Origin of the sequence: Novipirellula galeiformis (assembly GCF_007860095.1) — a bacterium.
GTDB lineage: Bacteria > Planctomycetota > Planctomycetia > Pirellulales > Pirellulaceae > Novipirellula > Novipirellula galeiformis.
On the sequence record NZ_SJPT01000014.1, the window covers coordinates 57672 to 115342 of the forward strand.

Consider the following 57671-nt stretch of genomic DNA (forward strand, 5'->3'; position numbering starts at 1 on the left):
TTGAGCGTCCATGCCCAATCGAGTTGCGATCCATCGTCGGCTGGCGACGGCGGGGCTGGCGACGGCGGGGCTGGCGACGGCGGGGATGGCGACGGCGGGGATGGCGAAGCGGTGGGCGTGGAACGAGAGGTTGGCGGCGTGTCGATCGCGGAGCTCGATTTGCTGCACGAGTCCTCCGGGGTGCTCCGAGCGAGGACGCGTTGTAGCTCCAGCGAGTCAAAGGGTTTGGAGATATAGTCATCCATCCCAGCGGCGAGGCATCGCTCGCGGTCTCCTTTCATTGCGTTGGCGGTCATCGCGACGATGATGGTGTGTCGGCCGTCCTTCGCTTCCCGTTTTCGGATGGCCGCGGTTGCTTCGATCCCGTTCATCTCGGGCATCTGGATGTCCATCAAAATCAAGTCAAAGGCTTCGCGTCTCGCTGCTTCCACAGCTTCGCGTCCGTTATTCGCAATCACCACCTCGTGTCCCCATTTTTTTAGAAATCCGGTGGCGACGCGCTGATTGACCACGCCGTCTTCGGCCAGCAGGACCTTGCATTGGAACACGGGACGTTGCGTCGCAGTGGAGCTCTGCGGCGCTGCGTTGGTCGAGTCTGGTTCGGTCACGCCCATCACGTCGAGCACGACGCTGAGTAATTCTGACGCCATCACCGGCTTGGTCATGAATCGCACAATCCCGGCCTGTTGCAATCGTTTCGGCTCCATCCCGCTGGCCGACGACGATAACATCACAATTTTGATCGGCGACTTGGCATGCAGACGCGATAACTTCTCAGCGAACTGGATTCCGTCCTGGGTCGGCATGTGATAATCCAATAGGATCAAGCGAAATGGTTCGCCAGCTCGATCCGCGGCACGAAACTTCTGCAGCGCTTGTTCGCCGTCGGATGCCAGTTCCGCGTCCAGCTTCCAATGAGCGAGCATCTCCTTCAAGATTCGCCGGTTAGTGGGGTTGTCGTCAACGACAAGCACGCGAGTGCCCGCAAGCCGTGACAACTCGGCGGGGCGACGTGGTGTTTGATCGGCTGCGATATCGAATTGAACTAAAAAGTGAAATGTGGTACCCACGCCGGGAGTGCTTTGTAGCCACACTTGTCCTCCCATCATCTCAATCAACCGTCGCGAGATCGTCAAACCCAAGCCGGTGCCACCGAAGCGTCGAGTCGTCGAGGAATCGACTTGCGAAAATGCATCAAACACCTTTTTCTGTTTTTCATACGGGATGCCAATTCCGGTATCCCGCACCGTGACGTGCAGTGAGGCGGTTTCGGTTGTCACATCTTCGCCGCTAACGTTAACAACCACCTCGCCCGCTTCGGTGAACTTGAGTGAGTTGCCAACAAAGTTCACGATGATTTGCCGCAAGCGTCCCGGGTCACCGACGAGTCGGAAAGGGATCGCGGGATCGATTCGGGCCGCTAACTCGATCCCCTTCTCTTCGGACTTCAACAGGAACAACTTCATCGCCTCGCCAACACAATCGCGCAAGTCGAATTCAATCTGCTCCAATTCCAAACGGTCGGCTTCGATTTTCGAGAAATCGAGAATGTCGTTAAGCAGTCGTAACAGTGAATCGGCGGACTGGCGGATCAAACCCAGGAACTCCTGTTGTTCCTGTCCAAGCTTGGTATCCGAAAGTAGTTCCGCCATGCCGATGATGCCGTTCATGGGAGTGCGGATTTCATGGCTCATGTTTGCTAGGAATTCGCTTTTGGCGCGGTTTGCGGATTCCGATTCGATCCGCGCTTCCTGCAGTGCGGCATCGGTGCGGTTGAGCGACGCCGCGTTCCACCAGATCAACGCACCGAAGACCACGATGTTTGTTAACACGAACAGCGACAACCCCATCAATTGGTCGAACCAACCTTGTGCTTGGCTCCACCAACACAGCCAACCGATCACGGCGGGAGTGAAGATGGCGGCGGGGAGCATTCGCCGGGCCATCAATCCTCCGGCGCCCCGGGCCGTCACGATTGACATCAGCCCTTCGGTGGGCCGCACACACAAAATCCCGATACAGAGAATCGCAAAACTGACCGCGGTGTTGAGTGCCATCGGGATGTAAGCTTTGATGCCAATCAAGCTGACCGAGCTGTAGGCATAGCCAACGATTGCTAACAGCGAGACAAACGCTGCGGATAGCGTCAACCCTTCGGTCACGTGATGACGCCAGCGCCCGAGAAGGTTCGTGAAAACGATTGCCAGACCACAGAGCAATAGATTCAACGCCGTATTGGGCGCCATGCGGTTGGGGATTTCGTAGGCATCAAGCTTCGTCGGAAATAGCCATCGATCGGGGCCCCAGTCGAAGTCCTGGTTGTAGCCCAGGATGCGGCCCAGCGCGAGCAAGGCGGCGAGCGTGGCAAGTGCTATAGCCCAACGTTGTGAAACCGAAATGGATGCCTTCAGCCCGCCAGGGCGTTGCGACAGCCATAGTGCCGTGCCACAGAGCAGAAATCCGATCGCGGTACCACCTGGATTCATTGCCACTTTGCCAGGCAGCACGGTTTTGAGCGGCTCGAGATCAAGCGTCCAGCCGATCAGCACGAGCAGACTGATCGTGATCACCGCCACGCTTGCGACGCGGGATGCCCGGTGAAATCTTGCGATCAATTTTGGATCGTGAAATTTTCCCAAACGATGAGCCTTTTCAAGAGACCTTGCCCGCTATGCTACCATGCCAGCGAAGTGCATGGGGGTTTTGCAAGCACGAATATGACGCCGTTCTGCGGCAACTCGAGGTCGATTCCGGTTCCGGGAAAAGGACCTCCGACCCGTTGTCACCATCCTGCATGGGGTTTGAGCGAAAAGGATGACGAATCTTCATGCATGATTACATCTGTAGTGAATACGGAATACAATGGTCCCACGACACTGATCTGACGCCCACCTTTATTCGTCATATCAGGTCGCCAGAACACGCGTTGTTGCGGAGGTTCGACGAGAGATGTCAGGGCGAAGTAATGATGTGAGCCGAGCTCATGTCGCCGAGCGATTGAGTCGCTTGCTAGAAGAGCTCAGCGATGCGGAGCTCGATCAGCTATCCCGAATCATGGCGTCGGATGAAGGGCTCTGCAAAGGTGACCCCGATTCGTCATTGGCGGACGAATGTTTGGCAATCGTCGCGAGTGATGAACGCACCATCATTCGGCTTGTTCGATTGCGTCAATTGCGTTTCGAAGAAGAGAGTCTGGAAGTGGATTTGCTTAACCGTGTGCTCGATCGGGGCGCATTTACGCGTGACGCCGACGGCATGTCTTTTGATCAATGAAAGTGGTTCCCATGAAGCGAAATCGTTGGATGATGTGTTCACAAAAAATGAACCGAGCCGGTCACGGCAAGTCTAAAGGGATGCGAGCCCGATGGTTGAGCGCGGTAGCGGTCATCTTTTGCGCCGCGTGGGGCCAACGTGTGGAAGCGGCCGATGCGGCCGTTTTTAGCGCCGGAGCAGCAAAAGTCGCGATCACCCCGTCGATGGGGATGCCAATCGTTGGCAATTGGACGAGGCCGACAGTATCGAATATTCACGACGACTTGCACGTTCGTTGTCTTGCGCTCCATGACGGCAAGACCACGATCGCGTTCGCAATCTGCGACAGCGTGGGGATTCCACGCGAGGTCTATGACGCGGCCAGAAAGTTCATTGATGCTGAGACGGATGTGCCATCGGCGAATGTCTTGATGTCCGCGACCCATACCCATTCCGGTGTTTCCGCTGGGGGGAGCCGAGAGGTGGATGGCGTCTTGGTGCTCAGCCCTTACCAGACCTTGGTCGCTCGGCGGATTGCCGACGGCGTGGGGCAAGCGATCGCGCGGATGCAACCCGCTCGAATCGGATGGGGCGGAGTGGAGGAAGCGTCGGAGGTTCATAACCGCCGTTGGTACGTCAAGGACGCACGCTTGCTTAGCAATCCGTTTGGAGGGGTGGATCAGGTGCGGATGAACCCGCCCGCAGGAAGTTCCACGTTGATCGAACCTGCCGGGCCAATCGATCCCGAGGTTTCCTTTCTGAGCGTTCAAACGCTCGATGGGAAGCCCCTCGCCCTACTTGCAAACTACTCGTTGCACTACGTCGGTGGCGTTCCCGCGGGTGATGTTTCGGCGGACTATTTTGGGGCCTTTGCAGAAAAAATTGGCAAACATCTTGGAGTCGATCCGGCCGATCAAAGTCAAGAAAATACACCGTTCCTTGGGATCCTGACCAATGGAACGAGCGGGGATATCAATAATATTCCGTTCAAGGATGGAGGGCCGAAGCATGCGCCGTACGAAAAAATTGAACAGGTCTCGGAGTTGATCGCCAAACGGGTCGCGACCGCGTATCAGTCGATCACGCATCATGATTGGGTCCCTTTGACTGCGGCGAGCGAGGAATTAGTCTTGCAGATGCGAAAGCCGGATCCTGAGATGCTACGTTATTTTGCAAGTCTTCAGGACGAAGGACGAGATCCCGCCAGCATTCACCGGCTTTCGAAAAACTACGCTAAACGCGTGCAATCGCTGGCCGAGGGCCCCGAATCGACGACCGTGTTGCTACAAGCGTTCGGGATTGGTGATTTGGGCGTGACCGCTATTCCATTTGAGGTGTTTGTCGAAACGGGCCTGGATCTCAAGGAACGCAACCCCTTTGCCGACTCGTTCACCATCGAACTGGCCAACGGCAGCTACGGTTATTTGCCCACGCCTAGGCAGCACAAATTAGGCGGTTACGAAACATGGATGGGAACCAATCGTGTACAACTTGACGCTTCTGAACGGATATCTGAAGTGTTGTTATCATTGTTAAATAAGATGAGTCAAAAATGAAGTGTTTCCCGATAATGATCCGTTGGCGATTTAGCTCGGTCATTCCATTGGCGTTTCTTGCATTGAGCGTCCATGCGGAACAGCCAGCCGAAGTGCCCGCCAAGACAGCGGTCGATCGTGCATCGGTCGATGCTGCAAAACATACGCCGGAGAACTCGGCCAAGCAGTTGAAAGTGCGAGAGGGGCTTGAAGTCCGTTTGGCGGCAGCGGAACCCGATGTCGTGGATCCTGTGTCGGCGGCTTGGAGCACGGACGGCAAATTGTGGGTTGTCGAAATGTCCGACTATCCCATGCCCAAACCAGGCCAAACCGAACGTCATGGCCGTATCCGTGTGCTTTCGGATCGCGATGCGAGCGGTCGATTCAAGTCGTCGGTGACCTTCGCCGATGGACTTGATTTTGCCACCGGTATTTTGCCGTGGCAAAACGGCGCGATCGTGACGTTGGCGGGTGAGATCGTCTACCTGCGTGACGACAATGGAGACGGACAAGCGGACACACGCGAGGTGTGGTTCAAAGGTTTTACCACTGGAAATGAACAACTGCGCGCGAACCATCCTAGGCTCGGCCCTGACGGTTGGGTGTACGTCGCCAATGGACTACGCGGTGGCGAGATCATCGCGGTCGACCCTCGTTTTCGTGCCAGCAAGACGCCACTCAAGCTGCAGGGACGCGATTTTGTCTTCGATCCGCATGGCGGCGAGTGGGGAACCGTTTCGGGTAACAGCCAACACGGTTTGACAATCGATGGTTTCAATCGACGATTTGGATGTAGCAACCGTAATCCGGCAATCGAATCCGTGCTGTCGGCCGATGTGATCGATCGCGATCCGTTTTTGACGCCGGGCGATGCGATCGCCGATGTCGGCAAGTCGGGGTTTAACTCCGAAGTGCACCCGATCAGCAACGCTTGGACGACTAGCAATTTGCATGCAGGCCAATTCAGCGCCGCTTGTGGTGTCACCGCTCCCGGTTGGGCGATTGATGATACGTCGGAGTGGTTGTTGGTTTGCGAGCCAACCGGCTCGTTGGTCCAACGCCAACGAATGCATTGGGGCAACGGCACATGGAAGAGCGAGCGTGAAGCGAACGAGGCCGAATGGTTGGCCAGTTCGGATGACTGGTTTCGCGCTGTCGATTTGGTGCCGGACGTGGACGGCGGGGTGCTTGTCGTCGATATGGTTCGCGCTGTGATTGAGCATCCCCATTGGGCGCCGATTGAATTGCAAAATCGTCCCGATACCTGGGATGGCAAGGAACTCGGTCGGATTTGGCAGGTGCATGTGCCCAACAAACAAATCAAGTCGGTGGCGGTACGCGACGATGCAAGTGCACTTGAGGCGATCGTTTCTGAAGACCTGTTGTCGAGAATGCTCGCGTCCGACCACTTGCTCGCTCACTACTCACCCGCCGCGCCGCCGCAGGCTAACGTGATCGATTCACTCGCTCGCTTGCTGAGCGATTCTGCTGTGGCGGGCGAGTCGAAGGCGCGCATCGCGATGTTGTTGAACCGATGGGGCGCGCTGACACCAACGCAACACGCCTCGCTATTGGGTGAACAGGATGACCGAGTGCGAGCGTTAGCCATCAAAATGCGACAAGGCAACCGCTTTGACGGCAATCCTGTTTCGTCGACGGCGATGCTGTTTTCTGCATTTGACGATTCCGCCTTGATCGTTCGTCAAGCGGCACTCGAAACGCTAGTGGCGTCGGTCGATGCATCGGAGTTGAATGATGCGAAGATCTCGCAACTGGTTTCGCTGGCGATTCGTGATCGCGAGGCCCCTTGGGTCTTGAAATTGCTCACCGCGCTGCCGAACGAGTTTGCCAGTGAACTTTTGTCCGCCAGTTTGCCTACGCCACAGAGTCGGGCGACCGCGGTGATTCCAACGTCGGTATTCGAAGGTTGGATGCGTCGCGTCTCGGCGAAAGATCCTCAGCGCGCGACCGAGTTGTTAGTCAATTGGTTGTCCGAAGCGATGCCCACGGGCGCTGCGGCGGATCAAGCGACGCAAGCGTTGGTGATGCAGATGGCTGCGGCGTGGAGCAAGGGGGGCGGTGCGAAGGGCACCACCTCGTTGTCCAAGGAAGCGGCGGATCGCATCACGGCTCTCGACTCGTTGGCCGCCTCGATCGCGATTAACGACAAGCATGCTGTTGGAACCCGTTTGGATGCAATCGAGTGGTGTCGCAAACAGCCTGAGTTTGCGACCGAATTGCGAGCGCTTGTGGATAAGGCTGTGGACACCACCGTCCGTGCCGCGGCGTATCGGGTGCTGATGCAGCGAGACACCGAGTGGACTAAGCAGCAGGTGCTCGATCAAGCGGAATCGATTTCGCCCACCGACCGCGTGGCCGTGGTCACTGCGGTACGCGGAAGTGTTCAAACGGCAACTTGGTTATTGACCGAGATTGGCCAAGGTAACCTGCCTCGGACCTTCGTCGATCCTTCGTCGATGGATTGGTTTCGCAGGCATTCGGACGCCGATCTTGCCAAGCTAGGACGCGAAACGTTCGCTCCGGCTGGCGATGTGCTCGAAGTACTTCGTGAATATGAGTCTGCGGCAAAGGAAATTGAAACGGCCGACGTGGTGCAAGGCAAGGCATTGTTCGCCCAGCATTGTGCTAATTGTCATCGCATCGATGAGGTCGGTCACGTGGTGGGTCCCGATATCAGCGATAGCCGTACCAAGACGCCGGAAGCATTGCTTGCCGCCATCCTTGACCCCAGTGCGGCCATTGATGCCTCTTATGCGAGTTACAGCATCCTAACGGTCGATGGCGAAGCGGTCAGCGGATTGCTCGCCGGAGAATCAAGCGATTCCGTGACGCTGGTGATTCCAGGCGGACATACCCGGCGATTTGAGCGTGAGGATATCGAGATCTTCCGCGCTTCGAGTGTTTCGCTGATGCCCGAGGGGATGCAGCGGGTGATGAATGTGGAACAGATGCGAAATCTGATCGGCTATCTGAAGCGTTGGCGTTATTAGTCGAAAAACGACGGTTTCTCGACGTTAAATGCTCTCTCTCTCCTCACATCGTCACGAGGAGAGAGAGTGTCGGGTCAGCGAGCTAAAGCTGGCAATCGGCGTGTTTCGCATCCACGGCATGGCGGTTTGCGTTTCCATGCGACCCCACGATTACAGTGGTTTTCCCTGAATCGGCACGTTTTTTAAGAATTGGTGTCACAGTACCACCTCTGCCGACATGGTATTAGAAAGGGAACGTGACCTATGCAACGAAACGAATTCGCCAGACTTGTGCTGGAGCATCAGGGACGTCTCCGCATGTTCATTCGCATGTTGGGGACGCTACCGGATGCCGTCGATGATTTAGCGCAAGATGCGTTTGTCGTTGCGTACGAGCGTTTTGAGATGCTCGATGACGTTGACCAGGCCGGTCCGTGGTTGCGAGCGATCGCTCGCAACTTGGTGCGAAACGAGTTGCGGAAATCCACGCGGCGACGACGGGTCGTCAATGTCTCGCTTAGCGAAGCGATGTTAGCGGTGCCCGACGAATCGTTGGTGCATGGCGATTCGTTGGTGGACGATGGGGGCGAAGAATGGTTTGCGGCACTGCGTGTTTGCGTGGAACGCTTGCCCCATCATGGCCGAGTGCTCGTGGACGGCCGCTACCAACGCGGTCAAAATGCATCGCAATTGGCTAGTGAAACGGATATGACGCCCGCTGCGGTTCGCCAGGCATTGTCAAGGTTGCGCGGTTTACTGCGAAAGTGTGTCGAAACTCGTTTGCGAGAGGGAACGATATGAGCGAGCTTCGTTTTGACGAACAACTCGGTCGTTTGCTTGATGGCGAGATCGAGGAACGCGAGCTGAGCCAGCTAACCAAGTCGTTGGCGTCGGACGAGGAGCTCTGCAAGCGTTTCCGCGACCATCTGCAAATCGACGAGGCGTTGACGATCTTGTCGGCCGAGGATCGTTCTGCGGTGCGGTTTGTGCAATTGTTGGATCTGCGTCTAGAGGCGGAATCTCAAAAATTCGATTTTCTTAACAGTGTGCTCGATCGCTCGAGCGTGCGTGCTGCACGCGATTTGATGCGTCGCTGGGCCCCGTTGGCGACCGCCGTGTTGGCAGCAACTGTCTTGGCCGCGTTTGCGGCCGGTTTGTGGACCGGGCGGCAAGTGGGGCCGAGGGCGGTGAAGGTGTCGGTGGCTGAAATGGTCGAAAACACCATTCCAGCCGAACCGGTGGACGATTCCGTCGCAATTTTAAAGCAAGTCGTGGATGCTCGATGGGCCGGCGACGTGGCGTTCGCTGAAGGAGATGCGGTCTCACCGCACGAAGTCATTCATTTGCAATCAGGGCTGGTTCAATTGCAGTTCTTTCGCGGCGCGATGCTGACGTTGGAAGGGCCGGCGCGGTTGGAAATCAAGGACCAAGATCAAGTCCAGTTGTATGCCGGGCGGGCCTGGGCCCAAGTCCCCGTGCCCGCGCGGGGGTTCACGGTGCTGACACCGGAGACAAAAATTGTTGACTTGGGAACCGAGTTTGGTGTCTCTGCGATGCCAGGCGAACGCACCGAGGTGCGGGTCTTCGATGGCTTGGTCGAACTCTATGATCCGGCGGCGTCTAGCGATGCAACGTTGCTGCATGAGCTGGCGACCGGCCAGTCGTTGAGTGTGGATTCCCGTGGCCGTTCGGCACCGTTGGCCGAGCGGGTTACGGAGATGCCGCCCCAATCGTTATTGCAACGCAAACGGCAACAACAGATCGAAAAAGGCTACCAGCGATGGAGGCAATGGAGTGAGGAGATCCGCTTGGATCCTCGCGTGCTGCTCTACTACACCTTTGATCCGCCCGTGGGGTCACCGACGACCCTGCGAAATCAAGCGTCCGCGGAGCGGCTTTCCGATGGGGCGGTCATCGGTTGTTCGTGGAGCGAAGGTCGTTGGCCGCAAAAGACGGCGCTCGACTTCAAGCGTCCTAGCGATCGGGTGCGATTCCATTTAGCCGGTGAGTTCGAATCGGTCACTTTGGCGGCTTGGGTTCGCGTTGATGGGCTCGATCGGATGCTCAGCTCGTTGTTGCTGACCGATGGTTGGGACGCAGGCGAAATCCATTGGCAATTTGATCGCGAAGGTCAACTTGGGCTTTCGGTCGGACACGCCTCGGGCGTGAAGTGGCGATACACGGATCCCTTGGTTGACCTGACTCGGTTGGGCAGCTGGGTCCATGTCGCCTCGGTATTTGATGGTCCGAATAAATCCGTTCGTCACTACTTCAACGGGAGCCGCGTGCCTCATGAAGAATTGCTTGAATACGATGGACTGGTTCGGATCGGTGACGCGGAATTGTGTAATTGGGGGCGTCCGTTGGATCAGACCTCCAAGGCGATTCGGAATTTTAATGGACGAATGGATGAATTTCTTCTGCTCAGCGATGCGCTCGAGGATGCCGAGATTCAGCGAATCTACGAATCCGGCAACCCCAACTGATAAGGAATCGAACATGCTTGATGCAAAGTCACAGGGAACGCCCGCCGCGGGGTTCCGGCAATCGTTAAAGGCGATCACGCGGTTGATCGATCGTATGGCGACGCCGATCTTACCAACGTTGCTGGTCGCGTTGCTTGGTTCCGCAACGATCAACGTTCCAGCGGCACACGCGGATGATTCCGTCGCCGCGGGAAGTGGTCAGCCGGACGCCGAAGGGATTCGTTTTTTCGAAAGCAAGATTCGGCCGGTCTTGATCGAAAGTTGCTACGATTGCCATAGCGAGGATGAGCAAGAGTCCGACCTCCGAGTCGATACACTCGAAGGGATGTTGACCGGCGGACTCGCCGGAGCCTCCGTGGTTCCGGGGAAGCCGAAGAGCAGTCTGATGTTAACTGCCATCCTCTATCACGATAGCGACCTCAGGATGCCACCTGATGAAAAACTCTCGGATTCGCAAATTGCCGATGTGACTCGTTGGATCGAAATGGGGGCGCCGCACCCCGATAGTGCAAACGTCAAACCGATCAAGCGTCGTGGGGATATTGATATTGAGTTAGGGCGGAAACACTGGGCGTTCCAACCTCCGGTCAAGGTCGATCCCCCTCGCGTCGCCGCTGCGTCAACGGCTGATTCCGGCTCGGGGTCGCAATCGGATCGCTCACGCAATCCGATCGATGCATTCATCTTGTCGCGTTTAGAAAAAGAGGGTCTGCAGCGAGTTGCCGCCGCAGATAAAGCGACCTTGATTCGTCGTGCAACGTTTGACTTGATCGGATTGCCGCCGACGCCTGCGGAAATCGAAGCCTTTATCGCCGATGACTCTCCCGACGCGTTTCGTCACGTTGTCGATCGTTTGCTCGCTTCGCCTCACTACGGCGAACGATGGGGGCGACATTGGTTGGACATCGCCCGCTACGCTGACTCCAACGGCTTAGATGAAAATGTGGCTCATGGAAATGCGTGGCGGTACCGCGATTATGTCGTCAACGCGCTGAACAACGACAAACCCTACGATGAGTTTGTCGTTGAGCAATTGGCTGGTGATCTGCTCGATTCGGGAACGGATGTGGCGCTCAAAAACGAGCGGCTAATCGCAACCGGGTACCTTGTCTTGGGACCGAAGGTCTTGGCTGAACCGGATCAAGCCAAGATGGAAATGGACATCATCGATGAGCAGCTTGACACGATTGGTCGTAGCATCATGGGGCTGACCATCGGCTGTGCACGTTGTCATACGCATAAGTTTGATCCGATTAGTCACCATGATTATTACGGTTTGGCGGGGATCTTCAAAAGCACGCACACGATGGATAGCTACAAAACGGTCGCAAAATGGCACGAGACTGCCATCGAGACGCCGGAGGATGTGGCTCGTCGAGAAGCGCATGAACAACGCGTTGCGGCTCAGCAGAAATTGATCGCAGAACGGGTTGCCGATGCGACTGCGAAATTGGATCCCGCGCCGGCGGCGGAGACCAAGCCTGAGGAAGTTGAGAAGTTGTTCCCGGCCGAGACGCTCACCGCTCTGAAGGAGTTGCGAGACGAGCTGAAGAAGATCCAGGATGCTGCTCCCGAAATGCCGATGGCCATGGGAGTCGTTGAGGGGACTGTGGCGGACACTTCGGTGCATCTTCGCGGCAGCCATCTGACGCTCGGTGATGTCGTCCCGCGGCGGTTCCCCGAGGTGCTGGCCGATGACAATCAGTCTCCTTTGCCAGCGGAACAAAGTGGCCGACTTGAATTCGCCCGTTGGTTGACCAGCGGAACGCATCCGTTGACCGCGCGAGTGATGGTCAATCGGATTTGGCGAGGTCACTTCGGTAAAGGGATCGTCACGACGGTCGATAATTTCGGAGTGCAAGGTAACGCTCCGTCGCATCCCGAGTTGCTGGACTGGTTGGCTGTGCGATTTGTTGAAGAGGGTTGGTCGATCAAAGCGATGCATCGCATGATCATGCTCTCCGAGACGTACCAAACCAGCAGCACGTTTGATGCTCACAACAATGACGTGGATCCAGGTAACCAATTCTATTGGCGTTATAACCTTCGCCGACTTGAAGCGGAGGCAATACGCGACGGTTTGTTGGCGGTCAGCGGAACGCTCGATCGCACCACCGGTGGTAACATCATGCAGTACAAGACTCGTGAGTACATTTTTAACCATACGTCCGAAGACAAGTCCGAGTACGTCACATCGCGGCGTTCGATTTATGTTCCGGTGATTCGCAACCATCTCTACGACATGTTTCAGTTGTTTGATTACACCGATGCAAGCGTGTTAACGGGAGACCGGAACACTAGCACGATTGCCCCTCAGGCGCTGTTCATGATGAACTCTGAACTTATTGACGAGTTGACGTTTGCGATTGCAGATCGTTTGCTGCAAATCGATACCGATTTGCCGACTCGGATCAATCGGTTGTATTTGGAATCCTACGGTCGCCCCGCTTCGCCAGAAGAACTGTCATCCGCGACCGCGTTTCTGTCACAGTTTCAAACCATGGTGGCAAAACGGTCTGACAAAATGGACCCTCAACGACTTGCCTGGCAAGCTTTTTGTCAATCGGTTGTTTCGTCCAATGAATTTGTTTATCTGCGTTAATGTGCCGCTGCGCAACGTGCGTCGAACCTAGGTCTCATCCCTCCACGAACCATTGAGCCATCGAACATGAATTTTTCACGCCGAGAACTTCTGCAAAACTCCGCAGTCGGTTTTGGATCGCTTGCCTTGGCATCACTATTGGCCGAGGAGGCTGGCGCTGCAACAACGCCGCAAAATCCCAGCGGGATCAAAGCACCGCATTTTGCCCCGCGAGCCAAGCGAGTCATCTTTCTGTTCATGAAAGGTGGCCCCTCGCATATGGATACGTTCGACTACAAGCCTCAGTTGCAGAAAGACGACGGCAAACCGCTGCCGTTTGAGAAGCCACGCGTCCAATTTGCGCCCACCAGCGAGTTGCTCGCATCGCCATGGAAATTTAAGAAATATGGCGAAAGCGGAATCGCAGTAAGCGAGTTGTTTCCTCATGTCGCGGAGTGTGTTGACGATCTCTGTATCATCAATTCGCTACATGGTACCAACGCGGCGCATGGAGGGGCCTGCTTGAAATTGCATACCGGCAGCGATGTCTTTGTGCGTCCAAGCATGGGGTCCTGGGTCAACTATGGGTTGGGCTCCGAAAACCAGAATATGCCGGGATTCCTTACGATTTGTCCCACACTCGCGCACGGGGGGACCAAGAATTGGGGGTCTGCGTTTTTACCCGCCAGTTGTGCAGGCACCCCGCTGGGCAATGCCAGTCAATCGTCGGAGCAAGCACGGGTGAAATTTGCCGAAAATGCACGGTTGTCACTCGAAGCGCAGCGGATGCAGCTTGATATGATGCAATCGCTTAACCACAAATTCCTCGATACGACGGGACCCGATTCGGCTTTGGAAGCGCGGATCAAGTCCTTCGAATTGGCGTTCCGGATGCAAACGGAAATGCCCGAAGCATTGGATTTGAGCAGCGAGACGGGGGCTACCCACAAATTGTACGGGTTGGACGACAAAGTGACCGAGGATTTCGGTCGCCAGTGCTTGATGGCGCGGCGTTTTGTCGAACGGGGTGTGCGATTTGTCCAAGTCTCACACAGTAACACCGAGGTCCAATGGGACCAACATGGCGCCCTGCGAAAGGGGCATACGCAGAATGCGGCCGAAGTCGATAAGCCGATCGCAGGTTTGTTGCGTGACTTAAAAGCACGTGGATTGTTAAAGGATACGCTCGTGTTGTGGGGTGGCGAGTTCGGTCGTACGCCGACTTGCCAAGGTGCCGGTCGCGATGGACGTGATCACAACCCCGAAGGCTTCACGATGTGGATGGCGGGCGCGGGGGTGCGCACCGGTATCCAGTACGGTGAAACGGATGAATACGGCTATTACGCTAGCGTCAATAAAGTACACATCCACGACTTGCACGCGACCCTTCTGCATCTGATGGGGATCGATCATGAACGTCTTACCTATCGACACGCGGGACGTGATTTCCGTTTGACCGATGTGGCGGGACGCGTTGTTACCGATATCCTCAGCTAACTCCAAATTTGTTGTTAGGCTAACGCAACATCGTGCGTTTGAATCGATGTACGATGGCATCTACATTCCAGCTCACGGGCGGTGCCGGTCAGCGCCCCGTTTGAGCTCAGGAGCTTGGAAGTGTTGCTCCGCGAGTCGTTCGGCGAAGGGAATGTCGGCCGTTAACCACCAGCAAGCATTGCGAGAAAATCATCGACGCCAATTCAGATTCATCCGCGCCACCGGATTCACTTAACCGCGCTCGTTGGGTGTTGTTAACGTTGTTGGTGGTTTCAATTCTGGTCAATTACATCGATCGCGGAGCGCTCTCCGTGGCGATTCCTGCAATCGATGCCGAGTTTTCAATGACGCCGACCCAGAAAGGGTTGCTGTTGTCAGTTTTCTTCTGGAGCTATGCGTTGCTCCAGTTGCCTGCGGGTTGGTTGGTCGATCGCTACGATGTGAAATGGGTCTACGCAGGCGGCTATCTGATTTGGACCATTGCCACAGTGATGACGGGATTTGTCGGCGGATTTGCGGCATTGTTAGCGGCCCGTTTACTACTAGGGTTGGGCGAAAGTGCGGCGTATCCGGCGATCTCGCGGTTGATCGTCGAGAATTTTCCCGAGCACAAGCGGGGCACCGCTAACGCGTTGATCGATGCGGGAACCAAGATTGGCCCCGCCCTCAGTATCCTAGCCGGCGGTTTGTTGGTCGATCAATTTGGTTGGCGATCGTTGTTTATCGTACTTGGCTTCGGAAGCTTCATTTGGTTGTTACCTTGGATCCATTACGTTCCATCGCGTCCGCGTCAAGCGACGACGACCACGGAGCAAGCCCCGGCGGACCGTCCCACGCTAGCCCAAGTTGCTTTGCATCGGTCGGTCTGGGGGACGTCATTGGGCATGTTTTCCTTAGGCTACGTTTGGTATTTTTTGTTGACTTGGTTACCGTCCTATTTGATGGACGTCCACGATTTAAATTTGAAAGAGACGGCGGTCTCGGCGGCATTGCCGTTCTTGGCGATGGCCGCCTCTTCGGTTTTTTGGGGCTGGGCAGCGGACCGTATGATCCAACGGGGCCATTCGGCCACGTTCGCGCGCAAGTCGATCTCGCTGAGTGGACTTGCGATCGCGGCAGTGTTGTTGATCGCGGCTTCGCAAGCTCAGTCGGCGACCGTATGCATTGGATTGTTAACGGGGGCCTGTTGTGCACTGGGCATGTTCACCGCGAACGTTTGGGCCATGACGCAGACGTTGGCGGGGCCTGCGGCGGGTAGTTGGACCGGGATTCAAAACTGTATTGGTAATATGGGTGGCGTCGTTTCCCCTTTGGTCGCGGGATGGTCGGTCGGACAAACCGGGACGTACCAGGCGGCTTTTTACGTGGCCGCCGGAGTGATGGCGATGGGCATCGCCGCCTACCTGTTTATGGTAGGTCCCATTCAAGAGATTCATTGGCAGAAAGAACCACGTGCCGGAGAGAGCCATGAGTGAGAGAACCGTCAACGAGTCCGCCGTCCCTGAGAATCAGGTCCAATCGGCGGAGAATCTCAACCACGCCGTGATCGAGTTGCTCGCGGATTTAGTGCGGATCAATAGCGTCAATCCGAACTACGAAGGGGGCGTCCCCGAGGCTGAGTTGGCCGACTTTGTCGAACAGTATTTCACGGCCTTGGGAGTCGAAACTTGGCGTCAACAGGTGTATCCCGACCGTCCCAATGTGATCGCTCGCATTCCAGGGCGGAACCCCGAACGGCGTATCGTGCTCGAAGCCCACTTGGATACCGTTTCCACGGTGGGCATGACCATCGATCCTTGGAATCCCGAGATTCGTGATGGGAAAATGTACGGTCGAGGTTCGTGTGATACCAAGGGTGGAATGGCGGCGATGATGCACGCGGTCGCCAGCTTGGTTGCCGATGGAATCACACCCGAGTGCGACGTGTTGTTTACCGCTACCATCGATGAAGAGTATTCGTATCGCGGCGTCGTGGCGTTGTGCGATTCGTTGAGCCCCGGCACGGTCGACCCGCACATCCTCAGCCATGAGGTTCCGCCTCGTAATCCGTGGCATGCCGAAGCGGCGATCATTGCCGAGCCAACGGGTTTGATGGCGGTGATCGCGAGCAAAGGGCTCGTGCGTTGGAAGATCGAAACGCGAGGCAAAGCAGCGCATTCGGCAAAACCGCACCTCGGGGTGAATGCAATCGAGCACATGGCGCACGTGATCACTGCCCTTCAGCAGGATACGCGGCGACTCTCCGAGCACACGCACCCATTGCTCGGCCCGGCAACATGCAACATCGGCGTGATCCGTGGCGGCGTCCAGATTAATTTTGTCCCCGATCGTTGCGAGATCGAGATCGACCGTCGTCTGTTGCCCGGCGAAACACGCGAAAACGTGTTGGCACATTACCAACAACTCGTCGACTCGGTTGCGGCCGAGCATCCCGGTATGGACGTGGTCATGCATCCACCCATGCTGAGCGATCGGCCGTTAGAGACGGACGCCGAATCCGCTGCGGTGCAAACGATGTCCAATGTTTTGCAGAGGTTGGGGCTGGACGCCACATTGACCGGGGTCCCGTTTTGTAGCGATGCCAGCAAGTTTGGTGCGATCGGAATCCCCAGCATGATTTTGGGGCCTGGCAGTATCGACCAAGCTCATGCCGCGGTGGAGTATATTGAGTGCAGCGAAGTGGTTCAGGCCGCCGAGATCTATCGACAATTTTTAATCGAGTTCGTTTAGACGATACAGCCTTCCGAGCATCCCGGTCCCGACCTTCTGGGGCCGCATCCCTGTTTGACACGCGGCGGCCTTGAATCGGTCGCCCAATGTCCGGCGTGGTGAATGTTGAAGGATGTGGGCAATCTAAATCGTAACTCGAAGCGTCCGTTTTGAAGTGGGGCTATTACCGTTTTACTTCGCAAATCATAAGCCGGCGTGTAAGCGAGGGACTGAGTTGAACGTAACTGAGTCGAAAGTATTGGTCCCTCGCTTACGCGTCGGATTATGAAATATCGGCCACTAGCTCCGTTGGCTCACGATGTTTGAGTTAGATTCTTAGTGGGCCAATTTTTTGAGAACGCTCTATCACACGCCTTCATTGAATGGGAATAACGAGAAGTGGAATTGAAAAACAACGAATCGCTAAAATTGTGCCGTCGCTCCTTTGTCGGTGGTTCGCTCGCCGCCGCCGCAACGCTGGCCGCGTCCACTTCCACGGTGTCCGCAATGGAGACGAAATCGTCGACGCCCGAAGGTTGGATTGACGCGCATGTTCACGTCTGGACTCCCGACACCGAAACTTACCCACTTGGGCCTGGATTCAAACCGGCAAATATGTTGCCGCCAAGCTTTACGCCGGAGGAATTGTTCGCGCATTGCAAGCCTGCCGGTGTACAGCGGATCGTTTTGATCCAAATGAGTTTCTACAAGTACGATCACAGCTACATGCTGGCGGCGATGAAGGCGAATCCCGGCGTCTTTTCGGGAGTGGCACTGATCGATCATCAGAGCGCCGACCTCGTGGATCGGATGGATGAGTTGGCCAGTAGCGGTATGCGCGGGTTTCGCTTGCATTCGATGGCCGACACGAAGGGAGGCGATCCCAAAGGATGGGTGACGGATCCTGGGATGGCCAAGTTGTGGCGAAAGGCGGCGGAGGACGGATTAGCGGTTTGCCCCTTGATCAATCCTCAGGATATTCCCTACGTCGATGCGTTGTGCAAAAAGTTTCCCGAGACAAAGGTCGTCGTGGACCACTTCGCGCGGATCGGAGTCAGCGGCAAAATCGAATCGGATTCACTCGACAACCTCTGTCGCATGGCCAAGTACCCGAACACCCATGTGAAGACGTCGGCCTTCTATGCGCTTGGTAAAAAGGCCGCCCCCTACGAGGATTTGATCCCGATGATCAAACAGGTTTGCGACCACTTTGGTCCAGAACGTTTGATGTGGGCAAGCGATTGCCCATTCCAAGTCCAGGACGGTCACACCTACAAGGCATCGATCGCCTTGATCCGTGATCGGATCGATTTCTTGTCCGCAAGTGACAAGCAATGGATCCTCAAAGACACCGCGGCGAAAGTCTTTTTCGCTTAGCCGTCTGCCCACTGTTCTCTCCTCCCGCTTGTCTGTTCCTTCCTGTTGGTCCGGTCTCCAATGAATCCCTCGCAACCTGCAACGTCCATTGCAACCATGGACGATGTCCGCGCCGCCGAGTCGGTGATCCGTAAGTATCTCTCTCCGGCGCCGCTGGTTCGGTCGTATGCGTTGGAGAAGCAACTTGGTTTAGCGGCGGGGCGTCGGGTGTGGATCAAGGACTACGGTTGGACGCCCGTAGGATCATTCAAATTGCTCGGTGCGATCAATTGGATGGCCAACCATTTGGAGACGATTGGCGATCGCCCGGTGGCCGCCCACTCATCGGGAAATTTTGCCTCGGGACTTGCGTTTGCCGGGATGACCTTTGGAAAACGCGTGATCATCGTGATGCCTGAGGATGCACCGAAAATCAAGTTTGAGAGGACCCGCTCGTTTGGCGCCGAGATTCGTACCTACGACAAGTCGACAGATCATCAAACGGGACAGCGAGATCGTTTGACGCGAGAGATTGCCGAGCGAGAGGATGCGGTTCAAGCGTCGCCCTACGATGACAACGACGTGATCTCGGGCAATGGGGTAGGCGGTCTGGAGATCGTCAGCGAGCTGAAGCGTCAGGAGCGTACGGTATCGCATTTTGTTTGTGCGGTCAGTGGGGGGGGCTTAATGGCCGGGCACGCCTTGGCGATTGCGGATGGCTTCCCCAACGCACAAATCGTGGGCGTTGAACCTACGGGCGCCGATGACTTCGCTCAGTCTTTAGCCGCGGGCAAACGCGTTCGGGTGGATCATCCGGAGAGTATCTGTGATGGATTGTTGTCGTACGACGTTGGCGTGCACAATTGGCCGATCCTGCGCGACCACGTCTCAACTGCTGTCACGGTGTCGGACCCGGAAACATGTCAAGCGATGAAGTGGTTGGATACCCAGCATGGGCTGCGCACTGAGCCGTCGGGGGCGAGCACGATTGCGGCTCTTTTGTCGGGGAAAATTGATCTCCGTGGTGATGGTGACATCACCGTCGTACTCAGCGGACGTAATGTCGATCCCGATGATTTTCGAAATTGGACCGATGGGGCAGTCGCGGTCCAAAATCGTATGGCCGCGGCGGAGTGATAATGCCAGGCGAGTCGCGAATGCCTTTCACAATGAATATGCTTAAAACAGGAGAGTTATCGATGAATTGTAGTCGTTTCAAGCCGAGGAACCTTGTCACGCCTTTGCTGGTTTTCGGGATGGTGTTTACGGTCGTCGGGGCGCCACGCAGCGCTCAAGCGGAGCACGACGGCAAACTTCAAATCTTGTTGCTCGGTGATAGCACCACCGAAGGCAGTGTGCCGCGGCGATTGAGACCCGAAGGACCGCATCTAGAGAAGGTGTTGGAACAGTTGTTGGCGGCGGAGGAGGATTTGCCTGAGTGTCAAGTGATCAATTCAAGTCAGAGCGGTGAAACGATCCGTCGACTTTTGGATTCAGGCCGCTACGATCGCAACGGAGCAAAATTGCCGGGGCTGGATTACGTCTTCATTCGCTACGGTCTCAATGACCGTGCGCGAATTGAAAACTTCGTAGAGAATTTTCCCAAACACTTCGCGGAACTGTGCGAACGATTGCGACAAGATCATCCCGGTGCCGAACTGATTCCGATGACCGTGATCCCGTTTTCGGGGGAAGAGGCGAGCGAGGAAATCAACAACCTCATTCGGCAAGCTGCAGCGGCAGAAGGTCTCGAAGTCTTTGACATCTATCCGCGTTATGCCGAGGAGTTGACCAAAGGGCATAACTCGCTCAACTATCGACGCTATGCGTTGAGCAAAATTCCCGCCAAGTACCACGAGCTGGTCAAGCCGTTTGTGCGGGGGCCGAGCGTGGAAGTGATGGGCAACGAGCTTGACGCGATTCTCGGTGATTTGCCTGGATGGTATGCAGATCGGCATCCCAATTTGGCGGGCTACAACGTGATCGCCGATGAAACGGCGAAGTACCTTGCCACCCGGCTTCGTGAAAAGCAGACCGAGCCTGCCGGCGCGGCTCAATAGAGCTCGATCAAACCTAACGGTGGCTAATGGTTATTCCCCCCTCGCTTTCTTGGGGCGGGCGGATGCGTCGAAAGCGGCCGTGAAGTGATGGCTTTGCCATCCGGCCCTATCCAATGTGCACTGGAAAGAACGACTTTCTCCGCACCGGGGCACTGCTACGCCGTTGTGTAGGCTTTGGCTAGGCGGTGAGGGGGGCAGCTCGATGCATGGGGTGATTGCGTGTTTTTGGGCGACTGTCATGACGGGATGACGCAGCACAACATTAGTCGACCAGCACCGCTGGCCAATGGGACTGTGATCGATACGGAACGAGTCACCCCAAGGTGGCGACAAATTGAATGTGTCTGGAAAAGGAATGATTATTGATGAATCATGCTCGCTCGAAGTTGAATCGCATCGTCGCTCGGATCCTTGGCTTCGGGATCATTTTGGCATGCTTGGGAACGCCCGGTATCGCCCACGCGGAGCATGAAGGGAAACTTCAGATTTTGTTGCTCGGCGATAGTACCACCAAAGGCACGACGACGCGGCGACTAAAACCCGAAGGACCTCACCTTGAGCAGGTAATTGAGCAATTGCTGGCGGCTGAGGAGGATCTGCCTGCGTGCCATGTGATCAATTCAAGTATGGGGAGCGAGAGCATTCGCCGACTACTGGATTCGGGGCGTTATGATCGTGACGCGTCAAAGTTGCCGGGACTCGACTACGTCTTCATCCGGTACGGTTTGAACGACCGTGTGTTGACCGAAAACTTTGCGCAGGATTTTCCCAAGCACTTCGCGGAGTTGTGCGAGCGATTGCGCCGGGATCACCCCGGAGCCGAGCTGATTCCGATGACCGTGATCCCGTTTGAGAGTGCCGAGGTGAGCGAAGGGATCAATCAACTCATTCGACAAGCTGCGGCGGCGGAGAATCTCGAGGTCTTTGATATCTACCCGCGGTACGCCGCGGAGGTTCGCAACGATAAGAACGCACTTCAGTATCGTCACTACCCATTAGCCAAGATCCCCGCTCGATATCACGAGCTGGTCAAGCCCTTTGTGCACGGGGCCAGTGTTGAAGTGATGGACAACGAGCTGGACTCGATTCTTGGCCAATTGCCAGGATGGTACTCTGAACGGCATCCCAATTTGGCAGGTTACAATGTGATCGCCGATGAAACGGCGAAGTTCCTTGCGAAGCGACTGCGTAAAAAGCAGGCCGAGCGTGTAAGCGTCGATCAATAAAACAGGCTCGAGGCGGACCGTTGAAGCGCCAATGAAGGTGTCGCGAGAATGCGTTCATTGCGTGATTGCCCCCCTTACTTGTTGCTTGACAGGTAGCTAGGACGCTGTTAGGGTGGTTGAACAAGGCCCCGATGCCGCATTGCCAAGCAAGGTCAATGCAGCAATGCACGAACGGGGCTTCCCACCACACCTTACCCACCCCGCCCTCCTCCGAAGCTTCGGCTCGGATGTTCGTTAAAGTTGGTTTGTTGCATGGCGTTGCAGCGGCTGGCAATGGCGGAATGGCACAGCGACGTTTGATGATGTCGATTGCCATCTCGTGCAGTGGTCTTTCCACAACAGCCACTTCGATTAAAAGGCAATTGGATCATGGGACGCTTCCCCATCTTCGCGACCACGCTTTTGGCAATCGCTGTATCGGCCTCGCTGGGGTTCGGCAAAGAGCCGGCAGCGGACGGAAAGGACTCGCCCGGAATGGTGCTGTTCAAGACCAAAATTGAGCCGGTATTGAAGAGCCATTGTTATGAATGCCACTCCAAAGGTGCCGATGAGATCGCGGTCGGTTTAGAGCTCGATTCGCCGACGGGCCTGATGCGAGGTGGCGACTCGGGGCCAGTCGTGATTCCTCACGATCCGGCTAAAAGTCTGTTGATCCGTATGCTGCGACATGATGACGATGTTTCACCGATGCCGCCCGAAGAAAAACTTTCGAGCGAAGTGTTTACTGCGTTTGAAGAGTGGGTTCGTCTTGGGGCGCCTGACTCACGTAGTGACCAGGGGCTGACCGCACGGGACGAACGTTACGAAGCGGGGCGACGCCATTGGTCGTTCCAGTCGCCCGTGGGGGTGGATCCGCCAGTGGTTCAACAGGCCGATTGGCCACGCAGTGTCATCGACGAATTTGTGCTTTCCACGATGGAATCCGAGGGCGTCAAACCCGTTGCCGATGCGAGTCGTCGCACTTTGGTTCGCCGCATCTTCTTTGATCTGGTAGGGCTACCGCCTTCCGCCGAGTTACTCGAGCAATTTGCGAATGATGACTCGCCTGAGGCAATCGCCAAGTTGATCGATCATTTGCTTGAATCGCCGCAATTCGGTGAGCGTTGGGGACGCCATTGGTTGGATGTGGTGCGCTACGCGGAATCGAGCGGGATGGAGTTCAATTTTACGTATCCCCACGCATGGCCGTATCGCGACTATGTGATCGATGCGTTCAACCAAGATAAGCCGTACGATGTTTTCGTGCGTGAACAAATTGCGGGTGATCTGATGCCGGTTGGCGAGAGTGATACGCCCGAGGCGGTGGAAGCCCGGCGGATCGCGGTGAGCATTCTATCGTTTGGCCCCAAGCGACATAATTCTCGCGGCACTCCGTTTCGCATGGACGTGGCCGACGACCAGATTGATACGGTGTTTCGCGCGACGATGGGATTAACGGTTGCCTGTGCCCGGTGTCACGATCACAAATTCGATCCGATTCCTACCAAGGATTATTATTCATTGGCCGGGATCTTTATGAGTACCGAACCGCTCTTCGGTACGATCAAGCAAACGTACAGCAACACGCCTACCGATCTGCTCCCGATCGGTCCCGATGCCGCCGCCAAGCACGCTGCCGCCGAAGCGCACGACAAGAAGATCGACGAAGCAACAAAGCAGGTTGCCGCGAAAAAAGAGGCGTTGAAAAAGGCGGGCGAGGCGGAAAAGGTCGCAGCCGATACAAAAGCAGCCGATACAAAAGCAGACGATGCAAAAGCCAAGGCGGCAGCGAAGCTTGTTGCGGATTTGCAGGCCGAAGTCACATCGCTCGAAGCGAAGCTAGCCGAACTCAAAAAGAACCGTCCTGCTCGCCCTCAATACGCAATGACCGCTCGCGATCGAGACAAGCCAGCGGACATCCATGTGGCCATCCGCGGCAATCTTGGTGACAAGGGGGAATTGGCTCCGCGAGGGTTCTTAAGTGCCGTTTCGATGCCCGATTCCCCAGTGATCCAAGCGGGGCACAGTGGTCGATTGGAGTTGGCCCAGTGGATTTCGAGTCCCGACAATCCGTTGACCGCGCGGGTGATGGTCAACCGGATATGGCACCATTTGTTCGGTAGCGGATTGGTCCCAAGCGTCGACAATTTCGGTTTGATTGGAAAACAGCCGGTTCATCCCGAATTGCTCGACACGCTTGCCTTGCAATTCATTGAAACCGATTGGTCGGTCAAACAAATGATCCGCAAAATCATGCTCAGCCGCGTTTACCAGCTCAGCAGCACCCGCGACGCCGAGAACATGAAACTCGATCCCTTGAATCGATTGTATTGGCGATCTCAGCCACGGCGTCTCGAAGCCGAAGCGATCCGTGATGCTATTTTGTGTGTGAGCGGCCAACTCGATCTGAATCGCCCCGAAGGGTCCACCGTAACGGCGTTGGGCGACACGCTTGCCCGCGGGGTTGCAACGGAGAAGTTGCAGCCGCCGAGTAACCACCGTAGCGTTTATCTGCCTATCGTCCGCGACTACATCCCCGAATTATTTGATCTGTTCGATTTCCCGTCGCCTAGTTTGGTGAGCGGAAGTCGTAGCGTCACCAATGTTCCTGCGCAATCACTCTATCTACGTAATTCGACGTTTGTCGCCGAGCAGGCTAAGCACGCTTCGCAGCGACTGTTGGCCTCGCCCGAGGCGAGCAACGATGAGCAGCGAGTTGAATTGGCGCTGCGTTGGGCGCTTGCACGTCCGGTCACTGACGCGGAGCGGTCTGCGGCGTTAGCGTTGGTCAAGCAGATCCAAGAGCTCGAATCCGACCCGAAGGTTCGGGATGTCAATGCTTGGGCCGCTTGGTTTCAGACGCTCTTTACGACTGCCGAGTTTCGCTACTTGGTTGATGTCCCCTAGCTCGTTTTGCTTCTTTATCCGTTTGCGTTTCCATCAACTTGAAGTTTTGTTGCCATGAATCACCAACCTTCGTTAGCATCGATTTCACGTCGCGAATGGCTGAAAGTCGGAGCGTGTGGTCTTGGCTCGCTAATGGCAACCGGACTGACACCCTCGCAGAGCGAGGCGGGCTTATTGACGCCCAAGCAGCCCCATTATGCCGCCAAGGCAAAACGCGTCATCTTCCTGTTCATCAATGGCGGACCCTCCCAATTTGAATCATTCGATAATAAACCCGAACTCAAAAAGAGGGGAGGTAAAAAGGGCAAGGGCAAAGGCAGCCTGCTCGCTCCACTGCTCAAGTTTGATCGATATGGCGAAAGTGGGATGTGGGTTTCCGAAGCGTTTCCCGAGTTGGCCAAGCAAACCGATCGGCTGTGCATGTTGAATGCCATGCAAACGACAAGTCGCGCCCATCCAATTGCGATTCCGATGTTGCACACCGGCGCCTTTCAGTTCCAGCGTCCCTCGTTGGGGTCGTGGATTCTTCATGGCTTAGGAACGGAAAACCAAGATTTGCCCGGTTTTTTCACGATCAAGCCGACACGTACCTTTGGAGGACCATCAAACTATGGCAGCGCGTTTCTACCCAGCGCATTTCAAGCGACGCGACTCGGTTGGGATGGCCAAAAGATTAAAGATGCTTCGATCCATAATCTGACTCCGGGGCACGGGATGCCATCGGAGGTCGCCTGGGAAGCCTTGGATTTGGCTCAATTGATGAACCGGCAATTGCTTGACCAAACCGAGGACGCGCAAGGAGTGATCGATTCACTCGCCCTGAGTGAACGCATGCAACAAGCGGTGCCAGAGGTGTTGAATCTCAGTGGCGAGACAAAGCAGACGTTGGACATGTACGGTGTCGACGCTGGAGCGACCGACGACTTTGGTCGCCAGTGCTTGCTTGCTCGTCGATTAGTCGAAGCAGGCGTGCGTTTTGTCGAAGTGCATTCCAGCGGTTGGGACCATCACAGCAATCTCGATAAGTTTGCTGGAAAAGCAAAAACAATCGACAAACCGATCGCGGCGTTATTAACCGATTTGCAACAACGGGGCATGTTGGAAGATACGCTCGTGGTGTGGACCGGCGAATTTGGACGCACCCCTGAGACGCAGATCCTCAAGGGCAAAGAAACCATCGGACGCGACCATAATGCCGAAGGTTACACCGGTTGGTTAGCGGGAGGCGGCACGCGTGCAGGATTGGTCTACGGCAAAACCGATGAGTTGGGATACAAGGCGGTCGATGAGGCGGTGCATCTGCACGACCTGCACGCCACCATTCTGCATTTGCTCGGTTTAGATCACACCAAACTTGTCTATCGGTACGGCGGTCGCGATTTTCGTTTGACGGATGTACACGGCAATGTCGTGCATGACATCATTGCCTAATGACCGTTTGCGGTGAACATCGCAACGTGGGATTGTGCCATCCTACTCACGAAAAATCCGCGGACGATGCCCCCACAATGGCCGGTGCGGGAACACGTCCACTCTCGAGCGACTATAATCCACTGACCATTCGTGGATGCAATGCTCCATTTCCTTCCCTTCCGAGCTGCGTCCATCCTCAACACATCTTAGCTAGGCGGCGCAAAAGCCGAGCCCTGTTTCTCCGTCATAGGACGGTCGGACTCGGCTGGCTTCGATAGCGACGCTCCCTCCATCTTTACTTTCCATAGCGAGTCCCCCCATGAGTTCAAGACAGTGGGTCATGTTGACCCTCGCGTTCGTGCTAAGCACGATCCTCGTCACGGCAACGGAATCGTCGTTATTCGCGGCCGATGCCAAGCCGGTGTTTCGTGCCGGTGCAGCGACCAGCAATATCACGCCACCTTTGGGAGAGGCGATTGTTGGTGGCTGGAGACCGATTCCGGCGCGGAATATTCATGACGAACTACACGCCCGGTGCCTGGTTCTCGATGATGGCCAGACCAAGATTGCCTTCGTGATCTGTGACAATGTCGGAATTCCGGTGGAAGTCTTTGATCTGGCCAAGGAACAGGTCGAGGCGTCGACCGGGGTTCCCGGCTCGCATGTTCTGATGGCGTCCACCCACACCCACTCGGCTACGACGGCCCGTGGTCCGAGCAAAGTGGTTCGTGAGACCGAGCTTACCGACTATCAAAAATTCCTGGCTCATCGCATCTCCGACGGCGTGCGTCGAGCGATCGCGCAATTGGAACCGGCTCGCATTGGTTGGGGGAAAATCGATGAACCTTCGGAGGTCTTCAATCGACGTTGGCACGTCAATAACGCCTCGCTGTTAGCCAATCCCTTTGGAGGGATTGATCAAGTGCGGATGAATCCGCCACGTGGGAGCGATGCGTTGGATCGTCCGGCGGGGCCGACCGATCCCGAAGTCAGTTTTCTTTCGGTGCAAAGCCTCGAGGGGCGTCCGATCGCGTTGTTGGCGAACTATTCGCTGCACTATGTCGGTGGAGTCCGCAGCGGCGATGTTTCGGCAGACTATTTCGGATACTTTGCGAAGTTTATCGCAAAGAAACTGGGGGCTGACGAGCAAGAGACTCCGTTCGTGGGCATTCTGTCGAACGGCACCAGCGGTGATGTAAATAACATCAACTTTTCGCAACCGAGATCGAAGAAATACAAGAGCTATGAGAAGATGCAAGAAGTGGCGGAAAAAGTCGCCAGTCGCGTTCACGAAGCTCACCAAAAAATTGAATTCCACGATTGGGTGCCCGTGGCGGCAGCGGAAAAACGTCTGCCGTTGAAGGTCCGCAAGCCGACTGCCGAGATGATCGAGCATTTTGCCACGGTCATGGAAAAGGAACGCAAGAATCCACCCAAGCGGCAAAGTCGCGAAGCGATTTACGCGGACCGGATCGAGAAGGTGATCAATGCACCCGATGAAGTTCACGTCCCGCTGCAGGCGTTTCGAATTGGCGACCTTGGGATCGCAGCGATTCCCTTCGAAACCTTCGCCGAGACGGGACTGGAAATTAAAGATCGAGCCCCGTTCGGACAAAACTTTACGATTGAACTGGCCAATGGCTCCTACGGCTATTTGCCGACGCCCGGGCAACATCGGCTGGGCGGTTATGAAACATGGCTGGGCTCAAACTATGTTGAAAAAGAAGCGACCACCAAAATTGTGGCCACCCTGTTAGACCTCTTTCAAACACTTCAGCTAGATAACGGTACTGAGAAATGATTGCTATAAAAATGATGATGCGAGGACGAGGTCGATGGGCACTGATGATGCTGCTGGTAATCACCAGCGGAACCATTGCCGCCGCGGCCGATTATGTCGTCCAACACGACGTCATGGTGAAAATGCGCGATGGCGTGCAATTGGCGACGGACGTTTACCGGCCCGCGGTTGACGACAAGCCTGTGGAAGAAGCATTACCGGTGATCCTGTCGCGAACGCCGTACAACAAAGCCGGCGGCAAGACGATGGGCGCTTATTACGCCACCCATGGCTACGTCTTTGTGGTGCAAGACACACGCGGTCGCTACGGTTCCGAAGGCGTTTGGCACATGCTTACCGATGATGGTCCCGATGGAGTCGATTGTGCCGCGTGGATTGGAAACCAATCTTGGTCCAATGGCAAAATTGGAATGATCGGCACCTCGTACTTCGGGGGCACCCAGCACGCGATGGCGCTCGCCAGAGCACCCGAGTTGACCACCGTGATTCCGGTCGACGCGATGGCAAACATGGGGCGACAAAGTATCCGTAATGCCGGTGCGTTTGAGCTGCGATTCTGGAATTGGATTTTCCTGAATGCGGGCCGAGGCAGTCGCGCCGGTCAGGATCCGGGGACGGCCAGTGAGTTAAAAGAGTTGGCAGACCAGCGATTTGCCTACCTTGAAAATATGCCCACACGACGCGGGATGACACCGCTGAGCCTATCACCGGAGTATGAGGATTGGTTGATCTCGGCCATGGAGCACGGGCCCAACGATGAGTTTTGGGCGCAGAACAATATTGTCGACGCACCTGAGAAGTACAAAGACATCCCCGTCTATCTGGTTTCGGGTTGGTACGATTCATGGGGCGGCAATAATACGGCGACCTTCATGGCGTTGACTCCGGCCATCAAGGGGCCGGTCTATATGATCATGGGACCATGGATTCATAATCAACAATCCGGCTATGCCCATGGTCAAGTCAATTTTGGCAAGGAGGCTGCGATGGCCAACCAATGGGCATGGCGCCAAGAGTGGTACGACCATTGGATGAAAGGGATCGATAATTCCGTCGGCAAGGCGGATCCATTCAAAACCCCAGTCCGCATCTTCGTGATGGGAACCGGCGACGGCAGCAAAGATGAGAAAGGCCGTTTGCGTCATGGCGGGTTTTGGCGCAATGAACTCGAGTGGCCGTTGGCGCGAACTGAATACACTGATTTCTATTTGCAACCCGATGGTGGATTGTCGACTTCGTTGCCGCAAACCGACCAGGCGACGACCCGTTACGACTTCGACCCCAAGAACCCGGTACCGAATATTGGCGGCAATATCTCCTCGGCGGATGGCATCATGGTGGCGGGAGCATGGAACCAAAAAGGCGGGAAGCATATCTGGAATTTCAAAGCCCCGATCCCGTTGTCGGCGCGTCCCGATGTGATTGTGTTCCAGAGCGAGCCGTTGGAAGAAGACCTGGAGGTCACCGGCGAGATCGAGGTCCGCTTATTCGCCTCGAGCTCGGCCGTCGACACTGACTTCACCGCCAAGTTAATCGACGTCTATCCACCTTCGTCCGATTGGCCAGGCGGTTTTGATTTGAACATTGGGGACGGAATCGTCCGCGCTCGCTTTCGTGAATCGCTTCAAAAGGAAGTGATGATGACACCCGGCGAGACGTACGAGTTTACGATCAAGTTGTATCCGACGTCTAATGTGTTCAAAAAAGGACATCGAATTCGTGTCGATATCTCGAGCTCCAACTTTCCTCGTTTTGACGTGAACCCGAATACGGGCGAACCGTTGAACCGGCATCGGATGACGAAGGTGGCTCAGCAGACGCTTTACCACGATTCGACCCGACCGAGTCGAATCATTTTGCCGGTGATTCCGGCTTCCAAACCTTAATTTAACCTCCCCGAGATCGATTGTTCTAGCTGACCACGCTCCGCACCAAAGCCTCCGCTTTGATTGCGTTTGCGAGTCAGCGGATTGACGTGATTTAACGCAGCAAGGAATGAACCTGATGTATTGTAATTTGTTAAGCACCCCTCGCGGTTTGGCGATGATTTGCGCCGTCGTGTTAGGGATGTTACCTTCCATTTCGCTCAGCGCTGCCGAATTGCACGTTGGCGTTGCGACCACCAGCATCACGCCGGATGAGCCGGTAGCGCTTTCGGGGCACATGCGTACTCGGATCGCCACCAAGGTTTCCAGTCCGTGTACCGCATCCGCGTTGGCGTTGGAGACTCGGGATGGCGATCAAGTTTTGGACCAAGCGATCATGGTCTCGTGCGATTTGATCGCGATTCGTGAAACGGTTCTGGACGAGGTGCGAGAGCGAGTGCAAAAGTTGTTGCCTGATTTTGACGTTAACAAAATCGTGCTCAACGCCACCCATACGCACACCGCGCCGGTAATGCGTCAGCACACCTACGCTTTGCCTGCGGAAGGCGTCATGCAGCCAACCGATTACGTCGAGTTTTTGGCGGACCGAGTCGCAGAGATCGCGGCGAAAGCTTGGGAGTCACGCGACATTGGTAGCGTGGGCTGGGGATTGGGGCATGCCGTCGTAGCCCAGAATCGTCGTGTCGTCTACAAGAATGGGGCTGCGAAAATGTACGGCAACGCAAACCACCCCGACTTTCGAGCGATCGAAGGGTACGAAGACCAAGACGTGAACGTGCTCTGTTTTTGGGACAAGAACGATAAATTGATCGGCACGACGGTCAACATCGCTTGCCCGTCGCAAGAAGTCGAAGGTCGCCCGTCAGTGGACGCCGATTTTTGGCACCAGGTGCGTCTGTCACTGCGTGCCAAGCACGGGGAAGATTTGGTCGTGCTGGGGTGGACCGGAGCGGCCGGCGATCAAGCGCCTCGTTTGATGTACAACAAGGCGGCTGAAGAGCGAATGCGAAAATTGCGGGGCCTCGATCGACTTGAAGAGATTGCGCGCCGGATCGTTAACGGATGGGAAGAAGCTTACGCCGGCGCTTCCCAAGAGCGACACACCGATGTGCCCCTCGTACATCAAGTGCAAACCGTTTCTTTACCCGAACGAATGGTGACCGAGCAGGAAGCCGAACGCCTTAAAGCTGCCGTGGCGGTTTCGGCAAAAGACCCGAAGCTATTTCGTAAAATGACGTGGCAACAAACCGTCCTGGATCGCTATGAGCGACAACAGTCCGGGAAACTCACGCCCTATCAAATGGAGTTACACACCATTCGTTTAGGGGACATCGCGATTGCAACGAATGATTTTGAGCTGTTCACCGATTTCGGAATTCAGATGAAGGCGCGGAGTCCTGCCTTGCAAACGTTTGTGATTCAATTGACGGGGCCCGGATTCTACATTCCTAGCGAGCGGGCGCAGCGTGGAGGGGGCTACAGTGCGATCATCGAGAGCAATCTCGTCGGTTACAAAGGGGGGCAAGTGCTAACCGATTTGACCGTCGATGCGTTGAAGGAACTTTGGACTTCAGACTCGAAATAGAGGTTCGATTGGCGTCGGTCGCTCGGGGATCATCACGTTTTGATTCCCGAGCGGTCAACAACGCCCGAGGCAAACGTATTGGGAAAGATGTCGTTGCTATTCGCGGCGGATCGCGTCACAATGGTGATCAGCAGTCTACTGCTTGCGCCCCATCCTGCCTCCATCTTCCCACCTATCTCCCCCCGGTATTGAACCATGTTTACATGGCCGCCGCCCTTGCGATTACGTTGCTTGGTGGTTGTTTGTCTATCGTTATTGACGGTAAATGGCGGTTCGGCGCCAGCGGACGAGAAACTCTATTTCGAGAGCGAGATCCGACCGATCTTGCGTGAATATTGTTTCGATTGCCACGGCGCAACCGAGGTAATGGAAGGGGGGCTCGACCTTCGACTCGTTCATTTCATCCGCTCGGGGGGCGATTCGGGCGCCGCGTTGGTCCCTGGAGATCCGGACGCTAGTCTGCTGCTATCGCGAATCATTGATGGCGACATGCCGCCAGGCGAAGCCCGTGTTTCGGACGATAAAATTGCGGTTCTGGAGAAGTGGATTCGTCAAGGTGCCGCGACGCTTCGTGAGGAACCGGAACAACTCGGTCCGGGAATTCCGATCACCGAAGAAGAACGCAATTATTGGGCCTATCAACCGATCACGCAGCCGAAAGTCTCACTCGATTCGAATCTTGCTCGTGTGCGGACGCCGATTGATGCCTTGATCGCTGCGGCGATGCCGGCCGGATTGACGTTTTCACCCGACGCCGAGCGTTTCACAATCATTCAACGTGTCTTCTACGACTTGATCGGTTTGCCACCAAGCAAAGACCAAATCGAATATTGGTTGCATCATGCCGATGTTGATTGGTACGAACAATTGGTCGATCACCTGCTTCGCTCGCCGCATTACGGCGAACGATGGGCGCGGCACTGGTTGGACGCCGCGGGCTATGCGGACAGCGACGGTTACACGCTGGGGGACATCAGCCGTGAATGGGCTTGGCGTTACCGCGACTATGTGATTCGAGCTTTCAACGACGATAAACCGTTTGATCAGTTTATCACCGAGCAACTCGCCGGAGATGAAATTGCCGGACCCGCCACAGGCGATTGGACTGAACGTCAGATCGAATTATTGACGGCGACCGGCTTCCTCCGCATGGCTGCCGATGGTACGGGAAGCGGCGATAACAGCCCCGAAGCACGCAACAAGACGATCGCCGATACGCTGCAAATCGTTAGCACGACGTTACTCGGGGCCAGCGTGCAATGTGCCCAGTGTCATGACCACCGCTACGATCCGATTTCTCACGCGGATTATTTTTCCTTGCGCGCGGTCTTTGAGCCCGCCTTGGATTGGCAAGCTTGGAAAACGCCTGCCCAGCGATTGGTTTCGCTGTACACCGAACAAGATCGGGCGGTCGCGGCGGCGATCGAAAGCCAAGTCAAACAGGTCGCTGAGGAGCGAGCAGCGAAACAGGCTGAGTTCATCAAAGAAGTCTTCGAAGAAGAATTGCTGAAATTCGAAGAGCCGCTGCGATCCCAATTACGGTCGGCTTATGAAACCACCAATGCGGAGCGCAGCCCGGAACAGAAAGCGTTGCTCGCCAGCCACCCCAGCATCAACATTTCCGCGGGGGTACTCTATCAATACCGTCCCAAGGCCGCCGAAGAGTTGAAGGGCTACGATGCCAAGATGGCCGAGATGCGCGCCCAAAAGCCGGTCGAACAATTTGTTCATGCGTTGGTGGAACCGGCGAATCATGTTCCCGTGACGCGACTGTTTCACCGTGGCGATTACAAGCAACCGATGCAAGAGATTCAGCCTGCGGCGCTGACGGTTACCGCGCCCGAGGGGAGTTGCGTCGAGTTCCCCGTCAACGACCCGAATCTGCCGACCACGGGGCGTCGCTTGGCGTTTTCACGTTGGTTGGTTGATCGTGGCAATCCGCTCACCGCGCGGGCGATCGTTAACCGTATTTGGATGCATCACTTTGGCCGCGGTATCGTATCAACGCCCGGCGAGTTTGGACGCTTGGGAGATATCCCGTCCAACGTGGAGTTGCTCGATGAGTTGGCCAGTGACTTCATGGAGCATGGTTGGAGTTTAAAGCACCTGCACCGGCGGATTTTGACCTCGACCGTGTGGCGTCAATCATCTTTGCGCGATCCAGCTCGCGAGGCTCTCGATGCGGATAATCACTTTTATTCACGAAAGTCGATTCAGCGTATGGACGCGGAAATTCTTCGTGATTCGATTTTGCAAATATCGGGGGACCTCGATCGAGAACCTTTTGGTCCACCCGTGGCGATTGCAGAGGACGAAACAGGCCAAGTCCGGGTGGATGCGAAGCAGCCGCGGCGAAGTATCTATGTGCAAATTCGACGCAGCCAACCGGTCGGCATGTTGCAAACGTTTGATGCTCCGGTGATGAGCGTGAATTGCGATGTGCGACCGGTTTCGACTTCGGCGCCTCAATCGTTGATGATGCTCAATGGTGAATTTATTCTTGATCAAGCGGCCCGCGTCGCCGAGCGAGCGATCGCGGCCGTGCGAGCCAAACCCGCTAGCGATTCCGACACGGCGGATGGGACGAGAGCTTCCTCAGCGAGTGAGGCCGCGTCAGCATCCTGGTCGCCCGACTTGCCGTCTCCGACATGGAAATATGGGACTGGAACGATCGATGAGGAAGCGGGGATGCTACGCGAGTTTGTCGCGCTGCCGCATTTCACCGGCACTCATTGGCAAGGCGGTCCGAAGCTTCCCGCCGCAACCCTTGGTTGGGTGTCGTTGCACGCCCGTGGTGGCCATCCCGGCGATCCGAAGTATCCGGCAATTCGTCGTTGGAGTGCGCCGAGCGATGGCCACTTCAGCGTTGCCGGTACCCTACAACACCACAGCAGCAATGGGGACGGAGTGCGGGGACGCATTTTCTCCGCTGACCGGCTGCTGGGATCTTGGAATTCATTGCACAATTCGGTCGTGACCGAGGTCGAATCGGTGGCGGTTAAGGCCGGAGAAAGCATCGACCTCGTCACCGACTGCATCGCGCGAGAAACGTCGGATGGTTTCGCGTGGGAAGTGAAAATCACGTTCACTCCCGCGGTTGGAGAGCCAGTGGTGTTTGATTCCGCCGCTGAGTTCCAAGGGCCGACGGACGACTACACTCTCTTGCCTGCGCAAATCGCTGCGGCTTGGGAAATCATCTTGTCCCGGTCTCCTAGCGACGATGAATTACACACCGCGCTTGAATTTGCCGAAGCACAACTCGTGCTGATGGCGAGGGAACGTGGAGGCGTGATGCAGGGACGATCCCCATCGCATCAAGTCTTGGTCAATCTTTGTCAGATGCTGATCAGTTCAAACGAGTTTGTCTACATCGAATGATGCGAAGTTTGGTTCAATCATGATTGCTAACTCATCACAAAGCACACGGCGTCAATTTCTTCAACACTCCGGCATGGGGGTGGGAGCGTTGGCATTGCAATGGATGCTCGCTGCAGAGGACGCATCGGCGAAGCCGCCGGTGTTGAAGTTGGAACCGCACAACGACGTGCGGCCGCGGAAGCCGCATTTTGAGCCGCGTGCCAAAGCGATGATTTCGTTGTTCCAACACGGCGGTCCGTCGCATATGGATTTGACCGACCCAAAGCCCGAACTGACCAAGTATGACGGGACCGAATACAGCGGCGATATTAAGTTTTCGTTCGTCAATCAAGCCAGTAAAAAATTGCTCGGCAGCTCCTTCAAGTTTCAGCCTCATGGCCAATGCGGGACGGAACTCTCGGAGTTGCTGCCGCATACTGCGGGGGTTGTTGACGATATTTGCTTGATCCGCAGCATGCACACGGGCGCGAATGGCCATGAAGTCAACATCCGCTATTTTCACGGAGGCATTCCCGCGGTATTGGGACGGCCGACGTTTGGATCATGGCTGACTTATGCGCTCGGCAGTGAATCGCAAGACTTGCCCGCCTTTATGGTGTTGGCCGATCCCGGAGGGCACCCTGTCGACGGAGTGACCAATTGGACCAATGGATTCATGCCTTCGACGTTCCAAGGGACAGTGCTTCGTCCAAAAGAACCACGGATTTTGAATCTACAGCCACCGTCGCATCTGTCGGGAGCCTACCAACGCCAAAACCTCGACTTTCTGCAAACGCTCAACCGCCAACATCTTCAATCCTACCAGGGCGAATCGGATCTTGAGGCCCGGATTGCCAGTTACGAATTGGCCGCTCGGATGCAAACCGCCGCGACAGACGCGTTGGATATTTCCCAGGAAACCGCAGCGACGCATACGATGTATGGATTGGACAATCCTGAAACGCGTGAGTATGGCACCCGCTGCTTGTTAGCGAGGCGATTGGTGGAGCGAGGAGTTCGCTTTGTCCAACTGTTTCATAGCAATCAACCCTGGGACAATCACAGCAATCTGAAATCGGGGCTCGCGTCGGTCTGTCGAAAGACCGACCAACCCGCCGCGGCACTGGTGGCGGATCTTCGCCAACGGGGCATGCTCGACTCGACGTTGGTGCATTGGGGAGGCGAAATCGGACGGTTGCCGGTCACTCAAGAACAAGGTTCGCCGGAGAAAGCGGGCCGTGATCACAATGGGCAAGGCTTTAGTATCTGGATGGCCGGCGGAGGCGTTCGCGGAGGCATGACGTTCGGGAAAACCGATGAATTCGGGCACCACGCGGTCGAAAATATCGTGACCCCCAATGATTTCCAAGCGACCGTGATGCACCTCTTTGGCTTGGACCACGAACAGGTCGTTTATCCCAATCGCAACCAGCAAGAAGTGATCACCGCTCACCGACCGGCACGTGTTGTCACCGAAGTGATTGCTTGATCATCCGGGACGCCCATTTTGAGGTGAATCGTACGCTGGTCGATCGCCTTTCGAACGCACGCTCGATCTGGAAGCGAGAGCAGACGGGGGACCAATTCGTCGGCGTGAGTGTCACGCCCCGATTGTGATGAAGATCGGCGATAACGAATGGCTAGAAGCGATCAAGTCGAACGCATTGTTGCGTCGCGGAGCAGGGTTCGCAGACGGTCCTCTACCTTCAAACCGACTTCAAGACGCTGTGGGAATCAATCTAGATTCCGATGATATAGCCTCGCCGGACGTTATTTCGATTTTGCGATCGGGAACACGGACAGCGCTGGACTAGCTTGGGGATGGTCGCTCACGAAGTCTTCCCCGACCGCCGCCGCCACGGTGGCGGCAATCTGAGACTGAGTGACCTGTTCCGGTTTTGCCCCATCGGTTTGCACTTGGGGGCCAAGCACGGCCATCCAGATGCGTTCACATCCGGGGATGTCAGTACCATGGCTCTTCCAGCTGACTCGGCCGTCACCACGACCATGGTCGGTCGTGAGGATCAATGTGGTGTTGTTGCGGTACTGGGGCATCGATTGCAATCGCGTCCATAATTGACGAATGTAATCGTCGTTGCGGCGAGCGGAATCGAGGTACAGGTCGTAGCGGCCTTCATGAGCCCAGTCGTCCGTTTCTCCGAGCGACAGATAGAGCACACGGGGGTGGTGGATGCGTACGTATTCCTCGGCGGCTCGGAAGGTAAAGTAATCGTAACGCACACCATCCCAGACATGCGGCATTTGGTCGGCGACACGATCGAGTTGGGCGAGTCGATCGTGTGCCGCCCGCAGTTCCGCAGGACTGTTTTCGTCGCTCGATAATACGCCGGCTAACGGTTCCCATCCCGCGTTCACGAGCAATCCGCTGCGTTTGCGATTGATAATGTAGGGAAAAACGTCCCAGCTGCAAAAGGCAGCCACTTTCCCCTGGAACGAGGATTGTTGGTTCAACCACTCCAGCACCGTGACGTTCGGATTGTTCTTTTTGGCGTTGGAGTCAATGCTCGGATCGGCAAATCCACATAAGATCTCGCTATAGCCGGGATAGGAAAAGTGCATGTTGTTGACCACGACCGCGCGAGACGCTTCTTCGGGATTCCCAAACACGATTCCTTGGGGAGCGATCTGGGACCAGAAATAGGGCATCAATTGCTCGCGTCGCTCGACTGGCGAATCACGCCAATACCTTTCCTTCAGCGCTGCGACATCACGGACCTTGCCCGCGTCGCGGTCCATCAGCATTGCATCGGCGCCGGTGAACAACTCTTGCCAACGTAAGCCATCGAGGGTGACGAGGACGACATTGGATGCGGACGCGGATGCCGCGGGGGTGGCTGGTGGGGCGAGCTCCTCAGCATGAAGCGTGGTGCAAAACTTCAGAGGAAAGCAGGTCAACACCACGGTGGCGAATAGCCAAGCCAGCAATTGTAATTTCACAGTCAACGATCCTTGATGCAGAAACGTCCCTTTGCCGCGCCGCCACGAGCGAGTGTCAAAGAAACCGGTCCGATTATACCTCCAATCTTCGCTGCAGATGGGGATCGGGCGACCGCATTCGCTTGGCTACGCCACAACGTCTCCTCGACACCAAACGAATGCTTTCCGGTCGGTCTTTCGTAGAGCGATTTCGACCCGGAAACCTTCTGCTAGATCACGCCATTGCAGATCAGGTCCGATCGGAGCGTGGTTGGGGGGAAGCACGTCGGGGCGGCGTGTGAATTTGAATCGCAGGGGGGCTCAGGAAACGCGTGACTCGACCCCAGCGAGACGCAAAAAAAGGCCGCGAGCGTTAACTCGCGGCCTTCAATGGTGCCTAAGAACTCAAGAGATTTGTATGCCCCAATCTCTCGGTTACAGACAATGGCAGAACTAGTCCTGCTTTAATTCGTCTTTAGGAGCTTTTCCGATGGGCCACAGTTCGTAGCGTCGTACGATCATCTCGGCTTGTTCGGTTTGAAGCAGCAACTTGCCGAAGCTCGGTTGCGCATCGAAGCCTTCGTTGACAACCACTCCGTTGACTTTGTAAATCAGGTGTCCGCCGTCGGCGATGACTTCCATACGGGTCCATTCACCGAACGGGCTTTCGACATCATCTTTGCCACGGAAATCAACATTGTCGGCCCAATCGACATCGCGACCAAACCAGTTGATGCGACCGCGAGATAGGGTGACTCGTTCGCCGCCCTTTTTCCAGACGCGTTCGCCATCGCGATCCTTGGTGATCTCGGTGGTGAGGGAGACGGGAAGTGATTGTCCGGTTTCGGGATCCGAACCGGTCAAGACAAGAATGTCCCCGACTCCGCCTTCGATGATCTGAGCCTCGATGGATGCCATCCAAGTGTTGCTCAAGCCGCCATCGGGTCCCCAGCAGTGGACGAGGACCCCGGAGTCACGAGCGCGATCTTTACGACTGCCCCAGGTTTTCTCGCCCCACTTGAACTCAATGATCATGTGGTAGTCACGATAGTATTGGTTGGTGATCAAGCCGCCCCAACCATCACCGGTGATATGGATCATGCCGTCCTTGACGGTGAACACGTTTCTTGGATCGGCGTACTTGGTGTCACGGATCCAAGTGTAAAAGTTCTCCAGGTTCCGGCCATTGAACAATTTAATCGGACCATCGGTCGGGCTGATTGCAATGTCTCGTGATGGCGGTTGTGCTGGCTCACCGGGCAATTCGCGGATCGACACGTTGCGGAATGCAACGGGATCGTTATGTCCCGCAAAACCAAAGTGACCGCTCTTGCGTCGAGCGCCTTCGGGAACGGCACCGTCTTTGGATTCTTTAACGCTGGCCAAATTCGCATCGAGGATGGTGAAGCCGTTCAATTCGACTTTGATGTTCGAACCATTCATCGTGACCTGTTGGAAATTCCACTCACCGTTCGGACGCAAAAAACCGCGTTCGGCTGGAACCAATCCGTAGACCGAACCGTGGTATTGGCGGGGGTCTAGCTTCGCGTACTTCTCATGCTCGGAATCGAGTACTTGCAATTCGATTCCTTCCACGCTGGGATTGCCTTTGCCCGAGTAGCGAAGAGCAAGCCCATTGTTTCCACCTGGAGGTAGCTTGAATTCAACTCGCGAAACGAAGTTGGAATACTCTTTGTCGGTAAAGATGTTTCCGCCCTTACCCTGCTTGCAAACGATGGCGCCGTCGACAACTTCGTAGTTTTCCAGGTCGCCCGACCAACCGGTGAAGTCCTTGCCATTGAAAACGTTCTCGAAACCCGCATCGTTCTGTTGCTGGGAAAGGATCTTGTTCGCTTCGTCGGCAGCGATTTCACGCACATAGATGTTGCGGAAATAAAGAGTGTTGCCGTGGTTTTGCAGTTCGATCTGGCCGCGTGGGTAGATCGGCAGATTGCGTTCCCAAAGATTTTCCATCACGACATTATCGGTCACCAATTGATCATTCAATTTGATCGTGACGCGTTCGCCGACCATGCGGATGTAGAACGTGTTCCACTGACCAACCGGTTTGTCCGCTTTGACCAATGGGAAGCGTGGATTGTCTTTGTTGTTCCACAAGGCGCCGGAGCCTTTTTCCGCGCCGTGACGGAAGTAGTTTTCAAATTCGGTGTCCCAAATCTGAACTTGCGGGCTGCCACGCAGGTAGATTCCGCTATCGCCACCTTCGAGGATCTTCCAGTCAACGTAGAGCTCGAAGTCGCCATAGTCTTTATCGGTACAAAGGCTTTGCCCTTTGCCGTCAAACTGCAAGACGCCGTCGACGACTTTCCAGTGCGCTCGCATCGACTCGTCCGCAGTCTTTTGTGCTGCGGCCAACTCTTCTGCGGACATTGCCGCTCGTGTTTTTGGGTTTCCGACCAACCCTTTCCAACCGCTCAAATCGCTGCCGTTAAACAGGGCTGTGAAGCCCTCAGGCGCTTCGGCACGAGCGACCGTTTGGGGATGTTGGAACGCAAACATTGCTAAAAAAATGATTGCTGTGGCAAATGCCGATCGATGGATTCGTCTCAACGTTTAACTCCGCGTGATAGGGGTAACGGTGCATCTGAATTTCACTCACGCGAAATCACTGCGGGGCCAAGTCTGAGTTTGGCGAGTGGAGTGAGTTAGCCGCGAGATTAACCGAGATACGGGAATGGCAGGACTATGTCACAATGTTGGACATTGGATCATAATGGGGGACAGGGTGGGGGAATGAGTGATGGTCAATGAGCTTGTGGGGTGTGAACATCGCGGATCGATCTTCGTGAAAATGGCTTGCGCATCAAGCATTGATCCCCCCATTCATCCAATATGGTATTGGCTTGGCGCCCCGGTAGCAACTGCCTCGGCTAATTTGCTCGGCAAGGTTCGTGGTTGCTTTTTTTAGCGGTGCTGCTGTGATTGTTCTACCCAGCAAATCCTAACCCGACGCGTCAGCGAGCGATTGAATCAAGATCCATTTTTCTCGCTTACACTTCTAGCTAGAAATACACGCAACCTCAAAAAAGCGTTACCTTGGCTACCGGGGTGGACGCGTCGCGTGGATGGCGTGCCTTAATCAAGTGGTTCGAAGTCGGCTTCCTGAAATTCGACGACCTCGTTTAACCAACGTTGCTGTACGAAGCGAACATGTAGGGGATGCTCGTTGTACGCTTTGTATTGCGCTGGCGTATCAAATCGCATCGAGATGCCAAAGGTATGCGAGTTCTTGACACTGGTTTGGCGACGAATCTGAAAGTCTCGCACGTCAGGAATGGTGGCAAGTTCGGCCGCCGCGTTCAAAAAACCGGTTTCTTCTTCCGACCCCGATGCGTGTTTCAGACGAAAGGTGACGGTGTGTTCAATCATTGATGATCCTCGTTTAGGAAATGGGGTTTCTTCTTCTGCTTTTGGCGTAGCATCGGAATGCACTTGAGTTGATGATGTCGCGGTGGGTGGTTCCGGAGTGGTGACAACCAGAGTGGTCGCCGTAGATCGAGAATCCGACGCGCTGTCCTGGGGTTTGCTTGTGGAAGCCGTTTGGTGTGACTTCGCTTGTTCATTTTCGGTCGCAGCTTGTCGCAGCAGTCGGACCGCCGTTTCGACTAACATCTCGCCGCTGCCCGGCATCACAGTCGAATTGGTGACCTCGTAGCTGCCGCTAGCGTAGGCGGCGCGGTGGGGGACATAGATCGTCTCAACCACATTAGATAATTCCACCACGATCGTCGTGCGGAAGGGTGACGCTTGTTTGATTGCGAGGCCTAGTTCGACAAACACTTCGCCGGGGAGAGTGACGATCGCCACATCGTTGCCGAGGGTGATCACGGTCACGTCCACAGGCAAGGTTTCCCCGATTCCCGCCAACGACCGGCTCCGACCCCAGGTGAGGTATTCAGCAGTCTTCTCGTGGGGTTGGGAATGACGGATTTGATCGAGAACTAGTTTCTTGTAGGCGATGACGTGGTCAAAGAAATCGGCCTTACCACCATTTTTGATCAACTCGATCGTCTGGGCACTTCGCTCCACTTGCTCGGCAGTGGCCTCCTCCAACGGTAACTGGACCACTTCCGATTTCACCGCCAAGTGTGTGTGTTCAAGCGGAGTCAGTTGAGCGACTTCGTCGCGGATCGAGTCGCCGAGGGAATTGCCGATGAAATCCGATTTGTTCCGCACGCTCGACGCGGGGTTAACGTGATTGATATCACCACAGCATCCGGCACCAAAAATAGAAATTAGCTCGGGACCGAATGCCTCCCGTAGGGTGCGTTCGATGAAGAACGGATAGTCCGCACTCCACTTCATTCCTCCGACGGTGTCGAGATGTAACGCAAAATTACTGAGAATCCCGCGAGTCGTGCCATCTTCGGTATCCTGGATCGCGAGCACGCCAATTTGAGGATCGATCGGTCCTGCGGCACGAATCCGTTTGGGGTTGCTCTCGGCTTGCCAGGTCAGAACGCTGCCGTCTCGCATGACAGAGCGGCGGTTAAAGGCAACCGGTGTCGTTTGAGTTGCGGAGCCACTCGCCAACGATGACGGTTTTGCATTGGTATGGGCCTGGACGATCGCGTTAACCGGTCCGTCGATCAGTTTTTCGATGTATTTCGCCCGCTGTGGGTTCTGGTCCTCATTTTGGGTCAGATACAGGTAGAGCTCCCGCATGTAGTCTGGCGCTGTGTGTGAATGCGTCGCCGAAACCACAATATTGCTTGCCGGAATTCCGGTTTTTTCGGATGCCAGTTTACGAACTTCACGAGACAAATCGGTGGCGACGCCAATTAAATCACAGACGACCAATGCGGCCGCCGTGTTGCCTTCTCGAAAGACAATCGCTTTGGCCTTTAGTGGATTGATCGTGCCTTCAGCCAATCGCTCGTGATAGTAACCGGCCATCGGGAATCCCGTCGGCGGGGTGATGTCCTGTTCGGCGATACCGACCAGCAATGGCGCCTTGGCATCCGATTTCGGAGGCACGGGATCGGCTGAGATGGCCGTCGTGGCAAGCAAAAAGACGGAACAAACTAGACTCAGCAGAGCGGGGGGGAAACGCATTGCAAGGAACCCTTTTGCGGTGACAGGAAAATTGTCGTCAGGTAGGTGGAGTTCGGCGGGGGTGGCGGTTAACGTCAAAAGCATACACAGTATTTCTTGCCCGTGCTGAGGGTTTCGCGTGCTGGAGATACGAAAATTGCCTCGGTTGCTATTTCGGTTGGGGTTGAGCTTTTTCGGCGTGTTTTTCGATGGCATCGGCGAAGGCATCCGCGAGCGCCTGCATCCCTTGGTCGCCGGGGTGGTTTGCAACTCCGGCGTGTTCGATGTGGCGTTCGGCGCGGGCATAGTTTTTCGGATCTTCGCCGATTTTTCGAATATCGACGTAGATGGCTCCCGCGTTCATGCTCGCTTGTTTTAACAGTGAGTCTTTGTCCGCATCGTGCCAGAACGTGCTGCGAACGAAGATCGTCGGTGCACCCTGCTTTTTGAGTTCTGTAAAAAGACTTGCAAACGCGGTTGCAAATTTTGCCTTGGCTTCGTCGGTCTTGGGTGACGATGCGTTCTCGCCCAACGCAATCAAAATCACATCGGGCTCAAATGCCAACTCCTGCTGAAGGGCCTCTCGAATCGGATAGGCGGTCAAATCACGTTCGAAACCAGCAATATTCTTGACCATCACTTCAGGCTTGGCACCGGATGCCTTAGTGAGTCGGTCGATTAGTCGGTGGACGTAATCCGCCTCTGCGGTGCTGGCCGCCATACCCCAGTTGCCCGTCCAGCCGATGTTAGCCGCGGGGCCATGCAGCGTGATGCTGTTTCCGAGAAACAAAACCTTGCGGATTGGCTTGCCGTGAAGGATGGGCGTTCCGGTGGCCTGCGTTGGAGTGGACTGGCCGGCGTCCGGAGGTTCTTCGTCGGTTGAAACCGTTACGAAGTCACTTGCCTCCAACGGCAATGCGAACTGAATCTGGCCAGAGCTGAGTGACTCGAATTCGAGCGAACCGAGGCGTACGGAGTCGACGCGAACGACCGGTTCGTTCGTTTGCAGCTTGAATTCGACACGTTCGAGTGGTTGCAAGGTGAAATTTGACAGTGCGATCAAAGTCCCTCGCTCACAACTCAGTTCAACGGCGTCTACGAGCGGCGTATCACACGATAATGTCGGAGTAATGAATTGGTTGCGTACCGGCGTCAGCAAACAATCGCGAATGCCCGCGGGAAAACTCCACGGATTGTAAGATCGGTCGACCCTAGCCAATTCACCGTTCGCGCCTTCGTGTGAACTCAACATGTCCGTCGCTGACAACGTGGCGCTGGTCGCCAACGGTTGGTCGGTGTCTTTGGTTGCGGCATGATGCGCGGCTTGTTCTGCGTCGGCGAGCTTTTGCTTGAGTGAATGCTCGAGGGGGCGTCGCGCGTCGAGAGCGGGTTTGATGTAGGACAACGCGGGCAGAAATCCGAGTACGAAGACATGCCCCTTGCCGGCACGACCGCGGATCGCCGCCGGTTCACCCTCCTTGAACGTCGCGATCACTTCCCCCAATGAAGGTTCGACGAGACGCAAGGATTGTTTTACCGAGAGCACCTCGAGTTGCGAATCGCCCCAGGCGACGGTGTCATGTGTTTTGAGTCGGTCGAGGTAGGTCCCCGAACTGCGAAACGGTTCAAGCGTCGCCAATTCACCGCGTTCGGCAGGTAACATCGATGTCAGCGTGTCGAGAGGACGATTGAATTCGTCCCGAGCGGCGGCCCCCGCGGACAACCACAGCGTCCCACCCGCCTCGACCCACGCTCGTAGCTTCGTTGCGGCGTCGCGAGTCAGATTGGGGCCGGAAAGATAGACCACTTGGTACTGATCGAGCCGATCAAGCTCGCGTTCGGGAACGATATCGACAGGCGTTTGGGCATGGGCTAAGGCCAGCCACGTATGCATCCGGTCGAAGCCAAATGCCAAATTGCTTTGCACGGTCCAAATGTCGGATGACGAGCTGTACAACACCGCGACCTTCGCCGCCGCCGGCTTGGCGGTGAGCAACCAATCTTCGACAGCACCGATCTCGCGTGTGATCTCGGCGTTGGCGGTCCAGTTTTCCGGTTTTGCGTGCCAAAGATGGGTTCGCGATGGCGGTCCTCCTTCGTGGCTGCTCCAATTCGGACCATACGAAAAGTTTTTCCAGATGCGGACGCCACGCGCTGTTTCGCTTGTCGCTTTTGTCTTGATGTCCCACGGTTTTCGCCCCGCATGAGCAATCAAGTAATGGCCGATTGCCTGGCCTCGCTGTCGCGCAGCCGCTTGCATCAGCGCGACGTTGAACCCGGCACATTGATAGGTCGACGCGCCATTGGCCCAATCCTCACCCCAGATCGCGTTCTGGTCGTCGGCGTCAAGTAGCTCGAAATAGTCGACGCCCTGCGAGTAAAAATTAGCGTGATAGGTCGCCCCGTCGCTGAAGTTGACGAGCGTGGGAAAGGAGTGACCGTAAGCTTCTTCGATTAGCTTCCGCTGCGTCGCCATAAAATCACCCAGCGCTCGCGTGCGGAACCGTTGGGTGTAGTAATGCAACGCAGGAAACGCGTCTCGCTCGGTTTCCACCACCGGACGCACCTCGTCCCATGTCGCGACGAGCAGATCGTCGGGGGTGAGCCGTTTTGCCTGCAGCCATTCACGAAACCGCTTGCGATATCCCTTGTCGGTGGACATGAACTGGGCCGATTGACCGGTGGGTTCGTCCATCAACATGCAAGCGGCAATGTCTTCAACCTGCCCGCCGGATTCGCGGAATTTTGCAACGTTCTGTGTTACCCGCTGCTTCATCTTTTCGAGATCGGGTTGGCAATACGATCCCTCCTTCATTGACCATAAACCGTGCAAGATTCGTTCGTGAGCACCGTTGAACCCAAAGTAATCGAGTGTTCGCTGCTCACGCTCCTTGACGCTGGCATCGACCGGCGATGCGTAACCACGCAGGCTGGCACTCACCAAGAACGGTATCTTCACTGGTCTGCGACCATGTTTTGGCCACTCAAAGGCGTCGGCCATTTTGCCCACTTCCTCGGCAAATTCTGCGTCTCGTTTTAAAAGGGCGATGTTGTCCGCCGTTTCCAGATTCGGTGGCGCGATGATCACCAAACCATTCGGTGTCGATTGAACATCGAAGGTCTTGATGACTTCGATGTCATCACTTTGGCTGGCACCGTTTCGTGGTCGTCCAAATTCGAGCTTGGCGCGAAAGGTGGTGGCCGGTTCGTGATAGGAATGTCGGACCGAGAAATTCAATGCCGCTCCGGAATCTTGATACACCGTTGGTGTCAGATCGCACCACGGCGTGACATCGCCTGATTGAAGCAATTCAGCTGCGGGCGGCGCGAGGGCTTGACGAATTCCGTCGCGGCCGATTGCATAGTGAGCGTACCACGGGGCACGATAGTGGTCGGCGAACAAGTGCATGTAGATCGGACGATCATAGCCTTCGCCAATCGTCACTCGCATCCGCGTTTGCGGACCGTAAGGAAGGTGATCGGGAACCAGTTCGTGATCGGTTGTCAATAACATGCAATCGACATGGCGAACGTAACCCGACGCGTTTTTTTGCTCGTGCTTCGATAACGTCAGCGTGACGTCGCCCGCGCTCAGATCCACGTCAAAGGATTGCCACGTGTATTCCCAACTGGCTAAGTCGGGAACCGCGTGTTGGTCAAACGTCTTTGACGCGACGCGATTATCGTTCACCACAACACCGACTTCGAACGGTCCTCGCCATGCCGCGACGTGAAGGTAACGCACCCAAATGCGATAACGGCCCGCCTCGCCCAATTGCACTGTCTTCGTTGCGACCGCGTCTCCGGGGCCGGTCGCACCCCAGAGCGTACGGGTGCGTGAGGCTCGGCGTGTTTGACTATTCTCTGTGGCGACCCAACCGTCGGACGACGTTTGCATCGTTTCCGCTTCGATGAAGACCGTTTCCGCATTCGCCCTGTGGGCCAAAAACGTAACGAACACAAGACAAAGTATCTGTAGACCTGTCGGACGACTTTTCATGGTTTGCTCCACGCCACACCTAGGGCTGTGGTGCCCGTTCATGGCGATCGTTGGGGGCGAGGGAGACCTGTGGGGGCCAAGCGAGATTGGGGACGTGATTGCATCGATGGCAATCGAATCCCTGCGAGAGGATGACCATTGCCATGATCGGAATCGGTCGGGTTTACTTTACCTCTCCTGAGGGAGATTGCAGGTAGGCGATTAAATCCCGTCGTTGTTCCGCGGTCAAGTGTTCCAGCATCCCTTCAGGCATCATCGAAAGACTCGAACGTTTCCGCACTTCGATGCTGTCTAGCGGGACGACGATTTCTTCGGTTGCGGTCCGTAACGTGAGTTGCAGCGGATTTTCATTCTCGACCACTCCCTGCAAAATGCGGCCGTCATCAAGCAACAGTACGACGACGCGATAGTTCACAGGAACGATCGCACTGGGATCGAGAATGTTGTCTAACAAATAGTCGAGGTTCGCTCGTTGGGATCCGGTCAATTCCGGTGCCAGCTCACCCCCTTCGTCAAAAAGTTTGTGGCACGATGCGCATGTTTGCGTGTATACCTTTTTGCCCTCCGCCAGATTGGCCGCCGCCAATGCTGCGGGGGTAAATTCGGCTCGATACTTTTCAATCAGCTCGCGTTTGGTCTCCGAAACGGGGCGCACCTCACCCCACACCTCAACTAACCGGCGTGACAGGCTTTCGTCGTTGATCGCTTGTAATTGACGAACGATCAAAGCGGAAACGTCGCCTCGAGGAATGCGGCCCTTGTCAATCGCGTCCAATAGCGGATAGGCGTATTCCGGTCGCGTCGTCAGACTCTGGATGATCTCTTGACGCTGTGCCGGCGTGACGTCGGCATACCGGGCGAGCAATAGCTCCGGGACCTCCTTGCCACCAACGGACACCAAACCACGAATCGCTGCTGTGCGCAACTCCTTGTCATCCAACAGTTTACGCAGCGTTGGCCCCATTCGATCGGCCTTCCGCGTTAACAGGATCTCGAGTGCGACTAACCGTTGCTGGGGATCCTCCGTTGGGTCGTTTGCCAGCTCGCGGAAGCCTTCGATTACGTTGAGGTCACCAAAGAGGGTGCCTAGCAATTTTGCGGCATGTTGAACCTCGGCGTCGGGATGCGTTTGCAACCGCGCGTAGGTCTCGGGCCAAGCCTCGGGCATGGAGAGCTTTTCCACGCCTGCGTAGGCTTCGAGTGTGCCTCGTAGTGTATCCGCCTGCCAAGCGGAGTCCTCCGCAGTCCGCCACTGTTTTGCCAAGCGGTCGAAACCGCCCTCGAGCGTCATCATTCGCCGAGCGATATGGGTGCGGACCAACGGCATGGTGATTTGTGGCATCCACTGCAGTACCAGCTCGGGATGCGAAGCCACGACCGGTTCGACGGCGTACCAATTAAGCGTTTGCAGCGTGGTGTCGTTGGCGTCATCGCGGTTGGAGATCAGTTGTAATAGTATCTCACGAACTTCATCCAAATAACCGAGTCGAATTCGCTGTTGGCAAGTTGAAGCGAGTGAGCGCCGGATCAGCGGCGTGGAATCGACAAGTTGAACTGCGATTTGATCGCGTAGTTGCGACGACCACGCGTCGGGTTCGTCCGCAGCCAGCTGTATCATCCAGAAGCGAACCCACTCCGACGCAGTGTCTTGAACGATTCCGGCGCGGCCAATCGCGTCCATTCCGCCGACAGCATACAGCGCCCACAATTGTCGGACCGCTTCCCGGTCGTCCTTGGGGTGCATTTGGATCAGCAAATCGGCAATGCTCCGCGCCACCTTCGGATCAACCGAACGTTCTTGTAATAAACGCCGCGATTGACGGACATTCCACTCATTACGATCAAATTGCATGGCAACCAGATCTTCGTGGGACGCCTTCGCAAGGTTACTTGGTGCACGCTTCGCCTCGCCATAAGTCACTCGATAGATACGTCCATTGGACTTATCCGCGACTTCGTAATTGTGACACTCGCCGGTATCAGTCCAATCCGTAATATAGAGCCCACCGTCGGGGCCGCACTTGACGGAGATGCCGCGAAACCATGGGTCGTTGGCGAGCAGGAAGTCTCGCGCGTGATGTGCCACGTAGCTGGGGCCTTCACGGTCCAATGTGTCTCGATTCAAACGGCTACCGTGGATGTTGCACATGAAGACGTTGTTACGGTATTCCGCTGGGAAATTGTCGCCCAGATAGATCGCACAACCTGAGTGTGCATGGCCTCCGCCCGGATCGTCGTGAGCGTCACCCGAGCGTGATTCGGTCCAGTGTCCTCCGCCCCAATGAATGTGGTCGGCACAACTCGGCAACAACGTGTAGGCGTATGGATTCACATCCTGGCCAAACATCCGATCGTAGTGGGCGCCAGGCACCACATGGAAAAGGTGTTTGATCACGCAATTCGTGATAAACGCTTGTCCGTACTCGTCAAAATCGAGTCCCCAAGGATTGGTCGTACCACTCGCCATCACCGCGAAGGTTTTGCGAGTGGGATGGTATCGCCATACGCCGCAATTCATCAACGTGCGTTGATCGTCCGGCGTTCCCGGGGCACCGATCTTTGAATTTGAGAGGATGCCGTTGCAACCGTAGAGCCATCCATCAGGCCCCCAGATTAAACTGTTGAATACGTTATGTCGCGCTGTGAGATCCCAACCATCGAGTAACACCTCGGCGGGCCCATCGGGACGATCGTCGCCATCACGGTCGGGTACAAAAATTAGATTCGGGGTAGCGGTTAACCAGACACCGCCAAAGCCAAGCTCGATTCCAGTCAGGTTCACTCCATTTTCGAGAAACACCGTCCGTTTGTCGTGTTTGCCATCGCCATCGGTGTCTTCGTAAATCGCAACACGGTCGGCTCCAGTGCCATCAGATGTCCATCCCGGATAGGACAAACACTCGACGACCCACATTCGCCCGCGGGTGTCAAAGGTCATGGCAATCGGTTGCACCACATCGGGTTCACCGGCAAATAATGAGACTTCGAAGCCAGCCGGAAGCGTCATCTGCTGGGCTGCCAACGGAGCCGGAACCGGCGCGGAGACAGGCTCACTCGCCAACGCAATTCCGGTACATAACGTGAGCGCTATACTCAATAGCTTTGTGATCGCACGACACCGTTTCATTCTTTCGCTCACATTTCGTAGACATTTGCCCGCTCAATTTCCAAGGCGATAGTGTAACCCACTTGCCAGCCCTCGGAGCGACTATCGCCGACAAAATGTTTTCGCTTCACGATCATCACGCACGAGTTATCTCTTTTCCTGGGTGGTGACTGCTCTTGGCTTGCGAATGAGCCTCGAAAGCGTTGTCTGGGAGGCCGGTTGGAAAATCCGAGCGTCTTTACGCTCAGGTTGATTCGACAGACCCCCCGGCGTTGTTCCGCTTGCTACAATGGCCGTTACTTGAACACGTTTTTCTCGATCGAGTGGAGCCATTGTGACGCAGAATCAAGAACGCAATCCCAAGCGGGGCAGGCTTTGTTTGCTACGGTCGTGGCGCATTGCCGCAATCACGTTTCTGATCGTGGTCTGCGTTGGTGGGGCTAACGCGCAAGCGGAACCCGAGGGCACGAGGTTGCGGGTGCTGTGCTACAACATCCACTATGGGCAAGGAACCGATGGCAATTACGATGTGCCGCGACTCGCCCGCGTGATCGCTGCGGTGAAACCCGATCTCGTTGCGTTGCAGGAGATCGATGTTGGTGTCAGGCGATCGGGGCGCGTTCACCAAGCTCGGCGGCTTGCCGAGCTGACCGGGATGGCGGTGCGATTCGGTCCGACTCAGCATTACGAAGGCGGGTTGTTCGGAAACGCCGTGTTGACCCGGTTGCCTATTCTCGATGTCGCGATTCATCCGCTGCCCTATACCGAGGCGACGGCGGAGCAAGTGACCTACCCGCGGGGCGCGATTGCGGTGACCGTTCGTGCGCCGGACAACCAACCCCTGCGATTCGTCAGCACTCACTTTCAACACAATGTCGCCGAGGACCGGCTTGCCGAAGCGGCAGAGATCAACCGATTGTTCGCGAGCGACGATGCGATTCCAACGATTCTGGCGGGTGACATCAATGCCCCGCCTGACTCGCCGCCGGTGAATGAGTTGCTTCAGCATTGGACCAACGCGATCGACGACACCGCCTCACCTAGTGTTCCGGCGGGTAAACCGAACGCCCGGATCGATTACATCTTCTATCGACCAGCCTCTGCATTTGAACTGCTTAACACTCAAGTCATCGCGGAGCCGGTCGCGTCGGATCATCGCCCCGTCTTCGCGGAGTTCGAGATGCTTCGCAAATAGAATCCGCGTTTAACTTTGCTGCAATCACACTGATTTCTTGTTGGAGACTTCGATGAGCCAGAAGACGCATAACGCAAGACAACGTAATCAACAACGTAGTCGCCGCGCATTTCTGGTTGCTTCGGCCAGCGGATTTGCTGGACTTCAATTTGGAGTCCCACAACGGCTCGCCGCAGATGCCCCGGTCACCGCTCCCCAACTCAATGCAAACTCGCTCGCCACAGGTGGCAAAGCGAAATCAGTGATTCTATTCTTCCTTTGTGGGGGGGCGTCGCATGTCGATACATGGGACATGAAGCCCGACGCTCCGGCGGAGTATCGTGGTCCCTTTTCGCCGATCGCTACCTCCGCGCCGCAAATTCGTCTCTGCGAGCATTTGCCGATGCTATCCCGGCAAGCGCATCACTTGGCGGTGGTCAATTCGATCGGTGCATCGGTGAGTACCAACGATCATCATGCCGGTTATTATTACAATTTGACGGGGCATGAGCCCGATTCCACCTTCCTTTCGCTCGGCAATGATCGTCGTCCCTACGCCGATGATTGGCCCTATATCGGTTCAGTCGTTGGGGCGCGGCGGGATGGGAATTCGAGTCTGCCCAATTCGCTCACATTGCCTCATCAACCGAGTAAGGCACCGTACACCCGCCCCGGTCAATTTGCGGCTCGATTGGGAGTCGAATTTGATCCACTCTACGTTCATGCTTCGGTCGATGATCCGCTGAAGTTCCATGCCCCGTCGCTGGTGTTGTCCGGTGATGTCACTCCCGATCAATTGCGATCCCGCCAACAATTGCTCAAGACGCTCGACGTTGCCCGAGCCAACTTTGAAAATGTTCCCGCCGAAAGAACCTGGAAGCTGCATCAACAGCGAGCGCTCGATTTAATGCTCTCTTCTAACGCGACCAAGGTGTTTGATGTCGCTAGCGAAACCGACGCAACGCGTCAGCGGTATGGCGCCTCGGTGAATGCCGCCAGCCTGTTGATGGCTCGGCGATTGGTCGAGGCCGAAGTCCCATTTATCACGGTGTTTTGGAAAGAGAATGAAGCGATCAAGAAACAGTGTAAAAGCGCCGGCGGCTGGGATACACACGGCGATAACTTTAACTGCTTGAAAGATCACTTGTTGCCCGAGTTTGATCGAGCATTCTCTGCGTTGCTGGAAGACCTTGAGCAACGCAACCTGCTTGAGCAAACGTTGGTGTTAGTCACCAGCGAGATGGGACGCACCCCGAAGATTGGTGATCCCCGCTCCGGCGGAGTCGGCGGCGCAGGGCGTGACCATTGGACCCATTGCATGAGCGTGTTGATGGCCGGTGGCGGAATTCGAGGTGGCCAGACTTATGGCACCAGTGATCGTTTGGGCGAATATCCTGCCGAACGTCCGCTAACCCCCGCGGACATCGCCAAGACGGTCTACTTTGCCAGTGGTGTGGACGATCTACGCGCCGAGGATGGGCAAGGCCGCCCCTATAATTTGCTCGAAGAAGGAAACGCCCTGACCACCTTGTTTTAGAGACGGATAACAAGAGAGTGGATTGGAGACGGATTCATGGTCGCCCAAAGGCCGCCAGATTAGAAATGCGTGATCGACGAGCTTCCGGCCTACCGTGACAAGTCGCTGCAGAGCGACGGGGGGAATTCTGGGCTGCCGCGTTTTGCTTCTCAATAGATGGCGAGTTGCAATCGCTGGGGTACCCAGAACTCGCTGAGCGGGCAATGGAAATACAGCGAGCGTGCCACTTCAAAGACAACACATGTGGATCTCAGAGCCCGTGGCGTTGCGTTTTAGAGGAGGCGGAGGGGCTGTCTTAATTGCAAGGTTTTAGGCAATGAAACCAAGACTTAACGATCATCCTCTTGGACACTCAACCGGGCTTTTTCAAGCAGGCGACTAAGCTCGTTTAGCTCCGTTCGAGTGAGGTGTCCAATCAATTGGCTGTGAAGCTCCATCACGGGGCTATCCATTTGCTTTAGCAAATCCTTGGCCGTTGCGGTCAGCTCGATATAGACGACTCGACGGTCTTCGCTACTGCGCTCTCGCGCAACGAGTCCTTGTTTCTCGAGTCGGTCCAACAGGCCTGTCATCGCTGGGACAACCTGAATCATTCGGCCCGCAATCTCTTGGCAGGGCATCGGTTTGCCTTCGCCTCGCAGGATGCGTAAGACGTTGTATTGAGAAGGGGTGAGTTCAAATTGACGAAACAAGCGGCCGAACCGATTCATGAACCGGTCATTCGTGCGCAACAGATTCAAAATCGCCTCTTGTTCGCACGATTCGAATGGTTGCTTCATCTTCAGTTCGTTTCGAAGCCTGCTGCTGGGCATGGCGATTCTCCTTAATTCCATATACGTTACATGTGAACCAATGTTGTGTCAATCACAGCGATCTTGGCCTTTTGACTGGGTGCAGGAGAGGAGGAAGCGGCTGCACGGCGCTATCGCCGCGCCACCAGGCTGACGCCAAGGATCGCGACCGCCATGCCCGCGAAATGTTGCAACGAGGAAGGTTCGTCGAGCACCGCGATCGCTAACATCATCGTCAACACGGGCCCAATCGAGCCGATCACGGTCGTCCGTGTCGCTCCAATCCTGACGATCGCCTCGTTGATCATAAAACTGGGAACGACCGTGCATACGAATGCTAATATCGCACCGTAACCGTACACGATCGGTGGCAGTTTGGCGAAGTCACGGATGTTTTGCGTGGCGAGAAAATGAACACCAACAAAGAAGGTCGATCCAATCATGGCAAGACTGGTGAATTGGCGGCTGCCGATTCGCTGCATCGTGGGTTTGGCGAACAGAACGTACAGTGAATAGCTCAACGCCGAGCCAAACACCAGAATCACGCCGAGTCCGACATCGGTCCCTTGCGAAAACGTTCGCTCCTGACCGTACATTAGCCCCACTCCGGCATAGGAACTGAGGATCGCGATGAGGATTCGCCCGCTGAGCCGCTCCCCCAGAAACATCCACGCCAACACCGCGACCATCGCTGGGTAGGTGAAAAGTGTCAGCCGTTCAAGTTGAGCCGAGATGTAGGAAAGTCCCGAAAGATCAAGATAGGACGCCAAATAGTATCCCAGAAATCCAAGTGCGAACGACCGCGTGGCTAACGACTGGGACACCGGTTGGACGTCCTTCGATCTCTGTAAATACCACAGCACCAGCACATAGAACGGCAGCGCCAATAACATCCGCACGGTCAGTAGCAAGGTGGGAGTCGCCCCAGCGGCGAAGGCCAACTTGATAAAAATGGATTTGAGTGCAAACAGGAACGTGCCGACAATTGCCAACGTGATTCCTACCGTCGCGTCGCGGCGCGTATCGGCGGTAGAACGATGCTCGGCGGTTTGCTCGGTCAAGAAAGGGGCTCTGCGTTAAAGTACCCGAGACTGGGGATGCACGAGAAGCGACTCGTTGCGAAATCTGACACTTCAACGCAGGGGAGAGTTCGCGGGAACGATTCACATGGCGGCGCGTTTCACAACCGCGCCATCCTGGGAACCAACGGAGCGAGCCCTATTGCTTCAATAGGTGCCGATCTTGCTGTTCACGATAGCCTTTTAAGCGAATCGTACCATTGGGGGACAAACTCATCATCGAGTAACCGTTGTTTTCCATCGTGGCGCCTTCGACCATCGCGACCAAGGTGCAGTAGTGGATTCCGCCGATCTCGTTCAAGTCATTTCGATGGCTGTGACCTTGGAAGACCGCCAACACATTGCCAGCGGTCTCGAGCGTTTTGCGAACCGCAGCACTATTTTTGACGGCGTAATGATTGTCGAGGTCGAGTCGTTGGTGCGCGAAAACGATGACGTGTTTATTCGTCGCCTTGAGGTCGGCGGCAAGCCAGTCCAGTTCGGCAGCCGGGATGTTGGCATCGGTCCAGGTGAAGTTTTTGCGTTGATAGGGCTGGCCGTCACTGCGAAAGCAGGAGTCGAGCACGACGAAATGGTAATCGCCTTGGTCGAATGAATAGTACGATTTTGGCTGCCCCACGCTGCCGAGGAATTCGTCTTTCGTAAGCGTATCGACACAATGGTTACCGAGGACGTAGTGGCGCTGATCGCAAAGTTGAGAAAACTCTCGATTGATCGTGTTCAGATAACGACGTTCCGTTGCGACGGAATCGGCCGCGTCGATGAGGTCACCAAGTTCGACAATAAATGCGGGGTTGTCGCTCTCAAATTGCCGCCCCGCTTCCTCAAGTTTGCCAAGCGTTTTGCGGTAATGCCGACTGCCGCCGGGAGGCTTGTCGGCGTAATGCAAGTCGGTGACGAGACCGATGCGGAGCTCGTCGCCTGTTTCATCGCCGTAAAGTTGCGTCGCGTTAAGGGGGGCTGCGCCACACGAGGCCGCGGCCATGACCAAGGTGCCATTTCGTAGAAAAACGCGGCGTTGGAGTGGAGGATTAACGTAAGGCATTTGGTTTGCTTATGTGGGACTAGACCGAGAGAGAAGGTGTATTTCGACATCGAGTATCTATTATAGACGTCGAAATTAAGAGAACATGAAGATTCGATTGAGTCTTTTGCCCGGCATCAACGGAGTGGCGAACGGGGAGCTCGCGAATCGATGGGCGAAGTCGTTGGTTACCGCCGCGAGTGTTAACCGTAGCGAGCAGTGTTAGCCGTAGCGAGCAATGTTAGCCGTAGAGAGCAATGTTAGCTTAGCCACGTTGCTCGACAAACCCTTACTCAAGCTTTCCGCACGACACGCCCTCGCCACGCGACACCGCCGCTGGTCAAGTGATGGTAGATGGCTCGTGCCAAGCAGCACGCGATCGGGAACGCGGCCAACGGGAACGCTATCGCTTTGAGAAATCGAATGTCGGCTAATCGACGTGCCAATAAAAGCACGGTGGCTTGTGATGCGTAGGCGATCACGCCAGCGACCACTAGTGTGACATCGCTATGGTGCATGCCCATCACCATTGCTGTCATCGGGATACCGTAGACCAACACCGGGACGAACATCGCTGGGAACGCCAACGCCACGTGTTTGACCGCTCCAAGGATATTCTTGGTGAATCCCCAATAGGCATCGTGGTTGCTCTTGAATAGACGGACGCGGAGTAGTTGCGGTGCGAAGACAATCTGTGTGACGAATCCCTTCGCTTTGATGTTTCGGGCTAACATCACATCGTCCAAAGCCTCGCTGCGAACGGTCGAAAGACCATCGATTTGACTCAGTAGATCGCGACGCGTCATCATGAAGGCGCCGGCGGCTACCGCATTGGCGCACTTCGGATCGTGCAACTTGCGGTTTAAGTAGCTTACGAGTCCGAACACCATCAAATGCGGAACCAGGACGTTCTCCCAGAACGAGACGAGTTCGACGCGAGGAAATAGACTTAGGAAGTCACTTCGTTGTTGTTGCATGTGATCGTAGGCTGTCGCGAAACAGCTTGGTGAATGAATCACATCGGCGTCTGCGAAAACGACAATCGGCCGCGTCGTGCACAAATAGGCCTGGTGCATTGCATTGGCTTTTCCAAACCAACCTTCGGCCAGAGGCGGATTGTGGATCACCGTGACGCGTGCGTCGCCGGCGGCAATGGCGTCGACGATCGATGCGGTAGCATCCGAGGAGTGGTCGTTGACGACGGTAATATGAATGTCGACATTTTGTTGCGCGAGCAGACTGCGTAGGGATCGCTCGATGTCGAGTTGTTCGTTCCGAGCCGGGACAATGACGTCGATGATTGGCGCCGGATCAAGTTGAGTCTGCGTTGGGACAAGGGATGGCACGATGGCAAAAAGACGACAGAATGCAATGCCGATCCCCAGGCTGAGGGCGGTGATCGCGATCGTCAATAGGAACATGAAGGTCAAGATGGCGGGCTCGTGGTCGGACGCCCTGTTGAATCACAAGACGCAGTTGAGTGACAAGACGCAGTTGTTTGAAATGACCCGGTGATACACGTCGCTGCGATCGCGGTTCGATGCGTTGGGAGGCCGAGGGGAAAAAGCATTCTGCGGCAACCCAAGTCGTTCGTAAATTGGCTCATGCCCACTTGGTTTCGCTGCAAAGGAGGTGAAAACGGCTCATTTTAGCCCGCTTGGTCACCGCTTCAAGGCTTGCACCGGATTGTGATTTTGGGATGGAACAGACATTCGTTGGATCGCTAGCGGATAGAATCAAATTGGGGCAAGGCAACGATCCTGTTACGGAGCAATCCTTATGCATTCCTCTCGCCGTCGCTTTCTAAAGTCATCGGTGGCTGGGGCATCCATCGCGGTGTTTCCTGCTCATGCAAATGCGATCGCAACGGGGGTGGAGTTTAGTCTTCCCGTCGCGATGAACCTTTCTGCGGCGAATGATTACAGCCCAGGGTTCCCGTTTAAGAATTTGCTTTGGGGGGCGCGGCCATGGTTGACTCGCAACGTCAACGATCTGACCGGCTGGGACTCCGAACAACAAGCATCGCTCAAGCTCGATCGCGAAGGGTATCCGCTGCAGGTCCCATTTGTCGGGGCCGATGGTTCGCAGCATGACGTGTTCACCATTTTGCCGAACACTTGTCGTCCCGGACGCTACGTGTTGCTCTACGACGGGCAAGGCAAAATCGAGAGCGGTGGGCGGACGCAAATCGTCAAGTCGAATCGGGGACGTGTCGAGTTGCAAATGATGCACGCTCGCGGCGATGAGAACCTCGAAATACTGCGGATTTTGAAAAGTGATGCCGCGGATCCCATTCACAACATGCGAATGATACCGATTGAGCTTGAACATGCGGATCTAGACGCAGA

General features: G+C 55.7%; 33 protein-coding genes (2 of these 33 cut by a window edge). 23 read left to right on the plus strand and 10 right to left on the minus strand.

The genetic code is table 11. From position 1 onward, the window contains the following. Positions 1-2639, minus strand: partial view of a response regulator gene (locus tag Pla52o_RS24635; RefSeq protein WP_146597301.1) — the 5' portion only. It extends 316 nt beyond the left edge of the window; only the first 2639 of its 2955 coding nucleotides appear in the window; it begins with the start codon at positions 2637-2639; its stop codon lies off the left edge, out of view. A gap of 331 nt (positions 2640-2970) precedes the next feature. Here Pla52o_RS24635 and Pla52o_RS24640 point away from each other — a divergent pair, with 331 nt between their 5' ends. The 20 genes from Pla52o_RS24640 (at position 2971) to Pla52o_RS24735 (ending at position 36109) form a co-directional block, all read left to right on the plus strand. After that, on the plus strand, positions 2971-3273 hold the full coding sequence (locus Pla52o_RS24640; RefSeq protein WP_146597302.1) for a hypothetical protein: 303 nt from the start codon (positions 2971-2973) through the stop codon (positions 3271-3273). Between the two features lie 11 nt (positions 3274-3284). Further along, on the plus strand, positions 3285-4808 hold the full coding sequence (locus tag Pla52o_RS24645; RefSeq protein ID WP_231612634.1) for a hypothetical protein: 1524 nt from the start codon (positions 3285-3287) through the stop codon (positions 4806-4808). After that, the gene (locus Pla52o_RS24650; RefSeq protein WP_146597303.1) at positions 4805-7798 is read left to right on the plus strand and encodes a PVC-type heme-binding CxxCH protein; all 2994 of its coding nucleotides are present in this window, start codon (positions 4805-4807) and stop codon (positions 7796-7798) included. Before Pla52o_RS24645 ends, Pla52o_RS24650 begins: the two co-directional genes overlap by 4 nt. Positions 7799-8041: 243 nt before the next feature. Further along, positions 8042-8578 (plus strand): sigma-70 family RNA polymerase sigma factor, encoded by a 537-nt coding sequence (locus tag Pla52o_RS24655; RefSeq protein WP_146597304.1) that lies wholly within the window; start codon positions 8042-8044, stop codon positions 8576-8578. Beyond that, the gene (locus Pla52o_RS24660; RefSeq protein WP_146597305.1) at positions 8575-10263 is read left to right on the plus strand and encodes a LamG-like jellyroll fold domain-containing protein; all 1689 of its coding nucleotides are present in this window, start codon (positions 8575-8577) and stop codon (positions 10261-10263) included. The genes Pla52o_RS24655 and Pla52o_RS24660 overlap by 4 nt, the downstream gene beginning before the upstream one ends. Before the next feature lie 13 nt (positions 10264-10276). Further along, positions 10277-12865, plus strand: a complete 2589-nt coding sequence (locus tag Pla52o_RS24665) for a PSD1 and planctomycete cytochrome C domain-containing protein (protein ID WP_231612635.1) — start codon at positions 10277-10279, stop codon at positions 12863-12865. Positions 12866-12931: 66 nt separating this feature from the next. Further along, positions 12932-14341 carry a DUF1501 domain-containing protein gene (locus Pla52o_RS24670; RefSeq protein WP_146597306.1) on the plus strand — a complete coding sequence of 470 codons (1410 nt, stop codon included), beginning with the start codon at positions 12932-12934 and terminating at the stop codon, positions 14339-14341. Positions 14342-14607: 266 nt separating this feature from the next. Further along, positions 14608-15816 (plus strand): MFS transporter, encoded by a 1209-nt coding sequence (locus Pla52o_RS24675; RefSeq protein ID WP_261343363.1) that lies wholly within the window; start codon positions 14608-14610, stop codon positions 15814-15816. After that, on the plus strand, positions 15809-17071 hold the full coding sequence (locus tag Pla52o_RS24680; protein WP_231612637.1) for a M20 family metallopeptidase: 1263 nt from the start codon (positions 15809-15811) through the stop codon (positions 17069-17071). Before Pla52o_RS24675 ends, Pla52o_RS24680 begins: the two co-directional genes overlap by 8 nt. Before the next feature lie 384 nt (positions 17072-17455). Next, a complete protein-coding gene (locus Pla52o_RS24685) occupies positions 17456-18427 on the plus strand; it encodes an amidohydrolase family protein (RefSeq protein ID WP_197169494.1) in 972 nt (323 codons plus the stop codon). A gap of 60 nt (positions 18428-18487) precedes the next feature. Next, on the plus strand, positions 18488-19543 hold the full coding sequence (locus tag Pla52o_RS24690) for a threonine ammonia-lyase (protein WP_197169495.1): 1056 nt from the start codon (positions 18488-18490) through the stop codon (positions 19541-19543). A 62-nt stretch (positions 19544-19605) separates the two neighbouring features. Continuing rightward, positions 19606-20466, plus strand: a complete 861-nt coding sequence (locus Pla52o_RS24695; protein ID WP_197169496.1) for an SGNH/GDSL hydrolase family protein — start codon at positions 19606-19608, stop codon at positions 20464-20466. A 365-nt stretch (positions 20467-20831) separates the two neighbouring features. After that, a complete protein-coding gene (locus Pla52o_RS24700; RefSeq protein ID WP_146597308.1) occupies positions 20832-21692 on the plus strand; it encodes an SGNH/GDSL hydrolase family protein in 861 nt (286 codons plus the stop codon). 369 nt (positions 21693-22061) lie between these two features. Then, positions 22062-24578, plus strand: coding sequence for a PSD1 and planctomycete cytochrome C domain-containing protein (locus Pla52o_RS24705; protein ID WP_146597309.1), 2517 nt, complete (start codon positions 22062-22064; stop codon positions 24576-24578). Positions 24579-24632: 54 nt separating this feature from the next. After that, positions 24633-26009 (plus strand): DUF1501 domain-containing protein, encoded by a 1377-nt coding sequence (locus Pla52o_RS24710; protein ID WP_146597310.1) that lies wholly within the window; start codon positions 24633-24635, stop codon positions 26007-26009. A 322-nt stretch (positions 26010-26331) separates the two neighbouring features. Beyond that, a complete protein-coding gene (locus Pla52o_RS24715; RefSeq protein ID WP_146597339.1) occupies positions 26332-27792 on the plus strand; it encodes a neutral/alkaline non-lysosomal ceramidase N-terminal domain-containing protein in 1461 nt (486 codons plus the stop codon). Continuing rightward, positions 27789-29678, plus strand: a complete 1890-nt coding sequence (locus Pla52o_RS24720; protein WP_146597311.1) for a CocE/NonD family hydrolase — start codon at positions 27789-27791, stop codon at positions 29676-29678. Before Pla52o_RS24715 ends, Pla52o_RS24720 begins: the two co-directional genes overlap by 4 nt. A gap of 118 nt (positions 29679-29796) precedes the next feature. Next, positions 29797-31263, plus strand: a complete 1467-nt coding sequence (locus Pla52o_RS24725) for a hypothetical protein (protein WP_197169497.1) — start codon at positions 29797-29799, stop codon at positions 31261-31263. 195 nt (positions 31264-31458) lie between these two features. Further along, positions 31459-34641, plus strand: a complete 3183-nt coding sequence (locus Pla52o_RS24730) for a PSD1 and planctomycete cytochrome C domain-containing protein (protein WP_146597313.1) — start codon at positions 31459-31461, stop codon at positions 34639-34641. Positions 34642-34660: 19 nt separating this feature from the next. Continuing rightward, positions 34661-36109, plus strand: a complete 1449-nt coding sequence (locus Pla52o_RS24735; RefSeq protein ID WP_146597314.1) for a DUF1501 domain-containing protein — start codon at positions 34661-34663, stop codon at positions 36107-36109. Between the two features lie 281 nt (positions 36110-36390). Here Pla52o_RS24735 and Pla52o_RS24740 read toward each other — a convergent pair whose 3' ends face one another. The 5 genes from Pla52o_RS24740 to Pla52o_RS24765 form a co-directional block, all read right to left on the minus strand. After that, positions 36391-37578 carry an alkaline phosphatase family protein gene (locus tag Pla52o_RS24740; protein WP_146597315.1) on the minus strand — a complete coding sequence of 396 codons (1188 nt, stop codon included), beginning with the start codon at positions 37576-37578 and terminating at the stop codon, positions 36391-36393. A gap of 432 nt (positions 37579-38010) precedes the next feature. Then, positions 38011-40128 (minus strand): 3-keto-disaccharide hydrolase, encoded by a 2118-nt coding sequence (locus Pla52o_RS27175; protein ID WP_197169498.1) that lies wholly within the window; start codon positions 40126-40128, stop codon positions 38011-38013. A gap of 525 nt (positions 40129-40653) precedes the next feature. After that, entirely contained in the window at positions 40654-42717 is a 2064-nt protein-coding gene (locus Pla52o_RS24755; RefSeq protein WP_197169499.1) for a neutral/alkaline non-lysosomal ceramidase N-terminal domain-containing protein, read from the minus strand. A gap of 64 nt (positions 42718-42781) precedes the next feature. Next, positions 42782-46612 carry a beta-galactosidase trimerization domain-containing protein gene (locus Pla52o_RS24760; protein WP_197169500.1) on the minus strand — a complete coding sequence of 1277 codons (3831 nt, stop codon included), beginning with the start codon at positions 46610-46612 and terminating at the stop codon, positions 42782-42784. 163 nt (positions 46613-46775) lie between these two features. After that, on the minus strand, positions 46776-49739 hold the full coding sequence (locus tag Pla52o_RS24765; RefSeq protein WP_146597317.1) for a PVC-type heme-binding CxxCH protein: 2964 nt from the start codon (positions 49737-49739) through the stop codon (positions 46776-46778). A 313-nt stretch (positions 49740-50052) separates the two neighbouring features. Between Pla52o_RS24765 and Pla52o_RS24770 the strand changes: the two genes are divergently transcribed. Continuing rightward, positions 50053-50913 (plus strand): endonuclease/exonuclease/phosphatase family protein, encoded by an 861-nt coding sequence (locus Pla52o_RS24770; RefSeq protein ID WP_197169501.1) that lies wholly within the window; start codon positions 50053-50055, stop codon positions 50911-50913. Between the two features lie 52 nt (positions 50914-50965). Next, positions 50966-52429 (plus strand): DUF1501 domain-containing protein, encoded by a 1464-nt coding sequence (locus tag Pla52o_RS24775; protein WP_146597319.1) that lies wholly within the window; start codon positions 50966-50968, stop codon positions 52427-52429. A 329-nt stretch (positions 52430-52758) separates the two neighbouring features. On the opposite strand, the gene Pla52o_RS24780 is transcribed toward Pla52o_RS24775, so the two are convergent. The 4 genes from Pla52o_RS24780 to Pla52o_RS24795 form a co-directional block, all read right to left on the minus strand. Next, positions 52759-53208, minus strand: a complete 450-nt coding sequence (locus tag Pla52o_RS24780) for a MarR family winged helix-turn-helix transcriptional regulator (RefSeq protein WP_231612639.1) — start codon at positions 53206-53208, stop codon at positions 52759-52761. A gap of 143 nt (positions 53209-53351) precedes the next feature. Beyond that, a complete protein-coding gene (locus Pla52o_RS24785; RefSeq protein WP_146597321.1) occupies positions 53352-54281 on the minus strand; it encodes a DMT family transporter in 930 nt (309 codons plus the stop codon). 157 nt (positions 54282-54438) lie between these two features. Continuing rightward, the gene (locus tag Pla52o_RS24790; protein WP_146597322.1) at positions 54439-55344 is read right to left on the minus strand and encodes a metallophosphoesterase family protein; all 906 of its coding nucleotides are present in this window, start codon (positions 55342-55344) and stop codon (positions 54439-54441) included. Between the two features lie 272 nt (positions 55345-55616). After that, positions 55617-56744 (minus strand): glycosyltransferase, encoded by a 1128-nt coding sequence (locus Pla52o_RS24795; protein ID WP_231612641.1) that lies wholly within the window; start codon positions 56742-56744, stop codon positions 55617-55619. A 358-nt stretch (positions 56745-57102) separates the two neighbouring features. Between Pla52o_RS24795 and Pla52o_RS24800 the strand changes: the two genes are divergently transcribed. Beyond that, positions 57103-57671 carry the 5' portion of a hypothetical protein gene (locus Pla52o_RS24800; RefSeq protein ID WP_146597324.1) on the plus strand. Its footprint extends 1153 nt past the window's final position, so only the first 569 of its 1722 coding nucleotides appear in the window; its start codon is at positions 57103-57105; its stop codon lies off the right edge, out of view.

Coding starts and splice junctions, on each gene's coding strand:
- Pla52o_RS24710 (WP_146597310.1), top strand. CDS start 24,633: ATGAATCACCAACCTTCGTTAGCATCGATTTCACGTCGCGAATGGCTG.
- Pla52o_RS24730 (WP_146597313.1), top strand. CDS start 31,459: ATGTTTACATGGCCGCCGCCCTTGCGATTACGTTGCTTGGTGGTTGTT.
- Pla52o_RS24780 (WP_231612639.1), bottom strand. CDS start 53,208: ATGAAGCAACCATTCGAATCGTGCGAACAAGAGGCGATTTTGAATCTG.
- Pla52o_RS24670 (WP_146597306.1), top strand. CDS start 12,932: ATGAATTTTTCACGCCGAGAACTTCTGCAAAACTCCGCAGTCGGTTTT.
- Pla52o_RS24700 (WP_146597308.1), top strand. CDS start 20,832: ATGAATCATGCTCGCTCGAAGTTGAATCGCATCGTCGCTCGGATCCTT.
- Pla52o_RS24775 (WP_146597319.1), top strand. CDS start 50,966: ATGAGCCAGAAGACGCATAACGCAAGACAACGTAATCAACAACGTAGT.
- Pla52o_RS24655 (WP_146597304.1), top strand. CDS start 8,042: ATGCAACGAAACGAATTCGCCAGACTTGTGCTGGAGCATCAGGGACGT.
- Pla52o_RS24720 (WP_146597311.1), top strand. CDS start 27,789: ATGATTGCTATAAAAATGATGATGCGAGGACGAGGTCGATGGGCACTG.
- Pla52o_RS24760 (WP_197169500.1), bottom strand. CDS start 46,612: ATGAAAAGTCGTCCGACAGGTCTACAGATACTTTGTCTTGTGTTCGTT.
- Pla52o_RS24715 (WP_146597339.1), top strand. CDS start 26,332: ATGTTGACCCTCGCGTTCGTGCTAAGCACGATCCTCGTCACGGCAACG.
- Pla52o_RS24650 (WP_146597303.1), top strand. CDS start 4,805: ATGAAGTGTTTCCCGATAATGATCCGTTGGCGATTTAGCTCGGTCATT.
- Pla52o_RS24755 (WP_197169499.1), bottom strand. CDS start 42,717: ATGCTTTTGACGTTAACCGCCACCCCCGCCGAACTCCACCTACCTGAC.
- Pla52o_RS24660 (WP_146597305.1), top strand. CDS start 8,575: ATGAGCGAGCTTCGTTTTGACGAACAACTCGGTCGTTTGCTTGATGGC.
- Pla52o_RS24790 (WP_146597322.1), bottom strand. CDS start 55,344: ATGCCTTACGTTAATCCTCCACTCCAACGCCGCGTTTTTCTACGAAAT.
- Pla52o_RS24735 (WP_146597314.1), top strand. CDS start 34,661: ATGATTGCTAACTCATCACAAAGCACACGGCGTCAATTTCTTCAACAC.
- Pla52o_RS24695 (WP_197169496.1), top strand. CDS start 19,606: ATGAATTGTAGTCGTTTCAAGCCGAGGAACCTTGTCACGCCTTTGCTG.
- Pla52o_RS24665 (WP_231612635.1), top strand. CDS start 10,277: ATGCTTGATGCAAAGTCACAGGGAACGCCCGCCGCGGGGTTCCGGCAA.
- Pla52o_RS24705 (WP_146597309.1), top strand. CDS start 22,062: ATGGGACGCTTCCCCATCTTCGCGACCACGCTTTTGGCAATCGCTGTA.
- Pla52o_RS24645 (WP_231612634.1), top strand. CDS start 3,285: ATGAAGCGAAATCGTTGGATGATGTGTTCACAAAAAATGAACCGAGCC.
- Pla52o_RS24690 (WP_197169495.1), top strand. CDS start 18,488: ATGAATCCCTCGCAACCTGCAACGTCCATTGCAACCATGGACGATGTC.
- Pla52o_RS24795 (WP_231612641.1), bottom strand. CDS start 56,744: ATGTTCCTATTGACGATCGCGATCACCGCCCTCAGCCTGGGGATCGGC.
- Pla52o_RS24765 (WP_146597317.1), bottom strand. CDS start 49,739: ATGAAACGGTGTCGTGCGATCACAAAGCTATTGAGTATAGCGCTCACG.
- Pla52o_RS24725 (WP_197169497.1), top strand. CDS start 29,797: ATGTATTGTAATTTGTTAAGCACCCCTCGCGGTTTGGCGATGATTTGC.
- Pla52o_RS24680 (WP_231612637.1), top strand. CDS start 15,809: ATGAGTGAGAGAACCGTCAACGAGTCCGCCGTCCCTGAGAATCAGGTC.